This is a genomic window from Streptomyces daqingensis (genome assembly GCF_014645895.1).
GTDB classification, from domain to species: Bacteria; Actinomycetota; Actinomycetes; order Streptomycetales; family Streptomycetaceae; genus Streptomyces; species Streptomyces daqingensis.
The window spans coordinates 57,672-99,849 of sequence record NZ_BMMP01000020.1; the positions used below are offsets into that span (position 1 = coordinate 57,672).

The 42,178-nt window shown below is 69.2% G+C and carries 42 protein-coding genes, 1 tRNA gene and 1 pseudogene (1 of these 44 running past the window's edge); 19 read left to right on the forward strand and 25 right to left on the reverse strand.

Features of this window, described 5'->3' with window-relative positions:
- The 3 genes from IEY56_RS24610 to IEY56_RS24620 all read left to right on the forward strand — a co-directional run.
- On the forward strand, positions 1 to 57 hold the final stretch of the coding sequence (locus IEY56_RS24610; protein WP_229712173.1) for an FG-GAP repeat domain-containing protein. It extends 507 nt beyond the left edge of the window; only the last 57 of its 564 coding nucleotides appear in the window; the start codon falls outside the window, past its left edge; it ends in the stop codon at positions 55 to 57.
- Positions 58 to 576: 519 nt separating this feature from the next.
- Complete coding sequence (locus IEY56_RS24615; protein ID WP_189039465.1) at positions 577 to 1,077, forward strand: CHRD domain-containing protein; 501 nt, start codon at positions 577 to 579, stop codon at positions 1,075 to 1,077.
- 200 nt (positions 1,078 to 1,277) lie between these two features.
- On the forward strand, positions 1,278 to 2,444 hold the full coding sequence (locus IEY56_RS24620) for a pyridoxal phosphate-dependent aminotransferase (protein ID WP_189039466.1): 1,167 nt from the start codon (positions 1,278 to 1,280) through the stop codon (positions 2,442 to 2,444).
- A 58-nt stretch (positions 2,445 to 2,502) separates the two neighbouring features.
- On the opposite strand, the gene IEY56_RS24625 is transcribed toward IEY56_RS24620, so the two are convergent.
- From IEY56_RS24625 to IEY56_RS24640, 4 genes are all read right to left on the reverse strand, one after another.
- On the reverse strand, positions 2,503 to 3,102 hold the full coding sequence (locus tag IEY56_RS24625) for a hypothetical protein (RefSeq protein WP_189039467.1): 600 nt from the start codon (positions 3,100 to 3,102) through the stop codon (positions 2,503 to 2,505).
- 18 nt (positions 3,103 to 3,120) lie between these two features.
- Positions 3,121 to 4,071, reverse strand: coding sequence for a WXG100 family type VII secretion target (locus IEY56_RS24630; RefSeq protein WP_189039468.1), 951 nt, complete (start codon positions 4,069 to 4,071; stop codon positions 3,121 to 3,123).
- Positions 4,072 to 4,073: 2 nt separating this feature from the next.
- Entirely contained in the window at positions 4,074 to 4,379 is a 306-nt protein-coding gene (locus IEY56_RS24635; protein WP_189039469.1) for a DUF2563 family protein, read from the reverse strand.
- Positions 4,380 to 4,565: 186 nt separating this feature from the next.
- Positions 4,566 to 5,249, reverse strand: coding sequence for a GntR family transcriptional regulator (locus tag IEY56_RS24640; protein ID WP_229712174.1), 684 nt, complete (start codon positions 5,247 to 5,249; stop codon positions 4,566 to 4,568).
- A 120-nt stretch (positions 5,250 to 5,369) separates the two neighbouring features.
- Between IEY56_RS24640 and IEY56_RS24645 the strand changes: the two genes are divergently transcribed.
- The 3 genes from IEY56_RS24645 to IEY56_RS24655 are packed head-to-tail and all read left to right on the forward strand — an operon-like array spanning position 5,370 to position 8,437.
- The gene (locus IEY56_RS24645; protein ID WP_189039471.1) at positions 5,370 to 6,173 is read left to right on the forward strand and encodes an HpcH/HpaI aldolase family protein; all 804 of its coding nucleotides are present in this window, start codon (positions 5,370 to 5,372) and stop codon (positions 6,171 to 6,173) included.
- Positions 6,170 to 7,588: an MFS transporter gene (locus IEY56_RS24650; RefSeq protein WP_189039472.1), complete on the forward strand. Its 1,419-nt coding sequence runs from the start codon at positions 6,170 to 6,172 to the stop codon at positions 7,586 to 7,588. The genes IEY56_RS24645 and IEY56_RS24650 overlap by 4 nt, the downstream gene beginning before the upstream one ends.
- A gap of 54 nt (positions 7,589 to 7,642) precedes the next feature.
- Complete coding sequence (locus tag IEY56_RS24655) at positions 7,643 to 8,437, forward strand: carbon-nitrogen hydrolase family protein (RefSeq protein ID WP_189039473.1); 795 nt, start codon at positions 7,643 to 7,645, stop codon at positions 8,435 to 8,437.
- 164 nt (positions 8,438 to 8,601) lie between these two features.
- Here IEY56_RS24655 and IEY56_RS24660 read toward each other — a convergent pair whose 3' ends face one another.
- Positions 8,602 to 9,135 (reverse strand): type III secretion system chaperone family protein, encoded by a 534-nt coding sequence (locus tag IEY56_RS24660; protein WP_189039474.1) that lies wholly within the window; start codon positions 9,133 to 9,135, stop codon positions 8,602 to 8,604.
- A 111-nt stretch (positions 9,136 to 9,246) separates the two neighbouring features.
- Complete coding sequence (locus tag IEY56_RS24665; RefSeq protein WP_373292180.1) at positions 9,247 to 9,864, reverse strand: TetR/AcrR family transcriptional regulator; 618 nt, start codon at positions 9,862 to 9,864, stop codon at positions 9,247 to 9,249.
- A 130-nt stretch (positions 9,865 to 9,994) separates the two neighbouring features.
- On the opposite strand from IEY56_RS24665, the gene IEY56_RS24670 reads away from it, so the two are divergent.
- Positions 9,995 to 10,867: an alpha/beta fold hydrolase gene (locus tag IEY56_RS24670; protein WP_189039476.1), complete on the forward strand. Its 873-nt coding sequence runs from the start codon at positions 9,995 to 9,997 to the stop codon at positions 10,865 to 10,867.
- A 566-nt stretch (positions 10,868 to 11,433) separates the two neighbouring features.
- Here IEY56_RS24670 and clpB read toward each other — a convergent pair.
- Entirely contained in the window at positions 11,434 to 14,043 is a 2,610-nt protein-coding gene (gene clpB, locus IEY56_RS24675) for an ATP-dependent chaperone ClpB (protein ID WP_189039477.1), read from the reverse strand.
- 158 nt (positions 14,044 to 14,201) lie between these two features.
- On the opposite strand from clpB, the gene IEY56_RS24680 reads away from it, so the two are divergent.
- Positions 14,202 to 14,633 carry a pyridoxamine 5'-phosphate oxidase family protein gene (locus tag IEY56_RS24680; protein ID WP_189039478.1) on the forward strand — a complete coding sequence of 144 codons (432 nt, stop codon included), beginning with the start codon at positions 14,202 to 14,204 and terminating at the stop codon, positions 14,631 to 14,633.
- A gap of 84 nt (positions 14,634 to 14,717) precedes the next feature.
- On the opposite strand, the gene IEY56_RS24685 is transcribed toward IEY56_RS24680, so the two are convergent.
- The 5 genes from IEY56_RS24685 to dnaK form a co-directional block, all read right to left on the reverse strand.
- The gene (locus tag IEY56_RS24685) at positions 14,718 to 15,530 is read right to left on the reverse strand and encodes a trypsin-like serine peptidase (protein WP_189039479.1); all 813 of its coding nucleotides are present in this window, start codon (positions 15,528 to 15,530) and stop codon (positions 14,718 to 14,720) included.
- Positions 15,531 to 15,764: 234 nt separating this feature from the next.
- Entirely contained in the window at positions 15,765 to 16,220 is a 456-nt protein-coding gene (locus IEY56_RS24690) for a heat shock protein transcriptional repressor HspR (protein WP_045863813.1), read from the reverse strand.
- 1 nt (position 16,221) lies between these two features.
- Positions 16,222 to 17,421: a molecular chaperone DnaJ gene (dnaJ, locus tag IEY56_RS24695; protein WP_189039480.1), complete on the reverse strand. Its 1,200-nt coding sequence runs from the start codon at positions 17,419 to 17,421 to the stop codon at positions 16,222 to 16,224.
- A gap of 87 nt (positions 17,422 to 17,508) precedes the next feature.
- On the reverse strand, positions 17,509 to 18,246 hold the full coding sequence (gene grpE / locus IEY56_RS24700) for a nucleotide exchange factor GrpE (RefSeq protein ID WP_189039481.1): 738 nt from the start codon (positions 18,244 to 18,246) through the stop codon (positions 17,509 to 17,511).
- Positions 18,243 to 20,111 (reverse strand): molecular chaperone DnaK, encoded by a 1,869-nt coding sequence (gene dnaK / locus IEY56_RS24705; RefSeq protein WP_189039482.1) that lies wholly within the window; start codon positions 20,109 to 20,111, stop codon positions 18,243 to 18,245. The genes grpE and dnaK overlap by 4 nt, the downstream gene beginning before the upstream one ends.
- 344 nt (positions 20,112 to 20,455) lie before the next feature.
- Between dnaK and IEY56_RS24710 the strand changes: the two genes are divergently transcribed.
- The 3 genes from IEY56_RS24710 (at position 20,456) to IEY56_RS24720 (ending at position 24,899) form a co-directional block, all read left to right on the forward strand.
- Positions 20,456 to 22,762: a (Fe-S)-binding protein gene (locus IEY56_RS24710; protein WP_189039483.1), complete on the forward strand. Its 2,307-nt coding sequence runs from the start codon at positions 20,456 to 20,458 to the stop codon at positions 22,760 to 22,762.
- 612 nt (positions 22,763 to 23,374) lie between these two features.
- Positions 23,375 to 23,782 (forward strand): ATP-binding protein, encoded by a 408-nt coding sequence (locus tag IEY56_RS24715; RefSeq protein ID WP_189039484.1) that lies wholly within the window; start codon positions 23,375 to 23,377, stop codon positions 23,780 to 23,782.
- Positions 23,783 to 23,921: 139 nt separating this feature from the next.
- Positions 23,922 to 24,899 carry a Yip1 family protein gene (locus tag IEY56_RS24720; protein ID WP_189039485.1) on the forward strand — a complete coding sequence of 326 codons (978 nt, stop codon included), beginning with the start codon at positions 23,922 to 23,924 and terminating at the stop codon, positions 24,897 to 24,899.
- Between the two features lie 165 nt (positions 24,900 to 25,064).
- On the opposite strand, the gene IEY56_RS24725 is transcribed toward IEY56_RS24720, so the two are convergent.
- On the reverse strand, positions 25,065 to 25,319 hold the full coding sequence (locus tag IEY56_RS24725; protein WP_189039486.1) for a hypothetical protein: 255 nt from the start codon (positions 25,317 to 25,319) through the stop codon (positions 25,065 to 25,067).
- Positions 25,320 to 25,503: 184 nt separating this feature from the next.
- On the opposite strand from IEY56_RS24725, the gene IEY56_RS24730 reads away from it, so the two are divergent.
- Complete coding sequence (locus IEY56_RS24730) at positions 25,504 to 26,049, forward strand: GNAT family N-acetyltransferase (protein WP_189039487.1); 546 nt, start codon at positions 25,504 to 25,506, stop codon at positions 26,047 to 26,049.
- A gap of 146 nt (positions 26,050 to 26,195) precedes the next feature.
- On the opposite strand, the gene IEY56_RS24735 is transcribed toward IEY56_RS24730, so the two are convergent.
- Both IEY56_RS24735 and dcd read right to left on the reverse strand, forming a co-directional pair.
- On the reverse strand, positions 26,196 to 26,696 hold the full coding sequence (locus tag IEY56_RS24735; RefSeq protein WP_189039488.1) for a phosphoribosyltransferase: 501 nt from the start codon (positions 26,694 to 26,696) through the stop codon (positions 26,196 to 26,198).
- 58 nt (positions 26,697 to 26,754) lie between these two features.
- Positions 26,755 to 27,330 carry a dCTP deaminase gene (gene dcd, locus IEY56_RS24740; RefSeq protein ID WP_045863804.1) on the reverse strand — a complete coding sequence of 192 codons (576 nt, stop codon included), beginning with the start codon at positions 27,328 to 27,330 and terminating at the stop codon, positions 26,755 to 26,757.
- Between the two features lie 765 nt (positions 27,331 to 28,095).
- Here dcd and IEY56_RS24745 point away from each other — a divergent pair.
- Positions 28,096 to 28,169, forward strand: a tRNA-Gly gene (locus IEY56_RS24745).
- 51 nt (positions 28,170 to 28,220) lie between these two features.
- Here IEY56_RS24745 and IEY56_RS24750 read toward each other — a convergent pair.
- The 10 genes from IEY56_RS24750 to IEY56_RS24795 all read right to left on the reverse strand — a co-directional run bounded on the left by IEY56_RS24750 (position 28,221) and on the right by IEY56_RS24795 (position 35,219).
- A complete protein-coding gene (locus IEY56_RS24750) occupies positions 28,221 to 29,393 on the reverse strand; it encodes a tyrosine-type recombinase/integrase (protein WP_189039489.1) in 1,173 nt (390 codons plus the stop codon).
- Positions 29,393 to 29,608, reverse strand: coding sequence for a helix-turn-helix domain-containing protein (locus tag IEY56_RS24755; protein WP_189039490.1), 216 nt, complete (start codon positions 29,606 to 29,608; stop codon positions 29,393 to 29,395). The genes IEY56_RS24750 and IEY56_RS24755 overlap by 1 nt, the downstream gene beginning before the upstream one ends.
- Complete coding sequence (locus IEY56_RS24760) at positions 29,605 to 30,945, reverse strand: replication initiator (RefSeq protein ID WP_189039506.1); 1,341 nt, start codon at positions 30,943 to 30,945, stop codon at positions 29,605 to 29,607. Before IEY56_RS24760 ends, IEY56_RS24755 begins: the two co-directional genes overlap by 4 nt.
- A gap of 149 nt (positions 30,946 to 31,094) precedes the next feature.
- Entirely contained in the window at positions 31,095 to 31,352 is a 258-nt protein-coding gene (locus IEY56_RS24765) for a SpdD protein (protein ID WP_189039491.1), read from the reverse strand.
- Between the two features lie 14 nt (positions 31,353 to 31,366).
- On the reverse strand, positions 31,367 to 31,561 hold the full coding sequence (locus IEY56_RS24770; protein WP_189039492.1) for a hypothetical protein: 195 nt from the start codon (positions 31,559 to 31,561) through the stop codon (positions 31,367 to 31,369).
- A gap of 14 nt (positions 31,562 to 31,575) precedes the next feature.
- Entirely contained in the window at positions 31,576 to 31,767 is a 192-nt protein-coding gene (locus IEY56_RS24775; protein WP_189039493.1) for a mobile element transfer protein, read from the reverse strand.
- Between the two features lie 19 nt (positions 31,768 to 31,786).
- On the reverse strand, positions 31,787 to 32,422 hold the full coding sequence (locus IEY56_RS24780; protein ID WP_189039494.1) for a DUF2637 domain-containing protein: 636 nt from the start codon (positions 32,420 to 32,422) through the stop codon (positions 31,787 to 31,789).
- 82 nt (positions 32,423 to 32,504) lie between these two features.
- Positions 32,505 to 33,881 (reverse strand): FtsK/SpoIIIE domain-containing protein, encoded by a 1,377-nt coding sequence (locus IEY56_RS24785; protein WP_189039495.1) that lies wholly within the window; start codon positions 33,879 to 33,881, stop codon positions 32,505 to 32,507.
- The gene (locus tag IEY56_RS24790; protein ID WP_189039496.1) at positions 33,881 to 34,231 is read right to left on the reverse strand and encodes an SCO3933 family regulatory protein; all 351 of its coding nucleotides are present in this window, start codon (positions 34,229 to 34,231) and stop codon (positions 33,881 to 33,883) included. Before IEY56_RS24790 ends, IEY56_RS24785 begins: the two co-directional genes overlap by 1 nt.
- Positions 34,232 to 34,430: 199 nt before the next feature.
- Positions 34,431 to 35,219 (reverse strand): GntR family transcriptional regulator, encoded by a 789-nt coding sequence (locus tag IEY56_RS24795; protein ID WP_189039497.1) that lies wholly within the window; start codon positions 35,217 to 35,219, stop codon positions 34,431 to 34,433.
- A gap of 113 nt (positions 35,220 to 35,332) precedes the next feature.
- Between IEY56_RS24795 and IEY56_RS24800 the strand changes: the two genes are divergently transcribed.
- The 6 genes and pseudogenes from IEY56_RS24800 (at position 35,333) to IEY56_RS24825 (ending at position 42,149) form a co-directional block, all read left to right on the forward strand.
- Positions 35,333 to 35,740, forward strand: coding sequence for an NUDIX hydrolase (locus IEY56_RS24800; RefSeq protein ID WP_189039507.1), 408 nt, complete (start codon positions 35,333 to 35,335; stop codon positions 35,738 to 35,740).
- Positions 35,741 to 35,785: 45 nt separating this feature from the next.
- Positions 35,786 to 36,607 (forward strand): ATP-binding protein, encoded by an 822-nt coding sequence (locus IEY56_RS28975; RefSeq protein ID WP_308424176.1) that lies wholly within the window; start codon positions 35,786 to 35,788, stop codon positions 36,605 to 36,607.
- Between the two features lie 39 nt (positions 36,608 to 36,646).
- On the forward strand, positions 36,647 to 37,015 hold the full coding sequence (locus IEY56_RS24810; protein ID WP_189039498.1) for an immunity protein CdiI family protein: 369 nt from the start codon (positions 36,647 to 36,649) through the stop codon (positions 37,013 to 37,015).
- A gap of 598 nt (positions 37,016 to 37,613) precedes the next feature.
- Positions 37,614 to 38,377: pseudogene (locus tag IEY56_RS24815) on the forward strand (IS5 family transposase).
- Positions 38,378 to 38,498: 121 nt separating this feature from the next.
- Complete coding sequence (locus tag IEY56_RS24820; RefSeq protein WP_189039499.1) at positions 38,499 to 40,271, forward strand: AIPR family protein; 1,773 nt, start codon at positions 38,499 to 38,501, stop codon at positions 40,269 to 40,271.
- Between the two features lie 1,572 nt (positions 40,272 to 41,843).
- Positions 41,844 to 42,149: a hypothetical protein gene (locus tag IEY56_RS24825; protein WP_189039500.1), complete on the forward strand. Its 306-nt coding sequence runs from the start codon at positions 41,844 to 41,846 to the stop codon at positions 42,147 to 42,149.
- The last annotated feature ends 29 nt before the right edge of the window (positions 42,150 to 42,178 follow it).

Consider the following 42,178-nt stretch of genomic DNA (forward strand, 5'->3'; position numbering starts at 1 on the left):
GACCTGCCGTCCATGCCGAGCGACGGCTGGAAGCAGTTCTACGGCTCCTGCTCCTGACCCGGCCCGGAGGCCCGTCCGCCCCGCATGCAGTGGCGGGTCGGACGGGCCTCGCGCGCGAGATCACGGCTGCGTTCCGTGCCGCTCTGCGCGGTCTCCGGCTGCTGTACACCGCCGTTCCGGGGCAGCGAGCTGAGGGCGAGACCCGGACGGGATGTCCCGGTCTCTTTGCGCAGGTCAGCGCCGGTAGAGCGCCGGACCTCCTGTGGGCCGTCAGAGGAAGGCCAGCGACGATCGACGACGACGAATCCGCCGCAGGTCAGAAGCGGTTACTCGGGCATCAGCTCAGGTCCCCATGCCCGTACGTGAGTTGAGGAAGACGAGAGGTTCGCGCCCGGGACGGCGGCCGGTCGCCGGCAGCGTGCGGCGCGGTGCGACGGCCTCCGAACGGGCGGGGCTCTCCGCCCTTGATGCCCGTTATAGGTGCAATTGATCGCTTACCGGCCTAGCGTCAGCTCCGAAACTCCCCTGACGGAGCGGCCGTCGCGCCGCTCCGGCCCGTGAAACAGGAGCACTCGTATGCGCATCACGCGAACCACAGCGGCCGCCGCAGCCGGCGCCGCAGCCCTCCTCCTCTCGCTGGCGGGCCCGGCCGGCGCCGCGCCCGCCGACGCCGAAGCCGCCCCGGGCGGCGGCGGTTGGCACCGCGTCAGCCTCGACGGCGAGCAGGAAGTGCCCGGCCCGGGCGACCCGGACGGCACCGGCGTCTTCCGGTACGAGATCAAGAAGGACCTGTTCTGCTACAGGCTGAGCGTCGCCGACATCGACCCGCCGACCGCCGCGCACCTCCACTTCGGGCCCGCGGGCGAGGCCGGACCGGTCGCCGTCGTGCTGCGCACGCCGGGCGAGGACGGCACGTCCGGCGGGTGCATCCGCGCCCGCGCCGACCAGACGCCCGAGAACGCGGCCGAGGTGCTGACCCGCTGGGAGCTCCGCGGCATCGAGCAGGACCCGTTCTTCTTCTACGTCAACGTCCACAACGAGGAGTTCCCCGACGGGGCGGTCCGCGGCCAGCTCTGATCCCCGCCCGCGGGGCGGCGCTGAGGTGAGGCACCGGGGGTGTGCGGCGGGTGCACGTCGCACACCCCTCGGCACGCCAGGGGCCGGCCCCGGCCCGCTCCGCCCGCACCTCCGGAGCCGGCGGGCGTGACCGCCGCACGCCCGATCGGACAGGATGATCCCTGGACGGTCGTAATCCCGGGTGAGGAGTTGGTGGACACATGAGTGACAGGCCGCTGCTGAACCGCAGTCTGCGGGGATTCGGTTCGACGATCTTCGCCGAGATGTCCGCCCTCGCCGTGAAGACCGGGGCGATCAACCTGGGGCAGGGCTTCCCCGACACCGACGGCCCCGAGTCCGTACGGGAAGCCGCCGTGAAGGCCCTCCGCGACGGACGCGGCAACCAGTACCCGCCCGGCCCCGGCGTCCCCGAACTGCGCACCGCGATCACCGAGCACCAACAGCGCTTCTACGGCCTGACGTTCGACCCCGACACGGAGGTGCTGGTCACCGCGGGCGCCACCGAGGCCATCGCCGCCTCCATGCTGGCGCTGCTGGAGCCGGGCGACGAGGTCATCGCCTTCGAGCCCTTCTACGACTCGTACGCCGCCTCGATCGCGATGGCCGGCGCGACGCGCGTCCCCCTCACCCTCCGGGCCCCGGACTTCCGTCCCGACCTCGACGCCCTGCGCGACGCGATCACCCCCCGCACCCGGCTGCTGCTGCTCAACTCCCCGCACAACCCCACCGGCATGGTGCTCACCCGCGACGAAGTGACCGCCATCGCCGCCCTCGCGGTGGAGCACGACCTCCTCGTCGTGACCGACGAGGTCTACGAGCACGTGGTCTTCGACGGCGAGCACGTCCCGCTCATCTCGCTCCCCGGCATGCGCGACCGCACCGTCTCGATCTCCTCGTCCGGGAAGACCTTCTCCTTCACCGGCTGGAAGGTCGGCTGGGTCACGGCGTCCGCGTCCCTCGTGGCGGCGGTCCGCACCGCGAAGCAGTACCTGACGTACGTCAGCGCGGGCCCTTTCCAGTACGCCGTCGCCGAGGCGCTGCGGCTGCCCGGCAGCTACTTCGCCGGGTTCCGCGACGACCTGCGCGGCAAGCGCGACCTCCTCTCCGACGGGCTCGCGGCGGCGGGCTTCGAGGTGCACCGGCCGCAGGGGACGTACTTCGTCACCACCGACATCACGCCGCTGGGCGAGAAGGACGGTCCGGCGTTCTGCCTGGGCCTCCCCGAGCGCTGCGGCGTGGTCGCCGTGCCGAACGCCGTCTTCTACGACGACCCCGACGCGGGACGGACGCTCGTGAGGTTCGCGTTCTGCAAGAGGCACGACGTCCTGGAGGAGGCCGCCTCCCGCCTGCGGCGCCTGGCGGGCTGAGCCGACGGTCCGCGGCGGCCGCCGGACCGAGGCCGGCGGTCCGCGGCGCCCCGCCGGGTCACTTACCCGCGGCCGCCGGGAACTGGCTCTGCATCTGCTGCCACGTCTGGCCGACGACGGCGACGTCACCCCAGGAACCGTCCGTGAAGTGGAACCGGAGGGTCGCCTTGCGCGGCATGCCCCCGGCCCACTCCAGGTGCTCGACGCCGCGCACCTGCTCCCTCGGCAGGGACCAGCCCGTCTCGGAGCCCAGCTCGCCCAAGTACACGAGATGGAGCCCCGTACGGCCGACGACGAGGAAACGCCGCGCGGACGTGTGGTGGGCGGCCAGCAGCGAGCCGGCGGTGCTTCCCCAACCCCCGTGCAGGGCACGCCGCTTGCGGCGGAACGTGACCGTATCCAGGAGCCAGTCGAAGAAGTTCCCGATCGGGTCGGTCAGGTGGTGCACCGGGACGACGACGAAAAGGAACAACCGGTCCAGCAAGCCCTTCTCGGGCTTACGGACCACCGACGGGTCCGGCCACCTGCGGCGCGGCGGCGTCTTCGCGCGCCCCGTGCCCTGGCTCGGCCCGAACACCACCGGCTGGTCCACGCCGGCCAGCGCCGTCTCGACCTGGCCGCGTGCCTCCTGAGCCGCCTGCTCTGCCTTGTCGTTCATCGTCCTCTGCCCCACTCCTCAGCCGAAGTCCTTCTCGACCCTCTGCTTAGGCGAGAGCCCGTCGTTCATCCGGTCCTCGAAACCACGGGAGGAATCCTGCGGGAGAGGACTCTTGGGCGCGACACCGGGGGCGCCTTCGGGGCCGTACGTCTCGTAGCCCTTCTTGATCACGTCGCCGGTCTCGACGCCGATCACCGGGGCCACCACGCCCTTCTTGAGCGCCCGCTTGGTCGCCCAGTACTGGGCGGCCGCGGCCAGGTCGTCCCGCGAGCCGCCCTCGACGCCGTCGACCTTCCCGCGGTACCGCTTGAGCGCGTTGCGGTGGCTGAGCGGGTTCTTCTTGTCGTTGAACCGGCGCAGCGTCGTGCGCAGTTTCGCCGCCTTGCGGAGGGCCTTCAGCCGCTTCGCCAGGTCGGAGAGGGTGTCGGCGAGCTTCGCCGTGATCTTCACAGCCTTCATGGCCTTGTGCGCGATGCCCGCGGCGGCGATCAGCGGACCGATCGCGGCGGCCGCGCCCGCCGTGAGCACCGACAACAGCGCGGTCGTCGCGGCGGCGGCCACGGCGGCCTCGACGATCTCCACGATCAGGTCGATCATCAGCTGCTCGGCCTCGGCGCACGCGGCGGCAGCGGCATCGAGCAACTCGGCGATCTGCTCCATGTCCGCGGCCTCGCCCTCCAGGGCGTCCTCGAACGCGGACATCTCCTTGTGGAAGGCCTCGGCCGCCTTGCCGGCCCAGGAGCCGTTGAGGCGCTTCCGCTCGAACTTGAGGTCGTCGACGACGCCGCGCAGGTCCCGGGCCGCTTCCCGGTACTTCAGCGCGGCCTTCGTGAGCTGCTCGTTGTCTCCGGAGACCTTCTCCAGGTCGTCCTCGAGGCCGAACTGCTTGATGATCCCGCGGACGGCCTCGTCGAGCACGCCGGCGAACGGCCCGGAAATGCTGATTCCCAGCTTGCTGAGGATGTCCATCGTCAGCCCCCGAAGCTCACGTTGACGTCGTCCTCGGTCTGGTCGTACGCCTTCGCCGTGTCCCGCACGGCGTCGACGTTCTCCTCAAGCGTGCTTGCCGCTTCCTTCAGGTCGTCGAGCGAGTCCTTGCGCTGCTTCTCGTAGTCGTCGGCCAGCTCGCTCGACTCGGGCAGCTTCCCGAACGCCCCGGTGGGCAGCGTCACTTGGTCGATCTTGTTGCGGATGCGCCGGATGCGCTCCACGTCCTTGCTGACGTTCTTCGCGTAAGTCCGCAGAGCCTGCGGCTCGACTTCGAACTCCTCGGACAACGTCGTTCCCCCCAACTCACGTGTACGTCTGCGATGCGTCTGCGGGACAACCTTAATCGCGCCCCAACAGCGGAATGTGAAGCTCAGGTTCGGGTGAGGGCGAGCGCCGGTGAAGGCGCGCGCCGGCGCTGGCAGACGCCGCCGGAATCGGGCTTCCGTGACACACCGGCGCCGGACGGGTGCCGCTCAGCCCTGCCCGTCCCGCGGAAGGACCGACACCACTTCGGGGACCGGGCGCAGATGCTCAGCGAGCACCGCCAGCGCCCGCTCGGCGTCGCAGGCGTCGAGCGCGGCGACGAGCGCGCGGTGCTCGGCGTCGACGATGTCCACCCTTTCCGGGCGGGCCTTCATCGCGCGCAGCCCGACGCGCTGCTGACGGGAGTGCAGGCCGTCGTAGAGGTCGGTGATCACCGAGTTTCCCGCGGTGCTGACCATGATCTGGTGAAACCGGCGGTTCAGGCCGGCCACTTCGAACCAGTCCCCCGCGGCGCCGGCGCGCTCCATCGGCTCCAGCAGCGCAGTCATCCCCTCGGGAGCCCCGTGCCGGGCCTCGCACAGCGAACGGGCCGCCTGGCCCTCGATGAGGCGCCGCGCCTGGTAGACCTCCTCCAGCTCGCGTGCCGTGACGCTTCGCACCTGGGCGCCCTTGCGCGGCATGAGCTGGATGAAGTGCTCGGCGGCGAGACGGTGGAAGGCCTCGCGGACCGGGGTGCGGGACACGCCGACGGTGCGGGAGACCCACTGCTCGTCGAGGAACTGGCCGCCTTCGAGGGTGCCGCGGATTATCTCGTCGCGGAGCCACTCGTAGACGCGTTCCCTGGCGGGCCCGGCGGCCTTCGGGCTGCGCGTCGCCCCGTCCGGTGTGGTCACTGGCCCCTTCTCCCTGTCGGCTGGCGTGAGGGCATCGTATCTCTGGACGCCCCGCAAATACACCGTGTATACACGGTGCATGCGCGACTTGCGCGGTCGTCGTCACCGAGGAGTCCCCCTGTGCCCAGCACCCCCGCCGACCGGCGCTTCGCCGTCTGGCTGTCCGATCCCAGCACCGCCGCCGTCGAGATCGCCCGCGGCATGGGGTACGGAGCCGTCGTGCTCGACATCGAGCACGGCTCGTTCGACCTCGCCGACCTGGAGCGCTTCATCCCCTTCGTCAAGGCGTCGGGGATGGAGGTCCTCGCCAAGGTGCTCGGCCCCGAGCGCGGCCCGATCCAGCAGGGGCTGGACTTCGGCGCGGACGTCGTCGTGATCCCGCACGTGGAGAGCGCGGCGCACGCCCGTGCCGTCACGGCGTTCGCGAAGTTCCCGCCGCTCGGGGACCGCAGCTTCGCGGGAGGGCGGACGGCCGGCTACGGCGGCATGACGGACGACTGGGTGCGCGAGCAGGACGCGCGCACCCGCTGCTACCCCATGATCGAGGACGCCGGGGCCGTCGAGGAGATCGGCGGCATCCTGGCCCTGCCTACGGTGGACGGCGTGTTCGTAGGACCCAGCGACCTCTCCCTCCGCCGCGGACGCGGCGCGTACACCCGTACGGACGGCGACTTCGCGGACCTGCAGAAGATCGCCGACGCCGCCGCCGAGGCCGGGAAGCCGTGGTTCCTGCCCGCCTGGTCCAGCGAGGAGAAGGAGTTCGCGGTCGGCGCCGGGGTCGACCAGATGGCGCTGATCATGCAGCACGGCGCTCTGGCGGCAGGGTTCTCGGCCCCGCTCGACGAGACGCGGCGGCTCCTCTTCGGAGGCGGCGGCCCCTCGGCCGGCGCGGCACACACGCCGGACCCGGCGGACGCGCGATGACGCGCAGCGAAGCGGCCGAGGGCGCCGCTCCGGGGGCCGGACCCGGGACACCTCACGAGCCACCCCGCGGAGGGCCCGCCGAACCGGCCCGCGCGACGGCGCCGGGGGCCGCCCCGTCCGGCGGCCGCGGGCGGGTGCGCTGGGGCATCGCGGGAGTGCTCGGCGTCGGCACCTTCGTCAACTACATCGACCGCGTCAACCTGTCCGTCGCCGCCCCGGCGATCATGCGGGACTTCGACATCAGCGCCTCGCAGATGGGCGTGCTCGCGTCGGCGTTCCTGTGGACGTACGCGATGCTGCAGCTCCCGGTCGGCTCCGTCATCGACCGGATCGGCGTCACCTGGGTCAACAGGGCCGCCGCGTTCCTGTGGACGGTCGCGTCGTTCGCCTCCGCCGCCGCCGGCGGACTCGGTCTGCTGCTCGTCTCGCGGCTGCTGCTGGGCGTGGGGGAGGCGCCGACCATCCCCGCGGGCTGGAAGAGCATCGGGCAGTGGTTCCCCAAGCACGAACGCGGCACCGCGACCGCCGTGTTCGACGGCTGCGCCAAGCTCTCCAACGTGATCGGCATCCCGGTCATGGCCTTCCTCGTCACGGCGTACAGCTGGCATGCGGCCTTCCTGTTCACCGGCGTGCTGTCGGCCGTCTACCTGGCGCTGTGGTGGCTGCTGTACCTGACGCCCCGGCAGGCGCACGCCAAGGGCAGGCTCGGCGACGAGGAACTCGCGTACATACGCGAGGGCGGCGCCGACGACGAGGACTCGGCCACCGGCGAGGGCGGGTCCCTGCGCGGGCTGGGCCACCTGCTGCGGCGCCGCAAGACCTGGGGCCTGGCCCTCGGATACGCGTCCTACACCTACAGCTACTACGTGCTGCTGACCTGGCTGCCCGGCTACCTGGAGAAGCAGTTCGGTGTGAATCTGATGCAGGGCGGCGTCTACACGATGATCCCGTGGCTGGCGGCGGTCGTCGCCCAGTTCGCGGTGGGCGGCCTCCTCATGGACCGCTGGCTCCGGCGGGCGAAGGACACCACGCGCGTGCGCCGCACGGTGCTCGTCCTCAGCCTCCTCGCATCCCTGTCGGTGACGGGCGCCGCCTACGCCGGGTCCGTCGGTACGGCACTGGTCTACCTGTCGGTGGGCGCGGCCGGACTCGCGATCTCGGTGCCCGCGGGATCGAGCATCGTGGCCCTGATCGCCCCGGAGGGGTACGCGGGCACCCTCGGCGGGATCGTCAACTTCGTCGCGAACCTGCTCGGCATCGCCGCCCCCATCGTCACGGGCATGGTGGTCGACGCGACGGGCTCGTTCGCCGGTGCTTTCATCGTCACCGGTGCGGTGCTGCTCGGCGGCATCTTCTGCTACACGGCGGTGCTCGGACGCATCGAGCGCATGCCCGCGCCCGCGGAAGCCGCATGACGGCCGACCTGCCGGCGGAGAGCCGGCGCCTGACCAGCCGACGGGAGAGGACGCATGGCTGAGATCGCCGTGGCGCAGTTCGCGCCGAGTGAGGACAAGAGCGCGAACCTGGCGGTGCTGCGCGAACTGGCCGAGGAGGCCGCGGGCCGCGGCGCGCGGGTAGTCGTCGCACCGGAGTACGCGATGTACACCGCGCCGGCCATGGACCGGCGGTTCGTCGACTCGGCAGAGTCCCTGGACGGCCCGTACACCGAGGCGCTGCGCGGGCTGGCCGCCCGGCTCGGCATCCACCTGGTGGCGGGCGTCAACGAGCAGCGGGACGGGACCACGATCCACAACACGCTGGTCGCCGCCGGGCCGGACGGTGAGATCGCCGCCCTGTACCGGAAGATGCACCTCTACGACGCCTTCGGTTTCACGGAGTCCTCGGTCGTGCACCCCGGCGCCCTCGACGCGCCGGCGACGTTCACGTCCGGCGGCCTCGTCTTCGGCATGCAGACCTGTTACGACCTGCGCTTCCCGGAGGTCACACGGCGGCTGGTCGACGCGGGTGCCGACGTCGTGCTGGTCCCCGCCGAGTGGGTGCCCGGCCCGCTGAAGGAGGACCACTTCGTGACGCTGCTGCGGGCACGGGCCATCGAGAACACGGTCTACGTCGCGGCGGCCGACCAGTGCGCTCCGACAGGCTCCGGGCACAGCATGATCATCGACCCGATGGGGGTCGTCCTCGCCTCCCTGGGCGAGCAGACGGGGACCGCCCTCGCCACCGCCGGCCGGGAGCGCATGTCCGCGGTACGGAAGATCAACCCGGCGCTCGAGCTGCGGCGCTTCGCCGTGAAGGAGCGCTGAGGAGGGAGCGCTGACAGGAGAGGCTCCCGTCCGGCAGCGCGCGAACGCACCAGGGAGCGGGCGGGGATCCTCCCCCGGCCCGCTCCCTGGTGCGGTCCAGCGTGACGGCGGCCCGTGCGGACGGGCTCACGTGAGCCGGGTGGCCCGTTCCCGGGCCACGGGGCTCACTCGGAGTCGTCGCCCGGCTTCTCCCCGGACTCCGCGTCCTTCTCGAGGCCGAACTGCTCGACCAGCCACTTGTCGAACTCGATCGAGGCACGGACCCAGCTGACGACGCTGGAGACGAAGTGCTCCAGCGAGACGCCGGTACCGATCAGCATCTGCGCCTCGCCGATCAGACGGACGGTGCCGTCGTCGTGCGTGTGGCTGTAGACCTTCGGCCACAGCGTGCGGCGGTTCCAGTCGTCGATGCTCTCCAGCAGCTTGGGCTTGTCCTCGATCGGGTGGGGCCGGTCGTAGAACGTACGGACCGAGAAGACCTGCTGTTCCTCCTCGCCCCGGAACATGAAGTACGTGCGGAACTCTTCCCACGGCGCCGCGAGGTCTCCCTCCTCGTCGACGACGTACTTCAGCTCCATCTGATCCAGCAGCTGCTTGATCAGCTCCTGGTCGGGGATGACAGGGCCGGTCGGGCCGGACTCCTGCGGGTCGGGCTCCTGCCCCCCGAAGTTCGGGATCGAGGACGGGTCGATGCTCACCGGATTTCCCTTCTTACGGTTCCTGCCATCCTCCCTCACACAAGCCCCGTACACGCAACCCCGGGCGTCACGGCTGCCCCCGCCCCCGGTCCGCCGCCGCCCGCGCCCGTCTCACCGGCCGTCCGGTCCCTGGTCCAGTACCCGGTCCAGCAGCTCCTCCGCCATAGTGCGGGCGTGCCGCAGCCGGCTGCCGTCCCCCTCCAGGCCGGCGCGCGTCATCGCGCCCTCCAGCAGGAACGACAGGTGTTCCGCTGTCGTGCGGGCCGCTGCGGGGCGGCCGGGCAGCATCGCGTCCACGTGCTCGCCCATGAGGCGCTCGACCTCCTCCTTGTGGCGGCGCACCGCTGCCCGGCCCTCGTCCCCGTCGGGCAGCTCGGCGGCGGCGTTGAGCAGCCCGCAGCCGCGGAAGCCCTGCGCGTGGACGGAGGCGGCGCTGTCGGCGTACGTGTCGAAGACCGCCAGCACGCCCTCGCGGGGGCTTCCGGCCTGGCGGACGCGTGCGCGGTAGTGCGCAAGCCACTCCTCGTGCCGGGCGTCCAGGTAGGCCCGGACGAGCTCGGCCTTGGAGGAGAAGTTGTTGTACAGGCTCATCTTCGCCACGCCGGCCTCGGCGGTGATCGTGTCGATGCCGGTCGCGGCGACGCCGTCCGCGTAGAAGCGCCGCGCCGCGGCGGCCAGTACGCGCTCGCGGGCCGGCCGCCGCCTCCCGGCGCCACTCGGTCGCTCCACCTGACTCATCCCACACCCCGGTTGCACTAGGTAGACTGGTCTACCTAGTGTAGCCCGTATGCGGCAGCCCGCCGCAACCGCCGGATCCGTGAACTCCGTGTCCGCGCCCCGCCGACTCCCCGGAGACACCATGTCCCTCCAGAAATCCCTCCAGACGTCCCCCCTGACCGACCACCTCGTCGTCCACGGGGTACGCCTCGCCTACCGGGAACGCGGCCAGGGCGAGCCGGTGGTCTTCATCCACGGCACGCCCTCGCACTCCCACGAGTGGCGCGACGTCGCCCCGCACATCGAGGCGGCCGGCTTCCGCACCGTCGTCTACGACCTGCTGGGGTACGGCCTCTCCGAGCGTCCAGTGGACCGCGACACGTCGGTCGCCGCACAGACCGACCTGCTGGGCCACCTCCTCGACGCGCTGGGCATCGAGCAGGCGAACATCGTGGCGCACGACATAGGCGGCGCCGTCGGCCTGCGCTTCGCCCTCGGCCACCCCGGCCGGGTGCGGCGGCTGATGGTGATCGACTCGGTCAGCTACGACTCGTGGCCGTCCTCGACCTGGCGGAAGATAATCGACGAGAACCTGGACGACTACTCGAGCATGCCGCAGGACGACTTCGACGCCCTGCTGACCCGTCAGCTCGCGATGACCGTCGCGGACGAGTCGCTGATGAGCGGGGGCAACCTCGAGGCGTACCTGGCACCCCACCGGTCGGCGCCGGGGCGCGTCTCCTTCTTCGAGCACCAGGTGCGCCACTACGACTCGAAGTACACCGAGGAGATCAGCGGCCGGCTGGGAGAACTCACCATGCCCGTCCGCGTCCTGTGGGGCGAAGAGGACCGGTGGCAGCCCCTCCACTACGCGCGGCGGCTCACCGGCGACATCCCCGGAGCCGAACTCTCCGTCGTTCCGGGGGCCGGTCACTTCGTCATGGAGGACGCCCCCGAACACGTCGTCGAGGAGATCGGCGACTTCCTGCGCCGGCCCGTCACGGTGAACGCGTAGCAGGGACGCGTCCGACGGGACCTCCGTAGCCCCTCGGCGGGCCCCTTCCCCTCGACGCGCCGACCGCCGAGGGGCCGCGGTCGACTGGGCGCCAACTGGACACCCTCGGCGGGCCCGTGTCCCGAGCCGCCGTCAACGGGTCGCAGCAGCCTCGCAGTTCAGGGCGGGGCGCCGGCTTCACGGGCCAGGGCCAGATCCTCCAGGCTCACGCCCTCGAAGGCGGCAAGCCACCTCCTCCAGGGCGCGCACCCGCTCGTCAGCGCCTCGCGGCCACGCTCCGTCAAGGGGTGGACGGCGGCCGCGCCGTCACCGTCTCCGGGCTCTCCCGGCGCCGCCGCGGAGACGATGGGTCGGCTTTTCTCCGGCAGCTCCCCCGAACCAATCGCCGTTCGTCACCGCCTGCATGCGCGGATGCCGGACGACCGCGAGCCGCTAGGGCACGTCCGACAGGACCGGCGCGCCGCTGGCCAAACGCACCGCTCCGGGAGGGCGGTTGCGACTCGTCACGGGAGGCGGCGCGGGCTCACTCCCCGCGCCGCCTCCGTACGCCGCCACGTACCCCGCTGTCAGGCTCCGCGCGCCGAGGTGACCACCAGGCTCCCGCCGTCCGGCGCGGCCTCCACCCGTACGGTGTCGCCGTCGAGCACCTCGCCCGAGAGGATCTCGCGGGCGAGCTGGTCGCCGATCGCGGTCTGCACGAGGCGGCGCAGCGGACGCGCGCCGTACGCCGGGTCGTTGCCCTCCCGTGCCAGCCACTCCAGCGCCTCCGGAGTGACGTCCAGCTCCAGCCGCCGCTCCGCGAGCCGCCGGCGCAGTCCCTCGATCTGCAGGCCGGCGATGCGGGCGAGCTCGTCGGTGCTCAGGGCCGAGAAGACGACCACGTCGTCGAGCCGGTTCAGGAACTCCGGCCGGAAGGAGGACCGCACGGTGGCGAGCACCTTCTCCTTCTTCTCCTCCTCCTTCTCCAGGGGGTCCATGAGGTACTGGCTGCCCAGGTTGGAGGTGAGGACGAGGATGGCGTTGCGGAAGTCGACGGTGCGGCCCTGCCCGTCGGTGAGGCGCCCGTCGTCGAGGACCTGCAGCAGCACGTCGAAGACCTCGTGGTGGGCCTTCTCGACCTCGTCCAGCAGGACGACGCAGTACGGGCGCCGCCGCACCGCCTCGGTCAGCTGGCCGCCCTCCTCGTAGCCGACGTAACCGGGCGGAGCACCGACCAGCCGCGCCACCGAGTGCTTCTCGCCGTACTCGCTCATGTCGATGCGGACCATGGCCCGCTCGTCGTCGAAGAGGAACTCCGCGAGCGCCTTGGCCAGTTCGGTCTTGCCGACGCCGGTCGGGCCGAGGAAGAGGAACGAACCCGTGGGCCTGTCGGGGTCGGCGATGCCGGCCCGCGTGCGCCGCACGGCGTCGGAGACCGCCCTGACGGCCTCGCTCTGGCCGATCAGCCGCCTGCCCAGCTCGTCCTCCATGCGCAGCAGCTTCTGCGTCTCGCCCTCCAGCAGCCGCCCCGCGGGGATGCCGGTCCAGGAGGCGACGACGTCGGCGATGTCGTCCCGGCCGACCTCCTCCTTGACCATCGTCTCCCGCTCGGGCTGCGAAGCGGCCTCCTCCTCGGCGGCGGAGGCCTCCTCCAGCTCCCGCTCCAGGCCGGGGATCTCTCCGTACAGCAGCTGCGACGCCGCCTCGAAGTCCCCCTCGCGCTGGGCGCGTTCGGCCTGTCCGCGCAGCTCGTCGAGCTTCTCCTTCAGCTCACCGACGCGGTTGAGGCCCTGCTTCTCCTTCTCCCAGCGGGCGGTCAGCCCCCGCAACTCCTCCTCGCGGTCGGCCAGTTCGAGGCGGAGCCGCTCCAGGCGCTCGACGGAGCCCGGGTCGGTCTCGTTGGCCAGGGCCAGCTCCTCCATCTTCAACCGGTCGACGGAGCGCTGGAGTTCGTCGATCTCGACGGGGGAGGAGTCGATCTCCATGCGCAGCCGGGACGCGGCCTCGTCGACGAGGTCGATCGCCTTGTCCGGCAGGAACCGGGAGGTGATGTACCGGTCGGACAGAGCAGCGGCCGCCACGAGGGCGCTGTCCGCGATCTGCACCTTGTGGTGCGCCTCGTACCGGCCCTTGAGGCCGCGCAGGATCGCGATGGAGTCCTCGACGGTGGGCTCGGCCACCAGCACCTGCTGGAAGCGGCGCTCCAGGGCGGCGTCCTTCTCGATGCGTTCGCGGTACTCGTCGAGCGTCGTGGCGCCGACCATCCGCAGCTCCCCGCGGGCGAGCATCGGCTTCAGCATGTTGCCCGCGTCCATGGAGGAGTCGCCTCCGGCGCCCGCGCCGACGACCGTGTGCAGCTCGTCGATGAACGTGATGATCTGGCCGTCGCTCTCCTTGATCTCCGACAGCACCGTCTTCAGGCGTTCCTCGAACTCACCGCGGTACTTCGCGCCCGCCACCATCGCGCCGAGGTCCAGCGCCACCAGCCGCTTGTCGCGCAGCGACTCGGGCACGTCGCCCTTCACGATCCGCTGCGCCAGCCCCTCCACGACCGCCGTCTTGCCGACGCCGGGCTCGCCGATGAGCACCGGGTTGTTCTTCGTACGCCGGGAGAGCACCTGCACTACGCGGCGGATCTCCTGGTCACGTCCGATGACCGGGTCGAGCTTGCCCTCGCGCGCCGCGGCCGTGAAGTCGGTGCCGAACTTCTCCAGCGCCTTGTACGTGCCCTCCGGGTCGGGCGTCGTCACGCGCCGGCTGCCGCGCACCGCCTGGAACGCCTCCAGCAGCTTCTTGTCGGTGGCGCCGTTGTCCCTGAGCAGGTCGGCCGTCTGCCCGCCCTCGGCGGCGAGCGCGATCAGCAGGTGCTCGGTGGAGACGTACGCGTCGCCCAGCTCCTTCGCACGCTGGGTGGCGTCCGCGATGACCGCCAGCAGAGGGCGGTTCGGCTGGGGCTTGCCGACCGTCGATCCCTTGACGCTGGGCAGCGCGGCGAGCTGGCGCTCGGCTCCGGAGCGCAGCGCGGCCTGGTCCGCTTCGACGGCGGAGAGCAGGTCGGAGATGTTCTCGTTGTCCTCGCCCTGGAGCAGCGCGAGGAGCAGGTGGGCAGGTGTGATGTCGGGGTGCCCGTCCGTCACCGCACGGTCGTTCGCCCCGCTGATCGCGTCACGGCTCTTGTTGGTCAGCTCGGCGTCCACTGGCGTGCGTGCCTCCTTCTTCTCGCTGCTTCACGGTCGCGCCCCGTCCGGCCGGCCGGATGTTGCGGCCCGGCCGACGGGTACCCCTCACTGCACTGTTCAGCATCCAGCAAGTTGAGTCTATTCCACTCAACTATAGGGGCGTTAGGTTCGTTCCCATGACGCGTACGCCTTCCTCCCCCGCCCCGCCCCCGGCCGCCGGCGTCTCCGAAGCCCTCGCCGCCTTCTGGCGGGAACGCCACTACGCCACGCTCACGACCCTCAGGCCCGGGGGCACCCCGCACGTGGTGCCCGTCAGCGTCACTTTCGAACCGGGCACGGCGACGGCACGCGTCGTATCGCGCCGGACCAGCAAGAAGGTGCGGAACATCGCGGCGGCGGGCGCCGACGGCATGCGGGTGGCGCTCTGCCAGGTCGACGGCGGGCGCTGGTCGACACTGGAAGGCCGCGCCCGCGTACGTGAGGACGCGGACGCGGTCTCGGACGCCGAACGCCGCTACGAGGAGCGCTACGGCCGCCGGCCCCGCCCCAATCCCGAGCGCGTGCTCATCGAGATCGCCGTGGACCGCACGATGGGGCGCGGCGTCTGACCGGGCCGCCGCCCGTGCCGCGGCGGAGCCCCCGGCACGGGCGGGAACCGGGGGCGGGAAGGGCGCAGGCCCCCGGGCAGAGGCTCAGCGGCCCCCGATCTCCTTCAGCAGCGACTTCGCGGACCTCGGATAGGGACGCCCCAGCAGTTCGTCGTCCGAGCCGACGGACGTGACGGCCACCAGCGTCCCGGAACCCCGTGACCTGTCGAAGTCCCGCAGCCACGGACCGCCGCTGACGCCCTGCGTCAGCCGGCACGGCTCGAGCGCCAGGGCCCCGACGTTGGGCGCCGCGATCTCGCCGCGGCCGTAGCGGCGCGCCTCGCCCGCGCAGTAATTCAGCGTCTCCCCGTCGTAGGGCGAGGTGACCGGGTAGCCGAGCGTGGCCGTGGTGCCGCCCGGGACGGGCTCCGTCTTCAGGGTGTTCGCGCCGTGCACGTCCTGGATGGTGCGCCCGCCGCGCTTCTCCATCCGCAGGAACGCCCAGTCGTGCGGGAGGATCGCCTCCAGCTCCTTGCGCACGTCCCAGCCCGGTGCCGTCCGCCACGACTTGGCCTTCCAGCCCTTCGCGAGGACGGCCTTCGGGCCGCCCTCACCCTCGTAACCGGGCTGGAAGTAGATCGCCTGCGGCTTCTGCGGGCGCTCCGGACTGGCGATGCAGTGCGCCGCCGTCGCGACGACGCTGCCGCTCGGAGAGTCGACGACGGCGGCCGAGCACGACTCGACCTGGTTGCTCGACAGCTTCGCGACAAGCCTCCCGACCGTTCTGACCTTCCCGTGCGGCCACCGGCTCCCCTCGGAGGGCGGCGGATAGGGCGCCGGGGCGCCCGCCGCACCCATCACGGCCAGGGCGGTGGTGCATGTCACGAAGGCGGTGAGTGCCGCGCGTGTCGACGTCATGCCCCCACGCTCGGCCTGACCCACCCCTGCGGCCAACTGCACACACCCGGTCGGGTTACACGTGCATGTTCCGCCTCGCACGGCCAAACGTGTCGGGCAGGCTGCACGGCGCCCCTGCCGTCCGGGGGCCGCAGCCGGAAGTCCCGACCAGAGCCGCCGGCCCCGCGCGCCCCGGGCGCGGCAAGGCCCCCTGCGCGCCGGATGCGCGAGGGGGCCGTTCGGGCAGGGACGTGCTCAGTCGCGGCTCTTCTTGGGCCGCCAGACGACGAGCGCCCCGGACTGCGGATGCACGTCCTGGTACGGCACCAGGTCCCGGCGGTACGAGGCGTGGACCTGCGCCTCGCGCTGCTGCATGGCCGCCGCCGCGCCCTCGACGGCCTGCTGCAGTTCGACGACGCGCGACTTGAGCGCGGCGACCTGGTTCTCCAGTTCGATGATGCGCTTGATGCCCGCGAGGTTGATGCCCTCGTCCTGGCTCAGCTCCTGCACCTGACGCAGCAGTTCGATGTCCCGGGCGGAGTACCTGCGGCCGCGGCCGGCCGCCCGGTCCGGCGAGACGAGACCCAGACGGTCGTACTGCCGCAGCGTCTGCGGGTGCAGGCCCGAGAGCTGGGCGGCCACCGAGATGACGTACACCGGTGACTCGTCCGTCAGCTGATAAGGATTGCGTCGTCCGCCCCGGCCGTTCACCTCAGTCTCCCTTCGCGGCCTTGAACAGCGCGGCCCTCGGGTCCTCCGCCGCCGTCGCCTCGCGGTAGGACTCCAGGATGCCCTTCGCCTTGTCGCTCAAATCCTTCGGAACCGAAACGTCGATCGTGACCAGCAGGTCGCCGCGCGTCCCGTCCTTGCGCACGGCACCCTTTCCGCGTGCCCGCATGGTACGGCCGCTCGGCGTGCCCGGCGGCAGTTTGAGCGTGACGGGCGGACCGCCGAGGGTGGGCACCTTGATCTCGCCGCCGAGCGCCGCCTCCGGGTAGGTGACCGGCACCGTCACCGTCAGGTTGTCGCCGCGGCGGCCGAAGACCGGATGCGCGTCGACGTGCACGATCACATAGAGGTCGCCCGCCGGGCCGCCCCGCTCTCCGGGGGCGCCCTTGCCGCGCAGCCGGATGCGCTGCCCGTCGCTGACGCCCGCCGGGATGCGGACCTGCATGGTGCGCGAACTCGTCGCCTTGCCGGACCCCTTGCACGTGTCGCACGGGTCCTGGGCGATCAGGCCGCGGCCCTTGCAGTCCAGGCACGGGTCGGTCAGCGAGAAGCCGCCACCGCCGCCGCGCGAGACCTGACCGGTGCCGACGCAGGTGGGGCACACCCGGGGCGTGCCGTTCTTGTCGCCGGTGCCGGCACACGACTTGCACGCCGCCGAGGAGGACATCCGCAGCGGCACGGTGGCGCCGTCGACGGCCTCGGTGAAGCTGAGCGTCACCTCGGACTCGACGTCCTGGCCGCGCCGGGGCTGCGTCCGCGTACCGGTGCCGCCCCGGTTGAACAGGCCGCCGAAGACGTCCCCGAGGCCGCCGCCGAAACCGCCCGCGCCACCGGGGCCGCCCGGGCCGCCGCCCGGCTGGCCGCCCCCGAAGAGGTCGCTCAGGTCGAAGTTGAATCCGCCCGCGCCACCGGGGCCGCCGGGCCCGCCCGTCCTGATCCCGCCGTTGCCGAACAGGGTGCGCGCCTCGTCGTACTCCTTGCGGCGCTTGGGATCGCCCAGTACGTCGTACGCCTCGGACGCGTTCTTGAAACGCTCCTCGGCCTTGGCGTCGCCCCGGTTGGCGTCGGGGTGGTTCTCACGTGCGAGCTTGCGGTAGGCCTTCTTGATCTCGGCCTCGGTGGCGTCCTTCGGGACACCGAGAACCTTGTAGTAGTCCTTCTCGATGAAGTCCTTCGTACTCATCCGCGGCGTCCCTCCTCCCGCTCGGTACCCCGGCCGGGGACCGGCCCGCACTCCGGGCCGGTCCCCCCGTCCAGCTCGCTTCCCTGGTCAGCCCTGCTCGGGGCCACCGTTCTCCTCTTCGTCGGCGGGCTCCTCGCCTGCCGGGCCCTGAGCACCCGGCTGCGGCTCAGCGACGCCCACCCTCGCGGGACGGATCGTGCGCTCGCCGATGCGATACCCGGGCTGGAGAATCTGCACGCACGTCGTCTCGGTGACGTCGGGCGAGTACGAGTGCATCAGCGCCTCGTGCACAGTCGGGTCGAAGGGCTCCCCCTCCTTGCCGAACTGCATCAGACCCATCTTGGCGGCGACCATCTCCAGCGACTCGGCGACGGACTTGAAGCCCCCCACGAGTTCGCCGTGGTCCCGCGCCCGGCCGATGTCGTCGAGGACGGGCAGCAGCTCCGTCAGCAGGTTCGCGACAGCGACCTCCTTGACGGCGGCGCGGTCCCGCTCGACACGACGGCGGTAGTTCTGGAACTCGGCCTGCAGACGCTGGAGATCCTGCGTGCGCTCGTGGAGCGCCGTGCGGGTCTGGTCCAGCTGGGCGGTCAGCGCGGCCTCTTGCGGGCCGAGCTCACCGTCCTGGCCCTGGACCTGACCCTGGATCGGCTCCTGGCCGGCCTGGCCTTCCTGCTCCTCGGGAACGTCCCCGGCCCCGTCCGCCGGGCCCCCCGCCTCGTCGGCGGGGGAGGCACCGGCGGCCTGCGCCGCAGCGTCATCGGGCTGTACGGCGTCGGTGGGGACGTCGGACTTCTGATCGAAGCCCGGGGTCTCCTCCGTCACGCTGCACCATCCTTCGGCTTCTGCTCGTCGTCCACGATCTCGGCGTCCACGACGTCGTCGTCACCGTCGGCCTTGGCCTCGCCCGCGGCACCCGCGGCACCGGCCTGTGCGCCGGCCTCGCCCTGGGCGGCCTGGGCGTCGGCGTACATGGCCTGGCCCAGCTTCTGGCTGGTCGCCGCGACCTTCTCGCTGGCCTCGCGGATCGCCGCCGTGTCCTCGCCCTTCAGCTTCTCCTTCAGGTCCTCGACGGCGGACTCGACCTCGGTCTTGATCTCGCCGGGGACCTTCTCCTCGTTGTCCTGGAGGAACTTCTCCGTCGTGTAGACCAGCTGCTCTGCCTGGTTGCGCGTCTCGGCGGACTCGCGGCGCTTGGCGTCCTCGTCGGCGTACTGCTCGGCGTCGCGCATCATGCGCTCGATGTCGTCCTTCGGGAGCGCCGAACCGCCCGTGACGGTCATCCGCTGCTCCTTGCCCGTCCCCAGGTCCTTCGCGGAGACGTGCATGATGCCGTTCGCGTCGATGTCGAAGGTGACCTCGATCTGCGGGACGTTGCGCGGGGCGGGCGGCAGGCCCGTCAGCTCGAACATGCCGAGCTTCTTGTTGTACGCCGCGATCTCGCGCTCGCCCTGGAAGACCTGGATCTGCACCGACGGCTGGTTGTCCTCGGCCGTGGTGAAGGTCTCCGAACGCTTCGTGGGAATCGTGGTGTTGCGCTCGATCAGCTTGGTCATGATGCCGCCCTTGGTCTCGATACCGAGGGACAGCGGGGTGACGTCGAGCAGCAGGACGTCCTTGACCTCACCCTTGAGCACACCGGCCTGGAGGCTGGCGCCGATGGCGACGACCTCGTCCGGGTTGACGCCCTTGTTCGCGTCCTTGCCGCCGGTCAGGTCGCGCACCAGCTCGGCGACCGCGGGCATACGCGTCGAGCCGCCGACGAGGACGACGTGGTCGATCTCGGAGAGCTGGATGCCGGCGTCCTTGATGACGTTGTGGAACGGCGTCTTGCACCGCTCCAGCAGGTCCTGCGTCAGCTGCTGGAACTGGGCGCGCGTGAGCTTCTCGTCCAGGTGCAGCGGGCCCTCGGCGGACGCCGTGATGTAGGGCAGGTTGATGTTGGTCTCGGTGGAGCTGGACAGCTCGATCTTCGCCTTCTCCGCGGCCTCGCGGAGACGCTGGAGAGCCATCTTGTCCTTCGACAGGTCCACGCCGTGGCCCGAGTGGAACTGCTTGACCAGGTGGTCGACGACCCGCTGGTCCCAGTCGTCACCGCCGAGCTGGTTGTCACCGTTGGTCGCCTTCACCTCGACGACGCCGTCGCCGATCTCCAGCAGCGAGACGTCGAAGGTACCGCCACCGAGGTCGAAGACCAGGATCGTCTGGTCTTCCTTCTCCAGCCCGTAGGCGAGGGCGGCGGCCGTCGGCTCGTTGACGATGCGCAGCACGTTCAGACCGGCGATCTCACCGGCCTCCTTGGTGGCCTGGCGCTCGGCGTCGTTGAAGTACGCCGGGACGGTGACGACGGCGTCCTCGACCTTCTCGCCGAGGTAGGCCTCCGCGTCCCGCTTCAGCTTCTGGAGCACGAAGGCGCTCATCTGCTGCGGGTTGAAGTCCTTGCCGTCCAGGTTGATCTTCCAGTCGGTGCCCATGTGGCGCTTGACCGACCGGACCGTCCTGTCGACGTTGGTGACGGCCTGACGCTTGGCCACCTCGCCGACGAGCACCTCGCCGTTCTTCGCGAAGGCCACGACGGACGGCGTGGTCCTGGCGCCCTCGGCGTTGGTGATGACGGTGGGCTCACCGCCTTCGAGAACACTGACGACGGAGTTCGTCGTGCCCAGGTCGATGCCGACCGCACGTGCCATTTCGGTTTCCTCCAGCTGATGTCTTGAGTGAAGCTGACTCAAGAGTGCACGGCGAGACAGGGAACGTCAAACGCCTTGAGCGGACAGGGCTCAACTCTTATGCCGTCTTTATGCGCACCCGGTCGCTGATCAGGCATGGAAGGAAGTCGGGGCACGGCCGTCAGGGTGACCCCCGGCGCACGCTCCACGCGCCGCGCCCCCGCGACGCAGATCACCGCGCGCCCGGGTACCAGCACCGCCGGGAAAGTGGGTAGTCTCGAACGGACTACATAAGTTACCGCTTAGTACGCCAGAGCGAGCCGCGCAGCCGCACGCATGCTCGCCCGCAGGTCCGAGGAGCCCGCATGCAACTCGCCGCGATCGTCGTTTCGCTGGTGCTGACCGCGGTCGGTATCGCACTGCTCGCGCGCGCCGTCGCGCAGATCTTCCGCTTCGTCCAGCTCGGACAGCCCGTGCCCGCGGGCACGCGCACGGACGATCCGGGCGGACGCACGCGCACGCTCGCCCGTGAGTTCGTCGGCCACACCCGCATGAACCGCTGGGGCGTCGTCGGCGTCGCGCACTGGTTCGTCGCCGTCGGCTTCCTCACCCTGGGGCTGACGATCGTGAACGCCTACGGGCAGCTGTTCCAGGCGGACTGGACGCTGCCCGTCGTCGGCGGCTGGCTGCCGTACGAGGTGTACACCGAGTTCATCGGCGCCATGACGACGCTCGGCATCCTCGTGCTGATCGGCATCCGGCTCGCGAGCCTGCCCTCGCGGGCCGGCCGCAAGTCGCGGTTCGCCGGGTCGAAGGCATGGCAGGCGTACTTCGTCGAGTACGTCATCCTCACCATCGGCGTGGCCATCCTCGTGCTGCGGGCCCTGGAGGGCGCGCTGCACCACGTGTCCGGCTACGAGGCCTCGTACTTCGTGTCGTACCCGCTCGTCGCCGCGTTCGACGGCCTCAGCACCGGCACGCTGCAGAACCTGGTCTACCTCTTCGCCATGATCAAGCTCAGCGTGACGATGATCTGGGCGATCACCATCGGGCTCAACACCAACATGGGCGTGGCCTGGCACCGCTTCCTCGCCTTCCCCAACATCTGGTTCAAGAGGAACGCCGACGGCAGCACCGCGCTGGGCGAGCTGAAGCCGATGGTCTCCGGCGGCAAGGAGATCGACTTCGAGACGGCCCTCGACGACGACAACGAGGAAGAGGTCCGCTTCGGCGCCTCCCAGGTCGAGGACTTCTCCTGGAAGGGCATCCTCGACTTCTCCACCTGCACCGAGTGCGGCCGCTGCCAGTCGCAGTGCCCTGCCTGGAACACCGGCAAGCCGCTCTCGCCCAAGCTGCTGATCATGTCGCTCCGCGACCACGCGCACGCCAAGGCCCCCTACCTCCTCGCCGGCGGCGGCAAGACGATGGAGGGCGAGGAGAAGGCGTCCGAGGAGCAGCTGAAGGACGTCCCGCAGTCCGCCCTCGATGAGGCCGAGCGTCCGCTGATCGGCACCGCCGAGGAGAACGGCGTCATCGACCCGGACGTGCTGTGGTCGTGCACCACGTGCGGCGCGTGCGTCGAGCAGTGCCCCGTCGACATCGAGCACATCGACCACATCGTCGACATGCGCCGCTACCAGGTGATGATCGAGAGCTCTTTCCCGAGCGAGGCCGGGACGATGCTCAAGAACCTGGAGAAGAAGGGCAACCCCTGGGGCATGGCGAAGAAGCAGCGCCTCGCCTGGACGAAGGAACTGGCCGAGGAGACCGGCTTCGAGGTGCCCGTCGTCGGCAAGACCGTCGAGGACCTCACCGAGGTCGACTACCTGTACTGGGTGGGCTGCGCCGGTGCCCTGGAGGACCGGGCCAAGAAGACCACGAAGGCGTTCGCCGAGCTGCTGCACATCGCCGGCGTCAACTTCGCGATCATGGGCGGCGACGAGAAGTGCACCGGCGACTCACCGCGCCGCCTCGGCAACGAGTTCCTCTTCCAGCAGCTCGGTGAGGAGAACGTCGCCACCCTCAACGCCGCGTTCGGCGAGTCCGACCCGGAGGAGGAGGGCGGCGAGGGCGTCACGGTCGAGAAGTCGAAGAAGAAGATCGTCGCGACCTGCCCCCACTGCTTCAACACCCTCGCCAACGAGTACCCGCAGCTCGGCGGGCACTACGAGGTCATCCACCACACCCAGCTCCTCCAGCACCTCGTCGACGAGGGCAGGCTCGTCCCCGTCACCCCGGTCGAGGGCCTGATCACGTACCACGACCCCTGCTACCTCGGCCGCCACAACCAGGTCTACACGCCCCCGCGCGAGATCATCGGCAAGGTGCCGGGGCTGCGGAACGAGGAGATGCACCGCCACAAGGAGCGCGGCTTCTGCTGCGGCGCCGGCGGCGCCCGCATGTGGATGGAGGAGCGCATCGGCAAGCGCATCAACAACGAGCGCGTCGACGAGGCCCTCTCCCTGAACCCCGACATCGTCTCGACGGCGTGCCCCTTCTGCCTCGTCATGCTGACGGACTCCGTCAACGGCAAGAAGAACGACAAGGCGGCGAAGGAGGACCTGCGGGTCGTGGACGTCGCGCAGCTGCTCCTGGACTCGGTGAAGACGCCCGGAGAGCCGGCCGGCGAAGCGGAACCGGAGGAGGAGACGGAGCCCGAGCCCGCGAAGTGACCCTGCTCGCAGGGTTCTTCCGGAACCGCGCCGACCACGGACCGGAAGCCTCGCGCGAGGGGCTTCCGGCGGGGCTCTGAACGGAGCCCGGGACAGGGCCGGGACGGAGCTTGTCGTCTTGCACGGCAAGCTCCGTTTCGCATGCGGCAAGGTCCGTTCGTATTCAGTCACTTAATGTTCTTCACAGGTCAATCCCCTTCGGGGGATACCCATCGGGCCTCCCGCCGCTTAGCCTCGCTGACCAGCGACAGCCATAGCGGCGCGGTGAAGGAGGCGACCCGGGTGCTGGACGGCCACGAGGAGATGGCGGAGAACCGCCCTGTCCCCGTGCGGCGGAAGGTGCTCTCCGCCCCCGTACGTCCCCGCACCGGCAGACCGGGAGTGGAAGCCCGGACACCCGGGAGCCGCCCGGCGCGGCCCTTACGCACGTACGGGCCTGACAACAGCAGACCACCGGAGACCATGCGGGACGCAGACGGCGGCGCGACGACCACGGCAGGGGCCACGACCACGGCCCGGCCCGTGCGCCACGTCCACGGCCGGCCCGCATGCAGCACGGGCTCGGGGCGGACTCGTTCCGTTCACTGGACCTCAGCGTCGGGGAGATGACGGATGCTGACCAATGAGCGCCTGTGCCGCCTGCACTTCACCTCACGAGACCTCCCACGCATCCGGATCGAGGTCGAGGAGTGCGCGGCGGCCGCGGGCCTGGGGGAACCACGCAGAGGTGAATTCGTGGTCGCCGTCGACGCGGTGGCGACGAACGCGGTCGAACACGCCGGAGGGACAGGGCGGTTGGTGCTGCGTCACCTCGACGGCGAGCTGGAGTGCCAGGTGGAGGACTCCGGGCCGGGCTTCTCCGAGGACGTCATCCCGGAGCTGGCACCCGGCGTCGCCGGGGCCACCGCCGGACGCGGCCTGTGGCTGGCCAAGCTCGTCACGGACCGGCTCACGGTCGGTCCCGCCGGGCCGGGCTGCGGCGCGGTGGTGACGCTGGCGGTGCGCCTCCCGGGCGGCTGAGGCGGGCCGGCTGCCCGTCAGCCCGAGCCGGCGGGGCCGTAGGGGAGAGCCCTACGGGTTGTACCGGAACGGCCACAATGCGGTCCGCAATCCTCCTCGCCCGACCTGACTGCCGCGGGGACAAGGTACGTTCGAGGACGTGGCTGGTTTCAGGATCGGACGCGGCCGGGGCTCCCGGAACGCGCAGCAGCAAGGGCAGAACCGCGGACCTCAGGGGCAGCCGGGACAGGCGCCCCCCGGCCCCGGGCCGTACGGGCAGCGCCCGCCGCAGCAGTGGCCGGGCCGGCCGGGAGGCCACGGCGAACCCGAGTACCTGGGTGAGCCGCACGGCGCGCCGCCGCCCCACGGATCGCAGGCCCCGTACGGACAGGGCGCGCAGTTCGGGCCCGGCCCGTACGCCGGAGGCCCCACGCAGGGCCGGCCCCCGCAGGGCCCCGGCGGGCACCGCCCCGGGAGCGACCCGTACACGGACAGCCCCGGCCACACCCGCTCCTTCACCGTGCCCGACCCGTACGCCCCCGGCGGCGCCTACGCCGGTGAGGGAGGTCCCGGCACCCCCGCGCCGCCTCCCGGCCCGCGGCTGCACTGGAAAGAGCTGCTGAGCGGCATCGTCCTGCGGCCCAACGCCACCTTCTGGCGGATGCGGGACCACGCCGTGTGGCTCCCCGCGATCATCGTCACCGCGCTCTACGGGATGCTCGCGCCGTTCAGCCTCGGCGAGGACACCCGCGAGGAGCTCACCAGCAACACGATCTCGACCGCGGCTCCGAGCGTCCTGGGTGCGGCCGTCGCCTTCGTGATCTTGGGGCTGATCCTCGGCTCGGTGACCCACACGCTCGCCCGGCAGTTCGGAGGCACGGGCACGTGGGCGCCCACCGCCGGCCTGTCGATGCTGATCATGTCCCTCACGGACGCACCGCGGGTCCTCGTCGCCCTGTTCCTCGGCGGTGAGAACGCGTTCTCGCAGGGGGTCGGCTGGGTCACCTGGATCGCGGGCGGCGCTCTCCTGACGTCCATGGTCAGCCGCTCGCACGACCTGCCGTGGCCCCGCGCTCTCGGCGCGTCCGCGGTGCAGCTGCTGGCGCTGCTGGTGCTGATCAAGCTCGGCAACTTCTGAGACGCCGCAGCGGCGGGACGCGTCCCACCGCTGCGTTCGCGGGGTGCGGTGACGTCGACCGCGCCTCGCTTCCCGTCCGGCACGACCGTCCGCCGCGGCGACGGCCGGTCGTCCCGCTCGCTGACCGGTGACGGCCCGTCCGCGGCTTACCGCGAGCCCGTCCGGCTACCCCTCGCGCCGCCGGCCGTCCTCGCCGCCGTCCCGGCCCGTCCTCTTGAAGCGCGGGTCGGCAGCGTGGGGATGCGGATGTTCCGGCCCCGCTTGCTCCGCGCCCTCGCCCTCCGGCGGATTGCCCGGGTGGAAGGTGTCGTAGCGGTGGGTGACGATGCTCTGCTGGTGCCGCACGTTCAGCAGGTGGATCATGAGTGCTGTCAGTGCGATGAGCAGCACGATGACTCCGACGGTCACAAGGATGTCCATAGCTGTCGCTCCTCTCGCGCTGCCGGCGGCGGCGCCCGGCGCACGCGGCGGTGACCGGCCCGGATCCAACCGGCGACGAGGACGGCTCGGAAGCCTGTGGACGACGTATTCTCAGTATCTTCAGCCTACGCCGCCTCGGCGGTCGGGGCTGGTCGCAGGGGGCGAGCGCAGAGGGGGAGTGGGCGTGACGGATGTGTTTCTGCGGCGGCTCAGCCGATGGCAGGCCGACAGGGAACGGGAAGCGGTCGCCGACCTGTACGTCGAGGCCTACAGGGGGATGCCCGGCGAGGAGTTCCACGACCGGGAGGAGTACCTGCGGCGCCTCGGCGAGCACGTCCAGCGCTCCGGCTTCGAACTCGTGATCGCCAGCGCGGCCGGCCGCCTGGTGGGCAGCGTCTACGGCTACCAGGCCGACCGCACGGACCAGTGGTGGCAGGGCCTGCACGCCGAACTCCCCGGCGAGATGGCCGAACTCACCGCGGCGGGGCGGACGTTCGTGATGACCGAGCTGATGGTCCTGCCGTCCGGCCGGCGCTCACACGTCGCCACCCGGCTCCAGGAGCATCTGCTGAGCCGCGCGGGAATCAGCCTCGCCGTCACCCTGATCGACCAGGACAACGCACCCGCCAGGGGCGCGCTGCAATCCTGGTCCTGGCAGAACCTCGGAAAGATCACGCCCCCTTCCGGCGGCCCGCCCCGCGAGGCATGGACCCGGCACCTCGGCCGGTAGGCGGGATTCGCGGAGGCGGCTACGGCTTTAGGCGGCTACGGCTGTAGATGGCTATGGCTGTAGGTCGCGTTCGCCTGCGGGACTGCCGGTAGGTCGCGATCACCGGGAGGGCTGCCGGTGGGCCGCCTTGGCGTCCGGTTGCCGGCTCAGGCGTCGAGGACCTGGCCGTCACGTTGCACGACGGGGGGATCGACACTCCACGGGAAGTTGATCCACCTGTCCGTGCGCTTCCACACGTACTCGCACTTCACCACCGACTGCGGCTTCTCGTAGATCACCGCGCTGCGCACCTCGGCGACGTGCTCCGCGCAGAAGTCCTGCACCAGCTTCAAGGTGCGGCCGGTGTCCGCGACGTCGTCCGCGATGAGCACCTTCTTGCGGCTCAGATCGACGACGTTCGGGACGGGCGGAAGCATCACCGGCATGTCCAGCGTCTGACCGACGCCGGTGTAGAACTCCACGTTCATGACATGGAGGTTCTTCACGTCCAGCGCGTAACCGAGGCCGCCTGCCACGAAGAGACCGCCGCGCGCGATGGACAGCACGATGTCCGGGTCGTACGAATCGTCGGCCACGGCCTGCGCCAACTCCCGTACGGCCTGGCCGAAGAGGGAGTACGTCAGATCCTCCCGCTCGTCGTCACTCATCTCGCGCCTACCTCCCGGCGGTCGGTGCCTGACGGCCGTTGCCCGTACGGCAGCGCTGTCAGACCTGCGTGCGGTGGAACTTCAGATACGAGCGCGACGGCGTCGGCCCGCGCTGCCCCTGGTAGCGGGAGCCGTGCAGCGCCGAACCGTACGGGTGCTCCGCAGGAGACGTAAGGCGGAACATGCACAGCTGCCCGATCTTCATGCCGGGCCACAGCTTTATCGGCAGCGTGGCCACGTTCGACAGCTCCAGCGTCACGTGACCGGAGAAGCCGGGGTCGATGAACCCCGCAGTCGAATGCGTCAGCAGCCCCAGACGTCCGAGAGAGCTCTTGCCCTCCAGGCGCGACGCGATGTCGTCCGGCAAGGAGACGACCTCGTACGTCGACGCGAGCACGAACTCACCAGGGTGCAGGATGAACGGCTCGTCGCCCTCCGCCTCGATCAGCCGCGTCAGATCGGACTGCTCGACGGCAGGATCGATGTGGGGATACCGGTGATTCTCGAACACCCGGAAATAGCGGTCCAGACGGACATCGATGCTCGACGGCTGCACCATCGTCGCGTCGTACGGCTCGATCCGCACCCGGCCGCTGTCGATCTCGGCGCGAATGTCCTTGTCAGAGAGAAGCACGGGCTGAGACTACGCGCACGGTGAGGGGCCGGCCCAATCGGACCGGCCCCTCACTCGGCCTGCGGGCTTCGTACGCGTCGCGCGCGTCGCGCCTACAGGGTTTGCAGGCGTCGTGGCTGCGAGGCCTGCCTGCGGCGTCGTAGCTGCCAACGCGGGGGCGTGGGGGCGGGGGGCGCGGGGGCGCGGTGCCTGCGGACGGTGCCTGCGGGGCTCCGTGCCACAGGCACTGAGCCCGTGCGCGCGGGCAGCATGCTCATGTGCGGTCGGCAGCCGGCCCTGCCGCGGCGCTACTGCCCGTACGGCCCCGACCGCCCGGATCCTCGCCCGGGGCGCGCAGCGGCCCTGTCCCCGCGAGCCTGCCGGGACGCCGCGGGCGGAGGCACGGCAACCGGAGGGGAGACGGGCACCGCCTGCCGCAACCGCGCACAGCGCGGACATCGCAGCAGCCGGCCGCGCCCGATGCGCTCCTCCCCCAGGTTCTGCATCGGGAACGTCGAGGTACTGAACACGTGGCCCTCGGCACACTGAACGACGGTGTCCTCCATCGCTCTCCTCTCCCCAACTCGTGGACGACCAAAGCCACATTAGGGGATCAAGCCGACAGCTCTCAGGGGAGGGCGCCCCACCTCACGCTACGCCCCAACTCCCGTACGCCGCAGACCCCGTCCCCGCCCCGGAGCAGCAAAAAGACCCCTTCGCCTGTGCGGCGGGGGCCGTGGATGGGGTACAGTTATCGGCGTTGTAGCCGGTCACTCTCGGCTACTCGCGGGTGTAGTTTAATGGTAGAACATGAGCTTCCCAAGCTCAGAGCGCGGGTTCGATTCCCGTCACCCGCTCCAGCACAAAGCCCCAGGCCAGCGGCCCGGGGCTTGTTTGTTGTCTAGACCTCTCTAAGCGTCTTGCACCAGATCCGCACCAGAAGGCGCGTCGCCGTCCTTCTGCGCCGCCTTCTTCCGCTCAGCGCGTACCCGTGCGTCGATCCCGCCGGCCACCTCTCGTTGCCGCTCCTCGTTCGAGTGCTGATAGATCAAGGCGGCCCGCTCGGAGGACTGGCCCGCGCGGACCATCGTGTCCTTGAGCGTGGCCCCGCTCTGCGTCGACAGGGTGTGCCCGGTGTGACGAAGATCGTAGAAGCGGAAGCCCTCCGGCATCCCGACCTTGGTCCGGGCCCGGCGCCATTTCCGTCCGAACGAGCTGCGGCGGAACGGGGCGCCCTTCTCGCCGACGAACAGCAAGCCGTCCCGGCCCTTCTCCGCGAACCAGTCGAGGTGCCGGCGAAGGTCGGTGCGCAGGAAGTCCGGCAGGACGACGAGCCGCACGCCCGCTTCCGACTTCGTGGGGCCGGTGGCCCTCTCCCCTGTGGTCAGCTCCGGTGAAGCGAGGGTGATCCGTAGCGTCATCGCGTCCAGGTCCACGTCCCGCCGTCGCAGTTCTGCTTGTTCCTCGGGACGCAGCGGGCCGTATGCGCCGAGGTAGACCATCAGCTTCCAGCGCACGCCTACCGCGTTCGCCAGGGCGTCCACCTGTTCCACCGTGGCGACGGGACGCTCCGGCGCGACTTCCTTGCCGGCCCCGCGTATCCGGCACGGGTTCCGGCGGATCAGCTCGTCGTCCGTTGCAGTCTGCATGATGGCCTTCAGCAGCCTGTATGCCTTGGCGACCGTCGTGGGAGCTTCCGTCGTCGTCAGCCGCTCTGTGCGCCAGGTGCGGACACGAGGTGAGGTGATCTCGTCCAGGTCGAGCGCCCCGAAGGTGGGCAGGATGTGCAGCCGAAGCAGCCGCCGGTACAGCTCCTCCGTTGTCGGCGACAAGCCACGTTCCAGCACCCATTGCGAGGCGTACACCTCGAAGTTGACCGCGCCGGCGTCCGGGTCTTGCCAGTTGCCTCGGGAGAGGTCGGCTTCGACCTGGGAGAGCCAGACTTCCGCATCGGTCTTGGTCTCGAAGGTCTGCGGTGCACGACGCTCCATCCCCTCGGGGTCCAGGTAGCTCGCCGTCCAACGTCCCGACCGGTATTGCCGAACCGCTCCGAAACGACGCCGCCGCCCCCTCTTGTTTCCCATCAGGCAGCCGCCTTCCGGGCTCGGGCTCGCCGCGGGCGCATCGGCTGAACGGTTCTCTCCTCGATGTAGGCAGCGAGGGCGCTTTCCGGGATGCGCACGTGACGGCCGACCTTGACGAAGGTGATGCGTCGCTCGGCAATCAGCCGACGCGGGAAACGGGTTGTGGTGCCGAGGAGTTCGGCGACTTGGTCGACGCTGAGGTATCGGTCCGTCATCGTGCGGTCTCTCCTTCCGTGCTGGTGACGGTTGGTGTGCCGGGTTCGGCGAGCGACGCGGACAGCCATCGCTCGATCGGATCGAGGCCGGTTCCGACGAACGACCAGTGCGCGAGGACGAGCGTCGTCTCCTCGCCGGAGCCGTTGTTGTCCACCGGCTGTGGATGGTTCTCACCGCGTGCGATGGCGGCTTGGAGTCGGCGCCATTCGGCGCGTGCGTTGCGGAGTGCGCCGAGGGTGGTGGAGTAGCGCCGGGTCTTGGTGGAGAAGTGGCCGCGGAAGCCGAGCATGTGGGCCCAGGCCCTCAGGCGCAGGTGAGCCAGGTCCTTACGCGCACCGAGGGCCCAGGCGGTACGGATCATCCGCTCCGCGTGCGGGCTGATGTCGAGCTGGGCCAGCTCCGCGACGAACCTCAGACGACGGTCCAGAGTTCCCGTGGCCGTCTCGGCTCCCTTGGTGGCGTACTTGGCGATGTACGCGGCCACTGCGCGGTCAGTGAGTTCCCGGCCGCCGTCGAAGTCGGGCCCGTGGATGGTGCGCACGTCGAGCTGACGGCCGAAGGTGAAAGAGTGCGCGCGCTCGTCGAGGACAGGGCCGGCCACTCTGGCTTTCCCCGCGGCCGCCTTGATGGCGTCGGTCAGCAGCTCGGCCGTTGCCCAGGCCGGAGGCGAACTGTCCCCGCCGGTCGGGCCGTCGAGCCGGATGACGGCGTGGAAGTGAACCGCGCCGCGCTTCTGGTATTCGGCGACCTTGGCGAAGGAGACGCGAGCGAAGTGCCGGAACGCACGCTGTGTGAGTCCGGCCCGCTTGGCGACCTCGCGGCGCAGGTAGATGGTGAAGCGCCGCCAGAGCATCCCGGCGTGCGCGTTCCACAGCACTGCGGCTTCGTAGTCGTAGCGGTCGGGGTCGAGGGGTGTGCCGAGGGCGGTGTCGTCCTGGTCGTGGCGCTTACCGCAGCGGCAGGGCCGTGCTGAACCGCCGGGCCCGGTGGGCCGGTTGTGAACGGGGCCGAAGCTCGGTGCGGTGAACGTGGCGAAGACGCGCGGATGCGAGGTGACCGTCTCCGGGGTGCCTTTGCCGCCGCGGAGTCCGGCGGTGATCAGGTGGAAGGTGTCCCGGCGGTAGGTCTCGGCACAGGCCGCGCAACGGGTCGTACGGCGGTTGCCGCATCGCACAAGGAGATGACCGGCGGGCATGTCCTGGGAGTTGAGCCGGTGCAGCTCGGCGCCGATCTCACCGGTGCCGGTGTCGACGCGGTGCTCGGTCCGCTGTCCGGCGAGGCGTACGGGGTTGGTGCAGCCGCCGAGCGTGGAGAGCTGGCGGAGGATACCGGGCAGAGACCCGGTCGAGGCGAGCGTCCCGAGTTCCTTCAGTGGGGTCGGGCTCTTGCGGGTGATGATGGTCTTCTCCTTTCGGCTTCGGCTGGAAGGGTCGGGCTGCCGGGGCGGTGGATGCTTGGCGGTATCGAGACCGCCCCGGTAGCCGCTCAGCGGTGGTGCTGGGAGTTCAGGAGCGAACGCAGGACGACGGCAGCGATGGCCACGGAGATCGCCGAGACCGCGACGGCCGTCAGGAGCGCGGTGAGGACGACGCCGCCCAGGAGCACGGTGGCGACGGCCGCCCCGGTGCTGACCGAGGGCAGCGAACGGCGTACGGGCGCCGGGGCGGCCGGATGATGGCCGTGGATGACGGGACCCGCGACATTCGCGGTGGGGTTCTGGGGGAGCTGGGGCTTGAGCAGCATGGTTGGTTCTCCGTTCAGTCGTGGGTGCCGTTGATGACCTGGACTCCGTTGCGTGTGCCGGAGTCGATGGCGGGGGCCATGAATGTGTCGGCGAGGTAGAAGCCGAAGAGGGCGATCACGACGACGAGCCATATGCGGACGCCGAGGAACTTCACGGCGCCCCAGGCGATGAGGCCGAGAACGACGACGAGGGGCAGGCTGACGGTCACGAGGCGGGCTCCTTTCAGCGGACGGGACAGCGGTGGGTACGGGCGGCGAGTTCAGCGGCGGCGCGGGAGTCGTAGTCGGCGGAGAAGCCGCAGCGCGGGGCGGTGCAGGCGGCGGTGTGCTTCTCGCGGCCGCGGTTGTCGTAGGCGGTGCCGACCTGGACGGGGCCGACGCGCGTCACGCGGCGGAAGCGGCGGTTTAAGGACACGGCGAGTTCTCCTGTCTGGTCAGGTGAGTTGGGCGGCGATCTGTTCGGCGAGCGGTTCGGGGACGCCGAGGCGGGCGCGGAGTGTGGCGGTGTCGATGCGAGCACCGGTACGGGCCTGGTGTGCGTCAGCGACCTTCCGGGCGTGCGCGACGAGCGCAGCGGGGACCGGCGACTCAGTGCTTTCGGGCTTTGCGAGCGAAGGCACAGGCTCCTCAGCCACCGGCTCGACCGAAGTCGCAGACTCCTGCTCGGCAGTGACGACCGGCTGCGAACTGTCCGCCGCAGCAGGCTCGTTCGACCCGTGCGCCAGGAGCGTCCCGCCGAGGAAGGCCAGTGCAGGCCATCCGGCGACGAGGATGCGGAGCCAGGCGGGCACGTCGTCCAGGTCGAGCAGGCCGGCGGTGGAGATGTTCGCGCCGAGCGACGCGGCGAGGGCGACGAGGAACCAGCACCAGCCCGCGGCCTTGTCCCGTCCGGACCTCAGCCGCCGCCAGGCAGCGACCAACAGCAGGTCGACGGAGACCGGGTAGGCCCACGCCTTCCAGCCGTCCTGTCCGGCGGCCGAGGCCAGGTCGTGCAGATGCGCGAAGGACAGCGCGGCGGCGATGACCGCCTGGACGAGCACCGCATCAACGCGGGCCAGTTGAGCGCGCACGAGGTACCTCCTTTCTGCTTCCGGCATGGGTGGGGTAGGGACGTGGCGTGAGGCGGTCACGCCAACCGGGTTGTGGATGTGGTCAGTCCAGGACTGGGCGGGGCTTCACCAGTGAGACCGGCCGATCACCCGACGGCACCGGGGTGGCTGGCCGGAACGGGTCCAGCGCGGGCACTTCCGGCACCATGTGCGCGGCTTCCTGGCAGACGGCGGCAGCGTCGGCGAGCGACAGGTACGGCGTACGGATGCGGGACCAGCCGCCGGAGGTGTCACCGGCCACGGCCAGGCCGGGCCGCTCCGGTGCGATGGCGCAGGCGGCGTCGACCGCTTCCGGGGCGATGTCGCCGAGCGCCATCTTGGCCGAGGGCTCGTCGTTGACGCGGTGGCAGACGCGGCCGGAGAGCTGGGCACGGAGCATGGTGGCGCCCTTGCCCAGTTCGGCCCCGAAGCGCTGCCCGCACACCTCCAAGTAGATGCCTGCCGCGCGGCCGAGCTGGGCGAGACGGATGAGCTGGGTGACCATCTCGTCCCGCCTCTCCTCGTCCTTCCGCGTCGCGACGAGGAACAGTTCGGCGACCTCATCGACGAACAGCACCACCGGCACCGGCCGTTGACTCTCGGGCAGACCCCACACGTCCGAAGTGATCTCCTCGTCCGGCGTGTTCGGCGCGATGCCCTGCCGGGCCTTGATGAGGTCGTAGCGCTCCTCCATCAACCGCACCAGCACCGGCAACAACTCAGCCGCCTCCCCCGGCTCAGTGGCCAGGGCAGACAACCGCGAAGCAAACGGCGCCAGTTCCACACCACGCTTGCAGTCGATCCCGGCGAGCGCGACCCGCTGACCGGCCAGCCCCGTAACGAGGTTCCGCAGGTACATCGACTTCCCCGACAGCGTCGCGCCGAGGGTGAGTTGGTGGGGTATCGCGCGGTAGTCCCGCACGAACGCGGTCGCGTCCTCCCGCAGAGCCACCGGCACCCGCAAGAAGCCGCCACCGGCCTTACGCGGCATCCGCACCCGGTCCAGCACGTCGAAGCCGACAAGCCGCAGTTCGACCACACCCGGCTTGACCTCATCCACGTGGACGGCGTGAACACCCCAGGAATGCCGCAGCCGTTCGGCCGAAGCCGCGACGTCCGCCGGTTCCTGGCCCGGAGCGAGCCGCAGTCGCAGCCGCATCCCGGTCGACGTCGGCCGTATCAGGCCCCGGCGAGGAGGCACAGGCCGCACCTCGCGGCGAGTCGTCGCCCGCGTGGCGAACACCCGCAACCGTGAGGGCGGAACCGTCAGCCCGCAGGAGTCCATGACCGACCCGTACGAGCCCAACAGCCGAGCCACCGACACCGGCAGCCCCACCGTGGACCAGTACGCGGCCGGATGCCGGGCCCGGAGGTAGGCAGCCCCGCCACCAGCAACGGCGAGAGGGCCACCCACCTCCATCAGCGTCATCAGTTCCGACATCAGGCCCCCACACCGGCCGGAACGGCACCCGGAGCAACTGCCGCCGCGCGGAAGGCGATCCCGTGACGCTGCTGCCCGTTGAACACCGACTCCCACGGCCGCGCGATCAGGCCCGGCAGCGAGACCGGAGCCCCGAGCGTCAGCCCTTCGGAGACACCGCTCTCGGGCACGGTCACGTGGAGGAGCGAGGACTCCCCCTCGTCGATGTAGACGACGCCGACCTTCATCAACGCCTCACCGCTGACGGCGTCTTTGGCGATCTCACCGGTCTGCCGGTCCCGCACCTTCGGCTCGGGCACCTCGGTCAGCAGGATCGTGGCGTTCTCGGTCTCAACTCGGATGGTCTTCAAGGTTGTTCTTCTCCTTCAGTCATCCGGAGCCAGTCACGCCTAGTCGTCTAGACAAGATGCGTCGTGACAGCCCCGGTTCGATTGGAACGCGGACCACTGTGCCACAACACTTGCCCACTCGTCTATACGAGTATGCCTCTGGGTGTGTACAAGTTCCGGGAGAAGGAGCCCCCTTGCACCACACCGGCCGTCAACGCCCTCAGTTCGCAGGCAGTTGGTACGCGAGAACGTACGCATCAGCGGACATGACGGTGTCACAGACCTCCACCGCTCGCCCCTCGGTGTCGTACGCAGTACGCACCAGGTGGATCACCGGCACACCGGAAGCCAGCCGCAGGGCCTTCACCTCATCCGGTGCCGGCATCCGCGCCCGTACCTCTTCCTCGAAGTGGTCGAGCTGGTGGCCCAGTTCCTCCAGCCGGGCATAGATGCCACCCGGCCCCGGGTTCGGCTCGGCGATGGGCGTATCGCGGGCAATGTCGAGCGGCAGATACGAGACGGCCGTCTCGACCGGCTTCCCGTCCAGCAGATACCGACGCCGGCGGGCGAGGACCTTGCGGACCGAGCCGAGGCGAGCGGAGATGTCCGGCGTCGCGCGCTCTTCCCGTACCTCCAGGCTGTCGACCTCGGGACGGCTCCCCGCTGCCTCTGCCTCGACCGTGAAGGCGGACTTCCCCTGTTCTCGGTGCCGCCGGGCGAAGCGGTCGGAGGCCAGGCGCCGCACAGGCGGACGCGGGCGGACGAAGACGCCGCGGCCGTGCTCGGAGGAGACGAGTCCTTCGCTCTGCAGTACGGAGAGAGAGTTGCGCACGGTCATTCGGGAGACCCCGAAGTGGTCGGTCAACTCAGCCTCGGAGGGGAGTTTCGCTCCCTCCTTGAAGCGGCCCTTGTCGATGGCTTCGCGCAGTTGATCGGCGATCTGCCGGAAGACTGCGCGATCACTCGTCGGATCCAACGTTCCGAGGACGCCGGAGGGAAGAGCCGCCATGTTGTACTCCTTCAGATATCTAGACGAGAGGTCGAGTTCCGTTGTTACGGTGGAGAGCCTAGCCAGACGAGGAAAGTCGGAGAGCCGTGAGTCCAGCAGAGCGCCCCCATTCCGTGAGCGTCGCCGGAGTCATCGTCGACGACCGCGGCCGGGCCCTGCTGATCCAGCGCCGGGACAACGGCCAGTGGGAGCCGCCCGGCGGCGTACTGGAGCCGGAGGAGACCGTCCCGGAAGCGCTCCAGCGCGAGGTTCTCGAAGAGACCGGCATCAAGATCGCGCTTCCTGCGACCCTCACCGGCGTCTACAAGAACATGTCCGGCCTGATCGTCTCCCTCGTCTTCCGCTGCGAAGCGGTCGACGGCTCCCCGACCACCGGTGACGAGACCTACGCGCTTCGCTGGGCGACCCGCGAAGAGGTCTCCGAGCTGGCCGACGAGGCGTACGCGATTCGCGTCCTGGACGCCCTCGACGGAGCATCCCCGCCGGCCGTGCGCGCGCACGACGGCGTCAAACTCGTCTAGCTCTAACCCACTGTCCATAGCGGCCACCAGCACGAAGGAACTTGTATGCACGAGTATACGAGCAAGGTCCGGATCTGGGAACTCACTTGTCCCGGTCACTTGGAAGAGGTCGGTCGCGCACGCCGATGGACGCGCGACGTCCTCAGCGACAGCGGCCACGCCGACGACGCGGCCCTCATCGTCACGGAGCTGGGAACGAACGCCTTACTGCACAGCGCCAGCGGCAACCAGGGCGAAGCCTTCAACCTCACGATCTCCCGCACACCAGAGACGGTGCTGGTCTCTGTCACAGATGCCGGCGGCACCCGCACCACGCCACACGTCGAGCACCCCAACGAGAACGACACCCACGGCCGCGGCCTGGCCCTGGTCTCCACACTCGCCCAGCGGCTCCACATCAACGGCGACGACAAGCACGGCCACACCATCACCGCCGAACTCACGGCCAGCCCCAAGACGCCCAACATCCCACTGACACACGGCTACTGGTGCGAATGCCTCGTCAACGGCGGCAAGCTCGGCTCCTTCGACGCCACCAGCCCGGAACAGGCCGTCCGCTGGGTCCGCATCAGCCTCATGACGATCGCCATGGCCCTGGACGAGGAGCCCTACCGCCGGGCCCAGCACTGGAAGAACCACGAGCAACCCCAGGCCCTCGAAGCCCTCCGCCAGGGCGAGCCCCAAGACCTCACCCTCAAGCACCGCACCACGCAGATCACTTGGACCGCTCGCCCAGTCACCTTCCTGCCGTTGGCACACCGCCAAGGCAGAACGCTGCCCGCATGCACGCAGACGCACTCGACAGCCCAACTCACCAGCCGCAGCTGTCTAGTCCCACCTCAAATTGAACGGTCAGGTCCCACCTGATTGTTGACGTTGAGCTTGCTCTCGTCCACGCTGCTGACCGTGCCGACCGCGCGTTTCTTCTTCGATCCGGGCTCCGGTGGCGTGCTGTGGATCGACGATCCGCAGGGTCAACAGGCATGGGGCAATCCGACGAATCTGGACCGGCTTTCTATCAGCTCAGCGCTCCGCGAGGAGTTGGCGCGGCTGATCGCTTGGTTCGACACTTCGCTGAACTGGGAGTACCCGCCCGATCCGGGGCCGTGGCGCGAGGACGAGTGTGCCCGGTTCAACGTTGCAGCCCACGACGCCCTCGATCGTCTGCGCGGCGAGCTTGGACTCAGATGGCAGATCACCGACGGATTCAGGGAAGTGCACGAGGATCCAGACCTGGACCGCTACCTGACCGATCCCGCCCGCTTCCGGCGATGAACTAGCCGCCGCGAGATCCCCGTTCGCCGCCACCTGTCAGCCATTGATCTGGGATCGGAGCGTCAAGCATCTACCGGGACAAGACAAGCCCCAGTCTCAGCGATGAGTGACAACTTTCTCTACTACTTCAAGGGCTCGCTCCGCTCGCCGCGCGGCCCGGCTCGCCGCCGGGCCGACGCTCCTGTCTCCGCCCCGCTCCGGCCCGGCCACCGGCCCGCGCGCGAAGACGAGCCAGAAGAAGAGGGGTACATCGCGGCTGGGGCGGTCGGCTCCAAGGCTTTAGCCACCTGCCCGGTCCGGGACCCGCGTCGAGCAAGACCAGGGGGCCACTCGGACACATTGCGGGCAGGGGATGAGCCTGCCCGAGTAGCCAACAAGCGTACGGCCCCCTGATCATGCTCGACCCCAGCCCAGGCAGGACACCGGCCAAACCCGCTCCACCAACCCTGTCTTTGCCTCGGCGTACATAGCTCAATGAGCCTTTTCCAACCTGCCAGCTGTGCAGGGCAGTTGACGGTGCGGTTGATGTGCGGACGTAGAGAAGCTCCTGGTAGACGGGTGGGTGTCGAGTCCAAGCCGTCCTGCCAGGAGCTTCCGCGTGCTTGTCTACCCAGTTGGCGTCGATCTGTCCACCTCCGCCCTGCGCGTCCTCGCCCGTGAGCTGGCTTCACGCCGCCTCGAGATGGGGACGCGATGGCGCCGGCTGACCGCCGGACGGCAGGCGCTGCTCGTGCTGGCCCATTTGCGATGCGGCCACACCTATGCCCAGCTCGCGGTTGGGTTCGGCGTGGGCACCACCACCGCCTACCGGTACATCAACGAAGCCATCGAGCTCCTGGCCGCCCTCGCCCCGACTCTCGCCGAAGCGATGAGGACCGCAGCGACCAAGGCGTTCGTGATCCTGGACGGCACGTTGCTGCCGATCGATCGGATCGCCGCGGACCGGCTCTTCTTCTCCGGAAAGCACAAGAAGCACGGCATGAACGTGCAGGTCATCACCGACCCACGCGGTCGGCTGCTGTGGGCTTCCCCCGTGCTGCCCGGAGCAGTCCACGACATCAGGGCCGCACGCACCCACGGCATCATCGACGCCCTGGAAGAAGCCGGCGTGGAGTGCTGGGCCGACAAGGGCTACCGCGGCGCAGGCGGCACCATACGCCTGCCCTACTGGGGCGCCGGGACACACTCTCCGCAGGTCAGCAGGCCGTCAACCGCTCGCACGCGAAGATCCGCGCACTTGTCGAGCAGGCCATGGCCACCCTCAAGACCTGGCGCCTCCTGCGCAAACTGCGATGCTCCACCACCCGCATCACCAACATCGTCAAAGCCGTCCTCACCCTGCACCTGGCCTGCTCAAACTGAAGTTGGAAAAGGCTCAATGTCTTAAAACAGGCACATCAGCGAATCACGACTGGTATAAACGAAGTCGCTCTCAGTGAGCGATCGGAAGCGCCAAGCCGGATGGTTTTTCTAGGGGGAAGCTATGGCCAAGCCGTCAAAAATCGTCTCCAACGAAGTTCTAATCCTCGAAGAACGCATCAGGCAGCAGAAGTCTGAAACCTATCCCGACCTCTCGGACCAAGACTTCTTCCTTATTAATTCTACTGATACGGTCTTGCGCCTAAAAGGCCTGTCTGGTCGACAAGTCGAGGACGGGATTGTCGACGGATCCGATGATGGCGGGATCGACGCAGTTTACCTCTTTTTGGACGGTCAACTCGTAGAAGACACCTCTGAAAAGTCGCACGGAGAATCCCCTCAACTCGAACTGGAAATTATTCAGGCGAAGTACGAGAGTGGTTTCAAAGAGGTGACCCTACAGCGACTTCTTGACCATCTTCCTCTTCTATTGCAATTGGACGAATCTGCCGCACTGGGTGCGGAATTCAACCCTCGCGTTCTCGAGCGCTTTCAGTCATTCAGGCAGACCTATCTTTCCGTCGCCTCGAAGTTTCCTGAATTGTCCATCAATATTCGCTATATCACAAAGTCGCCGGAGGATCCCCACGAAAAGGTCCGCGCGAAGGCTTCCCGCCTCGAGCGTCAGGTGACGAGTCTGTTCCACGGCTCTCGGGTTTCCGTTGAACTGATTGGCGCCAATGAGCTCAATTCACGTGCTAGGCAACGAAGGGCCACAACCTCAACTTTGCGACTTTCCGAGGGGCCCATCTCTTCGGAAAAGGGAGGCTTCGTATGCCTAGTGAGCCTTGCCGACTATTTTGACTTTATCACCGAGGGTGATGACCGCCTCCGCGACGAGATCTTCGAGGAGAATGTTCGAGATTATGAAGGGGCTACGGTAATCAATCGAGGTATCGCCCAATCCCTTAGGGAAGGCGACGCTTCAGTAGCTGACTTCTGGTGGCTGAATAACGGTGTGACGATCATTGGCAAGCGTGTGCAACCATCGAGTAGGCGTTTGCAAATCGAAGACCCGCAGATTGTTAACGGTCTCCAAACTTCACGCAACCTATACCACTACTTTCATGGCCTCTCCAGGAAGGACAACGAAACCCCTGCCTCTCACGGAGAGCTTCGCCAGTTGCTGGTTCGCGTGATCGAAACACAGGATGAGGAAATTGCAGCGCAAGTAATCAAGGCGACGAACAGCCAGAACCGCGTATCAGCGGCTTCCCTTCGCTCGACCGAACCTTTTCAGCGTGACATCGAGGAGTATTTTCAGCGCCATGGACTCTACTACGAAAGGAAGAAGAACCACTACAAGAATCTACAAAAGCCTCGCGCACAGATCGTTGAGGTGCTGGAGTTGGCTCAAGCCGTAGGTGCAGTTCTCTTGCAGCAGCCAAATGTGTCTCGCGGAACACCTTCTGCCCTGGTTCGCGGGAAGCTGTATGAGCGAGTATTTAGCACCAAAACACCATTGGCTGCCTACCTTAACTGTCTTCTTCTAGTGCGCACCGTAGATGAATTTCTCGCTAAGAACAGCGGAATGGGCGGTCGACATGATCGATCCAATGTGCGTTTCCACCTAGCGCGTTCTGCATCGGCGTTCGCGCTGACGTCATCTCGCCCGAGACCTAAATCGCTCACAGAGCTAGATCTATCAGTACTCACGCCCCAGTTCTTGCTGGAAGTGTATGGATGGGTGATTGACGCCAGAGATCGCGCTTCCAAAGTGGTCGGCACCGTAGATCCGAGCGTGTTGGCAAAGGGGGCGGAGTGGGTGGCGCAAATTGACAGGCAATTGAGTAGGTATACAGATAAAAGCCGTTGGCCAAAAAAATTGGCACCATAGAAGTTTGGCCAGGGCGCTTTGTCGCTAAGGTCACGCGACATGCCCGAACGAGATAGGTGAGATCGCACTCTCCCCTTCAAGGTCCGAGACGGTAAGGCTTCCGGTCATGGTCTGGACGGGGTCGCCATCTGCCCTGGCAGGGCAGATGGTCAGCTGGCGGGCGTACATCAAGTACAGCAACCTCGCCAGTCGTTGGCAGCCTCAGGCCCTCTGGCTGTCGCTCGCGTGACCACTCCGAAATTGGATGTCCGAGCTGTCCACACTTGCAACTAGAAGGTCTACGTACGAAGGCTGGCTTATTCCCACCTTCTTTCGCAACCACACCGGACCCGAGAGAATCCTGGTCATGGATCAGGGGGTAGCAGCGTTTTGGGCTGCCGGTGTGGCAGGTTTCGCAGGCGGAGCGGGCGCTGCTATCGGGTGCCGGCCCGGCCAGCCATGCGGCACATGCACAAGTTGTTCACCAAGACCCGTTGAAGACCGCCGCAAAGTCGTTGAGGCTCGGAGGCAGAGCCACGCCTCATTCCAGGCCAAGCTTGCTGCGGCTGTCGAAGCTCTCGATGACGTCGTGCAAGCGATCCGAGCGAGCGCTCAGCCACCGAAGCGCACGAGGCGCACGTAGGGCAACATTGGCCGTACACCTGAGTATCTTTCGAGGAGGTAATGAGTTGCGGCCCCCGAGCCTCTCTGACCTGGCGATCCGCACGGTGATTCCCAAGCTCAGAGCGCGGGTTCGATTCCCGTCACCCGCTCCAGTACGAAGGCCCAGGTCACAGGCCCGGGACTTTTTGTTGTGCGGGCACGGTATCGCCGATGAACTGCCTTGCAGAGCCCTTCCGGACAGATGTCTGAAGTCGGTCCATTCCGTGCTGCACAGCAGCGCAGTACGGCAACGTCGCCATCAGCATCCGGTGCACCACTCCGGTAGACCCCACACTTGCCCGCCTGCCATCGCATGCCCCATGCCGTTCTCGTAGCGCGGTAAACCCCGGTCAACAACAGGGCGTTGAGAGCTGCGCCGGCCTGGCGCGTCTGCGGCGGATCGAGATGGCTGCCCACCTGACCGTGGACGGCAGGCTACCGCTGGCGGAAGTACGAGACCCGAGAACTGAATCTGCCAGGGAGGGCAGTAGCCTGCGCGCCATGGCTGATCGCAAACCCGTCGAGGGCGCCCCGACCACGCCCCTGCGCACCGCAGCGCGGGCCGGATACTGGGCGCCGTCGCCCTGTTCTGCCTCGCGGCAGGTCTCTTCTACATCGGAGTCGATGCCCTCGCCAGCCCTGGTCGGGTGGTCGCCGAGTCCTCAGGCCCCGGGCGCAGCCCGGACTCCGAGTCCGAGGCCAAGATCGGAGGACTGCTGATGTGCCTCTTCGGGGTCTCGGTCCTCGGCGGGGCGATCGCGCTGTTGCAAAGGCCAAGGAAAGGCAAGCCGTCCGTCGGCGCAACGCCGCCACATCCATGAGCGAACCACGCGTACGCGGGAATGGGCTCCCTCGGCATCACGAAGAGCGAGCACGCCTGGAGGATGAAGCGGTGGGCGGTGGGCCCCCGTTCGCGGAGGAGGTAGACGTATGACGCGGCAGGACAAGCCGTGGACGGTCCAGTGGCACATTGCAGCGGACGGCACGGTAATCAGGCAGCGTTCGAAGGGGGATCAACCCCACGAGCAACTGTTCGGGACGCACGCCACGAACCGGAAGCTGGACCTCGCCGACCTGGAGGCTCTCGACGATCGCATCGCTCGGAACCAGCGCTTCTTCAACGTGCTCTCGGCTGTTCTGACGGGTGTCGGCGTGATCGACGTGGTGGCGCTAGGAGTTGTCTTCAAGTGTCAGGCCCACATCAGGAGCGATGCGAGGGTGACGGCTGCTTGGTAGGACTCGGCGGTCTTGTCGTAGCGGGTTGC

Bases quoted from the DNA above. Each gene is read 5' to 3' on its own strand.
- IEY56_RS24615 (WP_189039465.1), top strand. From the start codon at position 577: ATGCGCATCACGCGAACCACAGCGGCCGCCGCAGCCGGCGCCGCAGCC.
- IEY56_RS24620 (WP_189039466.1), top strand. From the start codon at position 1,278: ATGAGTGACAGGCCGCTGCTGAACCGCAGTCTGCGGGGATTCGGTTCG.
- IEY56_RS24625 (WP_189039467.1), bottom strand. From the start codon at position 3,102: ATGAACGACAAGGCAGAGCAGGCGGCTCAGGAGGCACGCGGCCAGGTC.
- IEY56_RS24630 (WP_189039468.1), bottom strand. From the start codon at position 4,071: ATGGACATCCTCAGCAAGCTGGGAATCAGCATTTCCGGGCCGTTCGCC.
- IEY56_RS24650 (WP_189039472.1), top strand. From the start codon at position 6,170: ATGACGCGCAGCGAAGCGGCCGAGGGCGCCGCTCCGGGGGCCGGACCC.
- IEY56_RS24655 (WP_189039473.1), top strand. From the start codon at position 7,643: ATGGCTGAGATCGCCGTGGCGCAGTTCGCGCCGAGTGAGGACAAGAGC.
- IEY56_RS24670 (WP_189039476.1), top strand. From the start codon at position 9,995: ATGTCCCTCCAGAAATCCCTCCAGACGTCCCCCCTGACCGACCACCTC.
- IEY56_RS24680 (WP_189039478.1), top strand. From the start codon at position 14,202: ATGACGCGTACGCCTTCCTCCCCCGCCCCGCCCCCGGCCGCCGGCGTC.
- IEY56_RS24685 (WP_189039479.1), bottom strand. From the start codon at position 15,530: ATGACGTCGACACGCGCGGCACTCACCGCCTTCGTGACATGCACCACC.
- dnaJ (WP_189039480.1), bottom strand. From the start codon at position 17,421: ATGAGTACGAAGGACTTCATCGAGAAGGACTACTACAAGGTTCTCGGT.
- dnaK (WP_189039482.1), bottom strand. From the start codon at position 20,111: ATGGCACGTGCGGTCGGCATCGACCTGGGCACGACGAACTCCGTCGTC.
- IEY56_RS24710 (WP_189039483.1), top strand. From the start codon at position 20,456: ATGCAACTCGCCGCGATCGTCGTTTCGCTGGTGCTGACCGCGGTCGGT.
- IEY56_RS24715 (WP_189039484.1), top strand. From the start codon at position 23,375: ATGCTGACCAATGAGCGCCTGTGCCGCCTGCACTTCACCTCACGAGAC.
- IEY56_RS24725 (WP_189039486.1), bottom strand. From the start codon at position 25,319: ATGGACATCCTTGTGACCGTCGGAGTCATCGTGCTGCTCATCGCACTG.
- IEY56_RS24735 (WP_189039488.1), bottom strand. From the start codon at position 26,696: ATGAGTGACGACGAGCGGGAGGATCTGACGTACTCCCTCTTCGGCCAG.
- IEY56_RS24750 (WP_189039489.1), bottom strand. From the start codon at position 29,393: ATGGGAAACAAGAGGGGGCGGCGGCGTCGTTTCGGAGCGGTTCGGCAA.
- IEY56_RS24755 (WP_189039490.1), bottom strand. From the start codon at position 29,608: ATGACGGACCGATACCTCAGCGTCGACCAAGTCGCCGAACTCCTCGGC.
- IEY56_RS24765 (WP_189039491.1), bottom strand. From the start codon at position 31,352: ATGCTGCTCAAGCCCCAGCTCCCCCAGAACCCCACCGCGAATGTCGCG.
- IEY56_RS24785 (WP_189039495.1), bottom strand. From the start codon at position 33,881: ATGTCGGAACTGATGACGCTGATGGAGGTGGGTGGCCCTCTCGCCGTT.
- IEY56_RS24795 (WP_189039497.1), bottom strand. From the start codon at position 35,219: ATGGCGGCTCTTCCCTCCGGCGTCCTCGGAACGTTGGATCCGACGAGT.
- IEY56_RS28975 (WP_308424176.1), top strand. From the start codon at position 35,786: ATGCACGAGTATACGAGCAAGGTCCGGATCTGGGAACTCACTTGTCCC.
- IEY56_RS24820 (WP_189039499.1), top strand. From the start codon at position 38,499: ATGGCCAAGCCGTCAAAAATCGTCTCCAACGAAGTTCTAATCCTCGAA.
- IEY56_RS24825 (WP_189039500.1), top strand. From the start codon at position 41,844: ATGACGCGGCAGGACAAGCCGTGGACGGTCCAGTGGCACATTGCAGCG.